We start from the raw sequence: 57526 nt of genomic DNA, 5'->3' as shown, positions 1-57526 counted from the left end.
TGCTCGTCGGCCTGGGTATCGCCGGCTTCCAGGGACGCATGGCCGAGGAATGCGGCGAGCGGGGTCAGTTCTTCGTCTTCCTCAGTGTTCTCGAATGCACGGGCCGCGCTGACCAGTTCCTCAAGGTTTTCCACCCGGGCCTGGCCTTTCTCGCCTTTTTCCGCTTCGTGATAGGCGATCAATCCGGACTGCTCGATCACGGTCTGTGTCATCAAGTGCAGGGGCATTTCCGCGCACTTGGCCGCGAGGTTCTCGATCAGTTCGACAAACACGCCCAGCGCCCCGGCTGCGCGACCGGTCAAACCCTTGTTGGCGATCAGCAGGCGCATGGCCTCCCACATCGACACATCGGCGTGGCGGGCATGCTCGCGGATCGCTTCAACAGTTTTTTCACCGATGCCACGGGCCGGGATATTGATCACCCGCTCCAACGCCGCGTCGTTACCACGGCCTTCCAGCAACCGTAGGTAGGCCATGGCGTTCTTGATTTCCGCGCGCTCGAAGAAGCGCTGGCCGCCATAAATGCGGTAGGGGATGCGCTCGCGCAACAAGGCTTCTTCCAGCACCCGCGATTGGGCGTTGGAGCGGTACAGAATGGCGATATCGCTGCGGGCGATGCCGGTTTTCAAGGCGCTTTCGATGGTTTCGACCACATAGCGCGCTTCATCGTGTTCGTTGAATGCGGCGTACAGGTTGATCGCTTCGCCTTCGCCGCCGTCGGTCCACAATTCCTTGCCCAGACGCCCGGTGTTGTTGGCGATCAAGGCGTTGGCGGCCTTGAGAATGCCGGCGGTGGAGCGGTAGTTCTGCTCCAGGCGGATAGTGACCGCGTCCGGGAAATCCTCGGAATACTGATAGATGTTCTCGATTTTCGCGCCGCGCCAGCCGTAGATCGACTGATCGTCGTCGCCCACCACCATCAGGCTGTCGCCGCCCTTGGCCAACAGGCGCAACCACGCGTACTGCACGGCGTTAGTGTCCTGGAACTCGTCCACCAGAATGTGCCGGAAGCGCTTCTGGTAATGGGCCAGCAAGCCCGGATTGTCGCGCCACAGGTCAAGGGCGCGCAGCAGCAATTCGGAGAAGTCGATCACGCCGGCGCGTACGCAAGCAGCCTCGTAGGCTTCATAAATGCTGCGCATGGTAGCCAGGAACAGGTCGCCACTGGCCTGAATATGTTGCGGGCGCAGGCCTTCGTCTTTCTGGCCGTTGATAAACCATTGGGCCTGACGCGCGGGCCAGCGTTGTTCATCGAGGCCCAACTCGCGAATCACGCGCTTGACCAGGCGTTGCTGGTCGTCGCTGTCCAGAATCTGGAAGGTCTGGCTCAGGCCCGCTTCCTGCCAGTGGGCACGCAACAGGCGATGCGCCAGGCCGTGGAAGGTGCCGACCCACATACCGGCCGGGCTGATGCCCATCAGCTGCTCGATGCGATGGCGCATCTCGGCGGCGGCCTTGTTGGTGAACGTCACCGACAGGATGGAGTGCGGCGATGCGTTCTCGACCTGGATCAACCAGGCGATACGGTGCACCAGCACTCGGGTTTTACCGGAGCCAGCACCGGCCAGGACCAACTGACGGCCAACGGGGGCTGCTACGGCCTGGCGTTGGGCATCGTTGAGGGAATTAAGCAAAAGAGAGAGATCATCGCGCATCGGCGCATTCTATGGCCCTCGGGGGAGTGGGGCAAATGCCAATGCCGGGCGGTCGAGACAAAACCTTCGGCATGCTCCATGCGCCGGCGCGGCGGATGACCGGTTGGTCAGGTGACGCAGCCCGCGCGGTGTCTCGCTCAAGCCGTCTGGCCCAAAGGTTTGCGCGGCGCAGCCGTGAGGTTTTTATGACGTGGAGCAGTTTGGCCGGAGCGCTTGCTTGTGTATGCTCCGTCGACGTTTCGGGCTCACCATTATAAGAACACTGCCTATGACCCTCAGCACTGACCTGCCCAGCTCCTCGGCCGCGCCCGCGCCCGCGCAGGTTATTCACAAACAGTACGCCACCGAAATGGCCGTCGAACGCACACGCCTGTTGTATCAGGGGTCGCTGCTGCCGACCTTGTTGATGCTGGTCAACGGGGTGGTGTGTGCCTGGTTGTTGTGGAACCCCGCCCAATACCTGCTCGACAGCATCTGGCTGGTGTGGCTGCTGGCATTGGTGGCGCTGCGCGTGATCCAGGTGGCGGCTTTCGATTCGGCCATGCCCAGCCGTCAGGCCAGGCCGATTTGGCGACGCATGTTCATGCTCGGCTCGGCAGTCAGCGGTCTGACCTTGGCCACCGCCGCCATCGCCCTGGCGCCGGTCAACAGCTTTATGCAGCAGGCCTGGGTGTTCGGCCTGATCGGTGCAGCCACGTTGTCGGCCAGCGTGGCGTATGCCGTAAGTTTTCCTGCGTTTCTGTCATTTGCTTTGCCCTGCCTGGTGCCTTCCATTGTCTATCTGTTCTGGAACGGCGAGCCGCAGCAACAAGGTTGGGGCGTACTCGGCCTGATTCTGCTGGCGTCCTTGAGCCTGGTGGCATGGCAGGTCAATCGCCTGATTCAGCGTGGCTTATTGCGTCGCTTTCAGAACCAGGCATTGATCGAGCATCTGCAGCAGGCGCAGCAGCGCAGTGAGCAGTTGAATCAGGACCTGGTGCGTGAAGTCGAGCAACGGCGCCAGGTCGAGCAGGAGTTGCGCGATGTGCAAGTCGGCTTGCAGGATCGCGTGGCCCAACGCAGCCAGGAGCTGGATCTCGCCAGTCAGGCCCTGAATAAAAGCGAAGCGCGCCTGGCCATGGCGTTGCAGGCCAGTGAGTTGGGGTTGTGGGACTGGAACCTGCAAACCGACGAAGTGCATCACACCCAGATCAAAGAGCTGTTCGGCCTGGAGTCTGAATGCATCACGGCCATGCTCAGTCACCTCAAGCCGCGCCTGCACCCCGATGACCTGCCATTGCTCAAGCGCGCACTGGTAGAGCACCTCAAAGGCCGTAGCGAGGACTACCAGGTGGAATACCGTGTGCGGCACGCCGACGGTCGCTGGGTCTGGATCGAAGACCGCGGCCGTGCGGTTGAACATAGCCCCAGCGGGCGCGTGATCCGTATGCTCGGCACCCGCCGGGATATCAGCGCCGGCAAAGCCCTGGAAGAGCAACAGCGCCTGGCATCGACGGTGTTCGAGGCGGCCAGCGAAGGCATTGTGATCCTCGACCCGAACTACGTGCTGATTGCCGTCAACCAGGCGTTCAGCCGTGTCACCGGCTTTGATCGCGATGACATGCTGGGCCGCAACGTGGTGGAGTTGCCCAGCAGCCGCGATGCGCGGCGTCACTTCCCGATGATCCGTCAGGCACTGCTCACGCACGGCACCTGGCAGGGCGAATTGGTGGAAACGCGCAAGAACGGCGAACTCTACCCGCAATGGCTGCAATTGAATGTAGTGCGCGATGTTCGGGGAAACGTCAGTCATATCGTGGGATTCTTCGCCGATTTGTCGGCGCGCCGCGAGTCCGAAGAACGCATGCGTCACCTTACTCACTACGACGAACTGACCGGCCTGGCTAACCGCTCGCTGTTCCGTGAACGGCTGCGTGAAGCCCATCAAAGAGTGCGTAAAGGAGGGCGCAGCCTGGCGCTGCTGCATATCAATCTGGACCGCTTCAAGCTGCTCAATGACAGCCTGGGGCACGAAGTGGCCGACCAGTTGCTGCAGAAAATGGCGCGCCGCCTGATCAACGCCTTGCCCGAGGCCGACACTATTGCGCGCTTGTCCGGCGATGAATTTGCCGTGTTGTTCGATGCCTACGGCAGCCTGTCGAGCCTGGCGCGGGTGGCCACGCGGCTGCTGGCCAAGCTGCGGGTGCCGGTCACGGTGGAGGGGCATGAATTGGTGGTCAGTGCGTCGATGGGTGTCAGCCTTTTGCCGGATAACGCACGGGAAATTTCCGCGCTGGTCAGCCAAGCCAACATGGCCATGCAACATGCCAAGCATCTGGGCGGCAACAACTTCCAGTTCTACACCGACAGCCTGCAAGCCAGCACCCTGGAGCGCTTGCAGCTGGAAAACCACCTGCGCAAAGCCATCGAAGAGCGCCAGCTCAGCGTGTTCTACCAGCCCAAGTTGTGCCTGGCCACCGGCAAGCTCAACGCCGCCGAGGCGCTGATCCGCTGGGAGCATCCGCAGTGGGGCATGGTGCCGCCGGCCGAGTTTATCGGCCTGGCCGAGGAGACCGGCCTGATCGTGCCGCTGGGGGAGTTCGTGTTGCGTGAAGCCTGCTGGCAGGCGTGCGAATGGCAGCGTCAGGGGTTGGCGCCGATTCGGGTGTCGGTGAATTTGTCGGTGCACCAACTGCGTCAGGGCAAACTGGTCAGCCTGGTGCGCCAGGTGTTGGAGGAAACCGGTCTGGACCCGCAGTACCTGGAGCTGGAACTGACCGAAAGTCAGTTGCTCGACAGCGTCGAACACATCATTGCGACCTTCCAGCAATTACGCGATCTAGGCGTGAAGCTGGCCATCGATGACTTTGGCACGGGGTATTCGTCCCTCAGTTACCTCAAGCGCATTCCGGTGGATTACGTAAAGATCGATCAAACGTTTATTCGCGGCCTGGGCCAAGGCCGCGAAGACGCGGCGATCACTCGCGCGATCATCGCCATGGCCCACGGCTTGGCGCTCAAGGTGGTGGCCGAAGGGGTGGAAGATCACCAGCAGTTGGATTTCCTGCGCGCAGAGCAGTGCGACGAGGTGCAGGGCTATCTGATCAGTCGGCCGATGCAGGCCGAGGGGGTGGCGGATTTGTTACGGAAAAATGCGGATTTTCCTTAGGGGCGCCGAGGGCGCCATTGTGGCTACAAAGCGTCTGCCCTTTGAATCAGAGGGCAGCAGGGCGATTTAGTGACGTGTTGGACGGGCAAAAGCGCAATTCTTGTAGTATAACTACAAGCTTGCTACATCCCCTGGCCCTGCCAATAACAAGAGTCCTGCCCTTTGAACCTGTTGCAACATATCGCCCAGTCGCGCCACCTGTTACGCAAATCGGAACTCAAGGTTGCCGATCATGTGCTGCTTGACCCTGCGGCTGTGATGCACAGTTCCATGGCCGACCTGGCCCACAGCGTGGGCATCAGCGAACCGACCATCGTGCGTTTTTGCCGCGCCATCGGTTGTTCCGGGTTCCAGGACTTAAAACTCAAACTGGCCCAAAGCCTGGCTGCTGGCGCCAGCTTTGGTCAGTTCGCGATTCACGAAGACGATTCCGTCGCCGACTACAGCCTGAAAATCTTCGACACCACCTTGCACACCCTGATGGAAGTGCGCGAAAAGCTCGACCCGGTGGCGCTGCAAAAAGCCGTGACGGCCATGTCTCAGGCCCAGCGTGTGGAGTTTTACGGTTTTGGCGCCTCCGGTGCGGTAGCGGCCGATGCCCAGCACAAATTCTTCCGTCTATTGCTCACGGCGGCGGCCTACAGCGACCCGCATATGCAGGCGATGTCGGCCGTGACCTTGAAGCCGACCGACGTGGCGATCTGCATTTCCCAGTCGGGCCGCTCCAAGGACCTGCTGATCACCGCCAACCTGGTGCGTGAAAGCGGTGCGTCGTTGATCACCCTGTGCCCGAGCCAGACACCGTTGGCGGAACTGTCCACGGTCAATCTGGCCATCGATGTGCACGAAGACACTGAAATCTACACCCCGCTGACCTCACGTATCGCCCATCTGGTGGTGATCGATGTGTTGGCCATGGGCGTGGCCATGGCGCGCGGGCCGAGCCTGGTCAATCACCTCAAGAGCGTGAAGCGCAGCTTGCGCAGCCTGCGTCTCTCGCCCAAATCCGTCAAAGCCCTCGACGACTGAACGCTGTAGATACAGGCAAATGTGGGAGGGCGCTTGCCCTCTCCGACATTGGATTGTCCTGTGTGTCCAGAATCTTCATCAGGCTGTCATCGCCCCGTCATCCCCCAAGGCCATCCTGAACTCCCGTACTCGCATTGGGAGATTCCAAATGGCACGTCCCTACGAAGACAGCAACAGCGCCGTCAAGACCCGTCGTCAGCAGGAAGACCAGCGCCGCATGGCGTTTCGTCGCGCAATCGAAGACCGTTGTGAGGAGCGCCAATTGCTCCAGAGCATCAGTGACTACCCGGAACTTCATTGGCAGGCACCCGCGGCCGCCCAGCGAAGCGCTCAGCCAGCGCGCTGATCTGCACCCGTTCGCTGCGGATAAAGCCCAGGAACGCATGGGCCACCGGTGACAGGCGCTTGGCCTTGGCCTGCACCAGGCACCAACTGCGGTAAAGCGGCAGCTCTTCCACCGGCAGCTCTTTGAGCCCGCCGGTGGCAAGTTCCAGGTTCAGGGCGTGGCGGGTCAGCAGGGCGATGCCCAGGCCGGCCACCACGCATTCGCGCTGCGCTTCGGCCGAGGCCACTTCTACCGTCTGGGTGAAGTGCACACGTTTTTCCTTGAAGTATTCTTCGCAGGCCAGCCGTGTACCGGAGCCGGGTTCGCGCAGCAGCAGGGTGTAGGGTTCCAGGTCTTGCAGGCGCAGTGGGCCTTGCAGGCTCAGCGGATGATCCGGCAACGCCACGGCGACGATGGGGTTATTCAGGAAGGGCAGGAATTCCAGGCCCATGTCCTGGGGCACCATGGACATGATCACCAGGTCGTCCCGGTTGTCCGAGAGGCGGCGGATCACCTGGGCGCGGTTGACCACGGTCAGTTGCAGTTGCACCTCCGGATGCTGGCGCTTGAAGGCGGCGAACAGGTGCGGCACGAAGTACTTGGCGCTGGACTCCACCGCCAGCTTCAACTGGCCTTGCAGCGAGCCCTGCATGTCCGACAACTGCATATCGAGGTTTTCCAGGCGCCCGAAGATATCGCGGCTGGCCCGTTGCAGAGCCTCGGCGGCCTCGGTCATATAGAGTTTCTTGCCGACATAGTCGAACAGCGGCTGGCCGATCAGCTCTTCGAGCTGGCGGATTTGCAGGCTGACCGCCGGTTGTGTCAGGGACATTTCCTCGGCGGCGCGGCTGTAAGAACGCAAATCGCACACTTCATTGAAGATTTGCAATTGACGCAACGTCATACGCATCAATGACTTACGCATTATTTCATTCCTTTCGCCCAAGGCCGTCCGGCCAACTATAAGTCTTTACTTATGCACGACCCAATAATTATTGATTTTTGTTAATCCCTTGCGCGGCTTAGTGTGTGTCTCGCGACTGACCTGAAACATTTGGTCACGCGTCGACCCGGCTCCAGCGGGTCGAAGAATGCAGCAATCGGCTCAAGGGAATTTCCAAGTGATAAAAAAGATCCTGATCGCCAACCGCGGTGAAATTGCCGTCCGCATCGTGCGGGCGTGCGCCGAGATGGGTATCCGTTCGGTCGCGGTCTATTCCGATGCCGACCGCCACGCGTTGCACGTCAAACGGGCCGACGAAGCCCACAGCATCGGCGCCGAGCCTCTGGCGGGCTACCTCAACCCGCGCAAGCTGGTGAACCTGGCGGTGGAAACCGGTTGCGATGCCCTGCACCCTGGCTATGGTTTCCTGTCGGAAAACGCTGAATTGGCGGATATCTGCGCCGAACGTGGGATCAAGTTCATCGGCCCCGCCGCTGAAGTGATCCGCCGCATGGGCGACAAGACCGAAGCGCGCCGCAGCATGATCAAGGCCGGCGTGCCGGTTACCCCCGGCACCGAAGGCAACGTGGCCGACATCCACGAAGCGCTCACCGAAGGCGACCGTATCGGTTACCCGGTGATGCTCAAGGCCACGTCCGGTGGTGGCGGTCGCGGCATCCGTCGCTGCAACAGCCGCGAAGAACTCGAACAAGCCTTCCCCCGCGTCATCTCCGAAGCCACCAAAGCTTTCGGTTCGGCGGAAGTGTTCCTGGAAAAATGCATCGTCAACCCTAAGCACATCGAAGCGCAGATCCTCGGTGACAGCTTTGGCAACGTGGTGCATTTGTTCGAGCGCGATTGCTCGATCCAGCGCCGTAACCAAAAGTTGATCGAGATTGCCCCCAGCCCGCAGCTGACCCCCGAACAGCGCGCCTACATCGGCGACCTGTCGGTGCGCGCGGCCAAAGCCGTGGGGTACGAGAACGCCGGCACCGTGGAGTTCCTGCTCGCCGAGGGCGAGGTGTACTTCATGGAGATGAACACCCGGGTGCAGGTGGAACACACCATCACCGAAGAAATCACCGGGATCGACATCGTTCGTGAGCAGATCCGCATCGCCTCGGGCCTGCCGTTGTCGGTGAAACAGGAAGACATCCAGCACCGTGGCTTTGCGTTGCAGTTTCGTATCAACGCCGAAGACCCGAAGAACAATTTCCTGCCCAGCTTCGGCAAGATCACCCGTTACTACGCCCCCGGCGGCCCCGGCGTGCGCACCGACACGGCGATCTACACCGGTTACACCATCCCGCCGTTCTACGACTCCATGTGCCTGAAACTGGTGGTCTGGGCGTTGACCTGGGAAGAAGCCATGGACCGCGGCCTGCGTGCCCTGGACGACATGCGCCTGCAAGGCGTGAAGACCACCGCCGCCTACTATCAGGAAATCCTACGCAACCCGGAATTCCGCAGCGGCCAGTTCAACACCAGTTTTGTGGAAAGCCACCCTGAGCTGACCAACTACTCGATCAAGCGCAAACCCGAAGAGCTGGCCCTGGCCATCGCCGCCGCCATTGCCGCGCATGCGGGTTTATGAATAAACAGCGGCAAGTTGTCAGCGGCAAGCTGCAAGTAAAGGCAGATTGGCTTTTTCTTGCGGCTTGTAGCTTGAAGCTTGCCGCTATGAGGAGATACCAATGACTAAAAAGATCTTCGTTACTGACACCATCCTGCGCGACGCCCACCAATCGTTGCTGGCCACCCGCATGCGCACCGACGACATGCTGCCGATCTGCGACAAGCTCGACAAAGTCGGCTACTGGTCCCTGGAAGTCTGGGGCGGCGCAACCTTCGACGCCTGCGTGCGCTTCCTAAAGGAAGACCCATGGGAGCGCCTGCGCAAACTGCGCGCCGCGTTGCCCAACACGCGCCTGCAAATGCTGCTGCGTGGGCAGAACCTGCTGGGCTACCGCCACTACAGCGATGACGTGGTCAAAGCCTTCGTAGCCAAGGCGGCTGTAAATGGCATCGACGTATTCCGCATTTTCGATGCGATGAACGACGTGCGTAACCTGCGCGTGGCCATCGAAGCGGTGAAAGCCGCGGGCAAACATGCCCAAGGCACCATCGCCTACACCACCAGCCCCGTGCACACCGTCGAGGCATTCGTCGCCCAGGCCAAGCAGTTGGAATCCATGGGCTGCGACTCCATCGCGATCAAGGACATGGCTGGCCTGCTGACGCCGTACGCTACTGGCGAACTGGTCAAGGCGTTGAAAGCCGAGCAAAGCCTGCCGGTGTTTATCCACTCCCACGACACCGCCGGCCTGGCTGCGATGTGCCAACTCAAGGCCATCGAAAACGGTGCCGACCATATCGACACCGCCATCTCCAGCTTCGCCTGGGGCACCAGCCACCCGGGCACTGAATCGATGGTCGCCGCCCTTAAGGGCAGCGAGTTCGACACCGGCCTCGATCTGGAGCTGCTGCAAGAGATCGGCCTGTACTTCTACGCGGTGCGTAAGAAGTACCACCAGTTCGAGAGCGAATTCACCGCAGTCGACACCCGGGTGCAAGTCAACCAGGTGCCTGGCGGCATGATTTCCAACCTGGCCAACCAGCTCAAAGAGCAGGGCGCCCTCAACCGCATGAGCGAAGTGCTGGCGGAAATCCCGCGGGTACGCGAAGACCTCGGTTTCCCACCGTTGGTGACCCCGACCTCGCAAATCGTCGGCACCCAGGCGTTCTTCAACGTGCTGGCCGGTGAGCGCTACAAGACCATTACCAACGAAGTGAAGTTGTACCTGCAAGGTGGCTACGGCAAAGCGCCGGGCGTGGTGAACGAAAAACTGCGCCGTCAGGCCATTGGCAGCGAAGACGTGATCGACGTGCGCCCGGCTGACCTGCTCAAGCCAGAAATGACCAAGCTGCGTGGGGAAATCGGTGGGCTGGCCAAGTCTGAAGAAGACGTGCTGACCTACGCCATGTTCCCGGACATCGGGCGCAAGTTCCTTGAAGAGCGCGAAGCCGGGACGCTGGCGCCGGAAGTGCTGTTGCCGATCCCAGAAGCCGGCGGCGTGGCCCGTGCCGGTGGCGAAGGGGTGCCGACCGAGTTCGTCATTGACGTGCACGGCGAAAGCTACCGCGTCGACATCACTGGTGTGGGCGTGAAGGCCGAAGGCAAGCGGCATTTCTACCTGTCCATCGACGGCATGCCGGAAGAAGTGGTGTTCGAACCGCTCAATGAATTCGTCAGCAGCGGCGGTAACCAGCGCAAGCACGCCACGGCGCCGGGCCATGTGAGCACCGCGATGCCGGGCAATATCGTCGATGTACTGGTCAAGGAAGGCGACATGGTCAAAGCCGGTCAGGCTGTGTTGATCACCGAAGCCATGAAGATGGAGACCGAAGTGCAGGCCGCCATTGCCGGTAAGGTGACGGCCGTGCATGTGGCCAAGGGCGATCGGGTCAACCCTGGCGAAATCCTGATTGAAATCGAAGGCTGATACAGCCTTCGATACAACCGCTTAATCCTCGGGGGAGCAGGTGCTCCCCTTTTTTTTGCGCCGGATTTGACGCCTTAGAACGCCATCGCCCACTGCCCCATCAAGCCTTGGTTGCGACTGTGGCTGCCGAAGGCGGCGGTGTAAGTCAGGCCCACGCTGTGTTCGGCCGACAGTGCCAGATCCAGGCCGGTGCGCAGGGTCAGGTTATCTCGGTCCAGGGACGTGCCGCCGATGGTGAACTCGCTGTTGAAGTCTTCGCGTTTCTCCTCAACAAACGACTGACGCACGCGACTGCTCACGTCGCCATACAGGTGTTTCCAACTGGCGCTCAGGTTCGGTTTGAGGGTCATCTGGTTATCCAGCGTGAAGTTCTTGGCCACCCGCAGACCCAAGGTGCTGCTGAGGTTTTGTTGAGTCTGAGACCCGACATTCAGCGCGCTGTAGCCGCCTTTTTCCTGAAAACCCTGACGGTGATAACGCGCGAAGCCGATACCGGCAAACGGTTCGGCGCGTAGGTCGCCGGTGTCCAATCGATAGCCCAATTCGGCGAATACATTCTGGCTGACGGCCTTGTATTGGCCGGTGAGATGTTCGCGGTAATCGATGAAATTGAAATCGACCTCGCGCTTGTTTTGCCCCGCGTGGCGGCTGTACAGCGCACCCAGGCGCAGTGCAATCGGCCCGTCCTGACGTGCCGCGTAAGCGCCCAGGTGCCAGCTGTCCACGTCGCCCTTGAAACGACCGGCGCTGAGGTCGCTAGCGGATTTGCCGCCCACCAGGCCGATCCGCCAAGCGTGATCAAGGGACCAATCGGCTCCCAGCAACACGCCTTGGCGACGCTGTTTCAAACCGGCGCTGCCGTGTTGTGCGTCGAGATTGCCGCTGCTTCCAAAGGCCTGCAGCCACACGCGGCCTGCCTCGTCGGTGTCGTTATCCAACTGGCGGATGGCCGAAAGCAGGCTGGCGTTCAAAGGCTCCAAGCTGGCTTGGGTGGCCGTGCCCAGGTTGGCGTTATGGCTGCCCGCCAGTTGCTCAAGCCAAACCCCCAGGCGACCGGGTTCGAGGCTGGCGAGATACTGCGCGTAATGTTCCAGATGGTATTTCTCCCGTGGGCCGAATTCATCCGATGCCAGCAGTTCGTCTACCGCCGCATCCAGCACACGGGCCACGCTCAGGCCGTTGCGGCTGATGGCACGGTCGGCGAAATAAAAGTCTTCCGGTGCGGGCTTCACCGGCTGATAAGGGTGTTTGGTGCTGCTCATTCTAAGTGGCTGCAGCACTTCATCCTCTGGCGCCATATCGCCGCGAGCCTGTGCATGTTGAGCCCCGATTGCACCCAATGCCAAGGTGATGGCGAGTGCGAATTGCTTGTGTATGAGCGGCATGTAAACCCACCTCGTGATGTATGAGGCGGGGAATTTAGCGAGGTGTCTGGGGGATAACTGTCAGGCCGGTTGCTGCGGGTTTGCGGGAGATGTCTCTAGTCCGTTGCGATAAAACAATTCGTTAAATCTGCACAGCATTGAGTGCACGGTGAATCAGTCGCGATCGACACCCCTTCACCCCCGCCCCGCATAGCCCTTGCCGTAGTACCGCTCCATGCGTGCCTGGATCAGTTCCAGGCCCAGGGACATCACCCAGTAGATGATCGCGGCGGTGGTGAGCATCTCGATGTAGCGGTAGCTCGAACGGCCGTAGGACTGCGCCAGGAACATCACTTCCCATACGCCCATCACCGAGATCAGTGACGAGTCCTTGAGCATCGAGATGAACTGGTTGGTGGCCGGCGGGATGATCGTGCGCATGGCCTGGGGCAGGGTGACGTGCCAGAAGATCTCGCGGTCGCGCATGCCCAGGGCCAGGGCGGCTTCCCGTTGGCCCTGGGGGACGCTAAGGATACCGGCGCGGAAAATCTCGCTCAGGTACGCGCCGTAGTTCAGCGACAGCGCGATGATCCCGGCGACGATTGCGCCCGGCACCAGCCCCAGCTGCGGCAGGCCCAGGTAGATCAGCAGGATCTGAATCAGCAGCGGCGTACCGCGGAAGAAAGACGCATAGAAACTGGCAATGCCAAAGGCCACGGCGCTTTTCGACAGGCGCCCCAGGGCGGTGATAAAGCCCAGCACCGACGACGCCAGCATCGAGCACAGACACAGGAACAGTGTCAGCGCCGCGCCCTGCAGGAAGCCATTGGGCGCCAGGTGCACGCCGAGCAGGTTGGGCAGCTTGTCGAGGATGATCGAGAACTTCAGGTCGAAGCTCAGGAAAAAGCTGGCGAACAGGGCGAACAATGCCGCCCAGGTCAGGTACAGGCGCGTGCGAAAACCGAACAGCCCGCGCGCAGGTTTGGGGAGATGACTCATTGGCTGATGTCGGCACCGATCCATTTTTGCGACAGCTTGCTCAAGGTGCCGTCCTGTTTCAACTGCGCGAAGACTTCACGCACTTTGCTGTCCCACTGCGGGTCGCCTTTTTCGATGGCTACCGAGTTGGGCTCGGCATACAGGGGCTCGCCAGCCAGCTTGAAGCGCTTGTCTTGATTCAGGCGCGGCTGGGCAGTGACCAGGTTGGTGAGGATCGCATCCAGGCGTACGCCCGCGCCCAGGCCGAGGTCCTGGAATGCCACGTTGTCGGTGTCATACGGTGCGATTTGCACGTCTTCGAACGGGTACTGCAACTGCGTGTCCTCAGCGCCTTCGATCACCAGGTTTTTATTCAGGTAGCTTTCATAGCTGGAGGCACTGGTCAGGCCGACCTTCTTGCCGCTCAGGTCCTTGGCGCCGTGGATGCGCTCATCCTTGGCGTTGACCACAATCACCGCAGGCGAGGCGTAGTACTCCACCGGGAAGTCGAACACCTCGGCGCGCGCCTTGCTCGGGGTCATGGAGCAGATGCAGATGTCATAGCGCCCGCTCCAGCGGCCGGCGGCGATCACGTCCCAGGACGGCGTTTCCAGGCGCAGCTTCACGCCCAGTTTCTGCGCCACGGCCTTGGCCACGTCGACATCGAAGCCGTCGAGCTGGTTCTGATCGTTGAGAAACGAAAACGGCGGGTAGCTTTCCATCAGCACGCCCACCAGTTCTTTTTTCTGTTCGATCCGATCCAGCGTGGCGCCGCCAAAGGCTTGGGTTGAAGCGGCCAGCATCGTCAGGCCCAGGGCCAATAGCGGTTTGAGTTTCAAAATGAACACCTGAATAAAAAAGAAGTTGTTATTAACCGATTGGTACGCATTAAATAGTTATAAGAACGACTCTCATAGTGAGTTATTTTCATAAGCATATGAGTAAAAGCTATATGGGCGCTAAAAGCACAGTAATTCTCGACGGCGGCATGGGCCGTGAACTGCAACGGCGCGGCGCGCCCTTCCGGCAGCCGGAGTGGTCGGCACTGGCCCTGAGCGAGGCCCCGCAAGCGGTAGAGGCGGTGCACGCGGCCTACATCGACAGCGGCGCCGATGTGATCACCAGCAACAGCTACGCCGTGGTGCCGTTCCATATCGGCGAAGCGCGCTTTGCCGCCGAAGGCCAGGCCCTGGCGGCGTTGGCGGGTGAATTGGCGCGCCGCGCAGCGGACGCCTCGGGCAAAGCCGTGCGCGTGGCGGGGTCGTTGCCGCCGTTATTCGGCTCGTACCGGCCGGATCTGTTCGAGCCGGCGCGAGTGTGCGAATTGCTCACGCCTTTGGTGCAGGGCCTGGCGCCCTATGTCGACCTGTGGCTGGCGGAAACCCAGAGTTCCATCGCCGAGGCGCGGGCGATCCACGCCGGTCTGCCAAAGGACGGCAAGCCATTCTGGCTGTCGTTTACCTTGAAAGACGAAGACACCGATGAAGTGCCGCGCCTACGTTCCGGCGAGCCGGTGGCGGACGCGGCCGAGGCGGCGGCGCAATTGGGTGTACAGGTGCTGCTGTTCAACTGCAGCCAGCCTGAAGTGATTGGCGCGGCGATCGATGCGGCGCGTCAGACCTTCGAACGCCTGGGCGTGCAGATCCAGATCGGCGCCTACGCCAATGCCTTCCCGCCGCAACCCAAGGAAGCCACGGCCAACGACGGCCTGGACCCGCTGCGCGAAGACCTCGACCCGCCGGGCTACCTGCAATGGGCTGCCGACTGGCAGGCCCGTGGCGCCAGTCACCTGGGCGGCTGCTGCGGGATCGGGCCGGAGCATATTGCGGTGCTGGCGCAGAAGCTGAACTGACGTTTAAAGCGCCTGGCGGCACTCCGCCAGGCTCTTAAGCTGCCCCGAAGCGGTCTGATTGGCCTCCGATAACCATTGCTCAAAAGCCGCGCCCACCACCGGCCATTCCCCGTCCAAAATCGAATACCACGCCGTGTCCCGGTTCTGCCCCTTGACCACCATGTGCTGGCGGAACACCCCTTCAAAACTGAACCCCAACCGTTCGGCCGCGTACTTGGAGCGGGCGTTGCCGTTGTTGCATTTCCACTCCAGGCGGCGATAACCCTGCTCGAAGGCGTACTTGGCCAGCAGGTACACCGCTTCGGTGCTTTTCGGCGAACGCTGCATCGGTGCGCCAAAGGTGACGTGGCCGATTTCGATGCGGCCCTGGGCCGGCACGATCGACATCAGGCTGAGGATGCCTTGCACCTCGCCGCTGGCGCGGTCGATCACGCTGAAGAAATACGGGTCGCTGTTGGCCGCGTGGTTGTTCAGCCAGGCATCGAAAGCGGTGCGCTCGGTAAACGGGCCATAGGGCAAGTAATCCCACAGTTTGGGGTCGGCGCCGGGGCCTTCGAGGGCTTGCCACAGTTGCTCGGCGTGGCGTGCGGGGTCGAGTTTTTCCAGGCGGATAAAGCGCCCTTCGAGCAGTTGAGCGGAGGGGGCCGGGGCACCTTTCCAGTCGGCGAGGGAAGTGGGCATGCTGCGCTCCTTAAAGACCTTGGCGAAATTGAATGAAACCCGGACGTTCGGCGATGCGTTCATACAGTTGGATCGCGGTGGCATTGGTTTCGTGGGTCAGCCAGTGCACCTTGCAGCAACCGTCGGCCTTGGCGGTGGCGTAGACGAATTCGATCAGTTTGCGACCCACGCCGGTGCCGCGTTGGGCGGGGTCCACCAACAGATCCTGCAGGTAGCAGGAATTCTCGATGCTCCAGTTGGAGCGATGGTAGATGAAGTTGACCATGCCCACCGCCTTGCCGTCCTGCCAGGCCAGCGCCGAATGGGTCGGTTCGCTGGGGTCGATCAGGCGCTGCCAGGTGTTTTGGGTGACGGCGTCCGGCAGTTCGGTGTTGTAGAACTTCAAGTACGCCTGCCACAGCGGCAGCCATGCGGCATGGTCGGCGGCGGTGACTGGGCGGATGTCGATCTGGCTCATTCAGCAACTCCTTGTGGAATAAAGCGGGCGAGGGTCTGGTCGCGTACGTCGTCGCTGGCCGCCAGGCCGTTACGCACGCCGTTGATGTCGGCCTGGCTGCGGTTCTGGCTGAGCTTGCGTTTGCCGATCACGCGCTCGATGGGCAGGGCGAAGCCAACGATGGCCTTGAGCATGCCGTCAATGTAATCGGCCGGCGCATCGCTGACGGCCCACGGCTGCGGGCGGCCGCCTTCGTGGCGATCGGTCAAAGCGCTGACCACGGCCAGCAAGCGCTCGGCATCGGTGAACACCTCGGCCTTGCCGTAGGCGTGCACCGCCAGGTAATTCCAAGTGGGCACGACTTTGCCGTGTTCGGCCTTGGCCGGGTAGAACGCGGGGCTGACGTAGGCGTCGGCGCCAGCAAAGATCACCAAGGCTTCAGCGCCGTTTTGCAAGTCGCGCCACTGTGGATTGGCCTTGGCCATATGCCCGTACAACGTGCCATTGGCGCCCTCATCGGGGTTGAGCAACAGCGGCAGGTGGCTGGCTTGCAAGCCGTGCTCGCCGACGCTGACCAGTTGCGCCAGACGGGTGTGCTGGATCAATTGCTGTATTTCTGGCAAGTCGTCGAGGGCAAAGGCGCGCGGTGTGTACATGATTATTTTCCTTGGCGAATGGCTGCATCCTAGGCAGGCTAATGGTCTGTTGTAAGAGCCATCTGTGGCCAATTTCATAGGTCCAATATGTCGCCCATTGCACCACCGTTGTCATTCAACCCCGCCGGTATCGAGCTGGACCGCCGCCAGGGCCTGACCCGCCAGCTCTACGACGCCCTGCGCCAGCGTGTATTGGATGGGCGCTTGGTTGGCGGCACGCGCTTGCCCGCCAGCCGTGATCTGGCGGCGGCCTTGGCGATTTCCCGTAACAGCGTGGTGCGCGCCTACGACCAGTTGTATGCCGAAGGCTTTATCGAAGGGCGGGTGGGAGACGGCACCTATGTTGCCCAATTGCCGACCGCTGAAAAACTATCCACAAAACTGTCCACAGGGTTATCACCAGGCTTATCCCCAGCCTTATCCACAAATTGGCTGGATTTACCGGTTAATTCGCTCCCCAAAGTTATCCACAAGGCGGGATTGGATCGTCTGGAAAACAACCATTTGCCGCCACCGCCGGCTGGCCCGCCTAAGGCTTTTCGTGTCGGCGTGCCGGCGTTCGATCTGTTCCCGTTTGAGGTATGGGCCAAGCTCAACGGGGCTTTCTGGCGCAAGCCGAACCTGGAGCAGTTGTGCTACGGCGATCCTGCCGGAGACGGTCGCCTGCGTGGCTTGATCGCGGCGTACCTGCGCAGTTCGCGGGGCTTGCAGTGCTCCGCTGAGCAAATAGTGATCACCAGTGGCGCGCAGCAGGCGATCAGCCTTTGTGCACAGCTGCTGGTGGAGCCCGGTGACGGCGTGGCGGTGGAAAATCCGGGCTATCGCGCCGCGGGCCATGCCTTCGCCCTGGCCGGTGCGCACCTGCATGGTGTGCCGGTGGATGCCGACGGCATCGAGTGTGAGGTGCTCGATACCTTGACTGACTGCCGCGCGGCCTATGTCACGCCGTCCCATCAGTACCCGCTCGGGGTGGTAATGAGCCTGGCGCGGCGCCTGGAACTGCTGGCCTGGGCCGAGCGCACGGGCGGCTGGATTATCGAGGACGACTACGATGGCGAGTACCGCTACAGCGGTGCACCGCTGTCGCCCCTGGCGGCGCTGGATCGTAGCGGCCGGGTGCTGTACGTCGGCACGTTCGGCAAAGTCGCATTTCCGGCTTTGCGCCTGGGCTACCTGGTGTTGCCGCCGGGGCTGGTGGATGCGTTCTCGCGGCGCCGCGCCGTGGATATGCGCCACTCGGAAGTCAGTACCCAGGCAGTCATGGCCGAATTCATGGCGGCGGGGCACTTTCAACGGCATATCCGCCGCATGCGCCGCGCCGCGCTGAGTCGGCGCAACACCTTGCTGGCAGGCTGGCCGGCGGCGCTGCCGGGGGTAGGCGAGTTGCCCACCGTGGCAGCGGGCCTGCACCTGACCGTGCGGGTGGACAGCCTCGCCCGGGAGCAACAATTGTTGGCACAGGCCCGCGCGGTGGATGTCGAGGTCAATGGCCTGAGCAGCTATTGGCTGCCGCACTCGGCCATTGCGCCGGATCAGCGCGCCGGCCTGGTGCTGGGGTTCGCCGCCGTGCCCGAGGCGGCCATCGCCCAGGCCTTGATGCGACTGCGTAAAGCCTGGTTCTGACTGTGGCGAACTTCAGTAAAGGACAGTTCGCACATTGCCCAGGTGGCGGCCGGCTCAGGTGCCGGACTTGATCTTGGTCCAGGCCCGCGTCCTGGCGCGCTCGGCCTTGTTGTCGAGGGGTTTTAAGGTGTACAGCGTGGCCATCGCTGCTTCGGTGGGGTAAAGGTTGGGGTTGTTGCGGATCGCTGGGTCGACCTGCGCGGTGGCGTCCTTGTTCGGGTTGGGGTAACCGACGAAATCGCTGATCGGCGCGATCACTTGGGGTTGCAGCAGGTAGTTGATAAAGGTGTAGGCGTCCTGCGGGTTTTTCGCGCCTTTGGGAATGGCCAGCATGTCGAACCAGATCGGTGCGCCTTCCTTGGGCAGGCGCATGTCCACGGTCACGCCGTTATTGGCTTCCTTGGCGCGGTTGGCGGCCTGGGAAAAGCTACCGGAGTAACCCACGGCCACGCAGATGTCGCCATTGGCGATGTCGGCCATGTATTTGGAGGAATGGAAGTAGGTGATGTAGGGGCGGATTTTCAGCAGCAGCGCTTCGGCTTTTTCATAGTCCTTGGGGTTCTGGCTGTTGGGGTCCAGGCCCAGGTGTTGCAGGGCCAGGGGCAGGATTTCCGAAGGCGAGTCGAGCAGGGCGACGCCGCACTGCTTGAGCTTGCTGATGTTTTCCGGCTTGAAGATCAAGTCCCAGCTGTCCACCGGCGCATCGTCGCCCAACGCCGCCTTGACCTTGGCCGGGTTGAAGCCGATCAGGATGGTGCCGTACATGTAGGGCACGGCGAATTTGTTGCCGGGGTCGTTGGCCTCGATCAGCTTCATCAGTTTGGGGTCCAGGTGGTTCCAGTTGGGTAACTGGCTGCGGTCCAGAGGCTGGAACACCCCGGCTTCGATCTGTTTGGCCAGGAATACGTTGGACGGTACCACCACGTCATAGCCGGAGTTGCCGGTCAGCAGCTTGGCTTCCAGGGCTTCGTTGGTATCGAAGATGTCGTAGATCAGCTTGATGGCCGGGTTGGCGGCCTTGAAATCATCCAGCGCCTTGGGCGTGATGTAGTCGAACCAGTTGTAGACCCGTAGGGTTTTTTCTTCGGCGTGCACGGCGCTGCTCGCCACGGCGGCGCAGAGCAACAGAGACCTGAATATGTTCATTCGGCTGACCCCTCAAAACCTTCGAGAACGTTGACGGCATTGATGCCGATTTCTTCCACCGCATAACCGCCTTCCATCACGAACAGCGTCGGCTTGCCGAGTTGGGCGATACGTTGCCCCATGGCCAGGTAGTCCGGGCTGTCGAGCTTGAACTGTGAGATCGGGTCGTCTTTGAACGTGTCGACCCCCAGCGACACCACCACAATATCGGCGCCATAGCCTTCGATCTCGGCGCAAGCGCTGTCCAGTGCAGCGCTCCAACGCGCCCAACCGGTGCCGGCCGGCAACGGGTAATTGAAGTTGAAGCCTTCGCCGGCGCCTTCGCCGCGCTCATCGGCATATCCGAGGAAAAACGGGAACTCGGCTTGCGGGTCGCCGTGGATGGAGGCGAAGAGCACGTCGTTGCGGGCGTAGAAAATCGATTGGGTGCCATTGCCGTGGTGGTAATCCACATCGAGGATCGCGACTTTGCGATGGCCCTGGTCGAGGAACGCCTGGGCGGCAATGGCTGCGTTATTGAGATAGCAATAACCGCCCATGAGGTCGGCGGCGGCGTGGTGACCGGGCGGGCGGCACAAGGCAAACGAACTGTGGGCACCGTTTTGGATCGCCTGCTGCGCGGTGAGCGCCACTTGCGCCGCGCTGTATGCCGCCTGCCAGGTGCCGGCGGTGATCGGCGCGCCGCCGTCGAAGCTGTAATAGCCCAATTGCCCGTGCAGGCTGGTGGGCATTACCTGGCGCAACGTGCGGGCGGGCCAGGTGTAGGGCAGCAAGTCGCCCTCCTGACCCGACAGGGCCCAGCGTGCCGACGCGCCTTTGAAGAATTCCAGGTAGGCCGGGTCATGAATGCGTGCCAGCGGCGCCAGGCCAAAGTCGTGGGGCGCCTGCACTGGGCCGAGTTCGCGTTGCTGGACTCGCTGCAATACATGGTCGGCGCGGGAGGGCATTTCGAAACAGGGCATCAGTTGCCCATCCATCAGTTCGCAGCGGCCGTGGTGCAGGTGATGATCGTCCGAGTAGATCGTCAGCATGTTGTTGTTCTCGCGGGCTGAGGGTGATGCCTTGCAGTGTTGCCGCGCCGGCGCGGCAAGAGAACGACAGGAGCGGCCAAAAGGGGATAAATATGGCCAGGCGCGCTGTCCAGTCTGGCCTCTTTTGCCCCCTTCATGGCCGGAACTGGCTCGGCGCGACCCCGCTCCAGCGCACGAAGGCATGCCGGAAACTCGCGGTTTCACTGAAACCCAACTGCTCGGCGATGCAGTGGATCGGCATCGCATCCTCTGCCAGCCATTGCTTGGCGCGCTCGAACCGCAATTCGTCGAGCAACTCCTGGTAGCTGCTGCCTAGATCGTGCAGGTGCCGCCGCAAGGTGCGTGACGAGCAGTTCAGCTGTTCGGCCAGCCGATCCAGCCCCGGCGCGGCGTGCAGTTGCGAGGCCAGTAACTGGCGCACGCGCCCCAGCCACGCCTGGCGCCCGGTGAATTCGGTGTTCTGTTTGCGGCAGCGTTCGGCCATGGCGCGATGGGTGATGGCATCGGCCAGCGGCAACGGTTGGTCGAGCCAGTGACGGTCGAAGGCAAACGCGTTGCCGGCGGCCTGGAACTGCAACGGGCAGGTGAAACGTTCGCGGTAGCGTGCCTGATAGGCCGGCGCCGGATAGTCGAAGCGCGCCCCCAACAGTGGCAGCGGCTGGCCGAGCAGGTCGTCGCAGATGACTTTGAGCGACACCAGGCACAGCTCGATATTGAACGCGGCCAGCGCCGGGTCTTCCCGATAATCACTGGCGGTGAACCAGATCCGTTGGCCGTCCTCTTCAAGGCTCAGCTCGAAAAGTGTTCCCAGCAATGCGGGGTAGCGCAGCGCCAGGCGCAAAGCGTCACCGAAGGTGGCACTGGTGAGCAGCGCATAGCCCAGTATGCCGTAGGACGACACGTGCATGCGCTGGCCCAGGTCCAGCCCCAGGTCGCGGCGCAGCGCTACGGCATTGGCGCAGACCCGCATCTCCTGACGCGTGGTGATTCGCGTGTCGGGCTGGTGCAGGTCCGCGCTCGCAATGCCGCTGCCGGCCAGCAGCACCTGCTGATGGATGCCGTCGGCGCTGAAGGCTTCGAGTACCAGCGAAACGGCGTTGAGAGTGGTCAGGTGCGAGTGCAGCATGGGGTAAGTCCCTGGGACGATTGCCAGAAGCGAGCAATTCCCATGCCGCGTGCAATGCCCGATCAGAGGTTGAAGAACAACCGACGGGCTTGCTCCAGATTGATTTCGCTGCGGTAGTAATCCAGCCGCTGCTGCGCGTTCAGCCCATTGACGGTGTCGGCGGCCAGCCCCAGACGGCGCTCGGCCGGGGTTTTCAACCGAGCGGAAATAAACGCCTTGGCCGGCGTCCATGACGTTGAGTAGTGGAAGTGGGCGTACCAGAGCACTTCATGGGTGGTGCGATCGGCGACGGTGTATTCATCCAGGTAATCGGGCTTGGCGCTCTTGAGTCGACGGCGGCTCATGGTTTTCTTCAAAGTGACTTTGTGGCGTTGCAGCAGCCAATCCACACCGGCGATGGTCGGCGGCTTTTCGCGGATCATGCGCAGCATATGTTGCGTGGCCTCTTGGTAGAGTTCGGCGGTGGCCTCTTTGAGTTTGCGGCTGAGAATCGCGGCGGCGCGGTGCTGGTCGGCGGTAAGGCTGGCCGACGCCAAGCCATGCTCGATGGCCTGGTCGGTCTCTTCCAGCCGCAGGGCGTGCTGGTGGTACAGGTACTCAATGCCCATTGCGGTGCGGGTGGGCTTGGCCGCCTGTTCGTCGGCGCGGGTCTTGAAGCTGTGCAAATTGTCGAGAAACCCCTTGGCTTTATCGAGGGCAACCTGGATATCCGGCACGGCGGGCGGCGTTGGCGTCGGTGTGCTGATGCGCTGCACGTACACATCCTGACCTTTCTGGTGATAGGTCGCGATCACCTGCTGTGTGATCGGCGACTTGATATCCACCAGGCCGGTTTCCAGTCCGACCGGCGTCAAGCGCGGTTCGCCGATCAATACGCCGTTGTAGCGGGTGTGGATGAATTTCATCTTGGGCTTGGGCGGCGTGGGCGGCGGCGTGGGGCGGCTCCTGAGGGCATCGCGGTCCAGGTGCAGGAGGGCCAGTTGCACCTGCGTGTCTTGTGAGTATTGGCGTATTTTGCTGCGCAAACTGGCCAGCTGCTCGGGAATGATGGCGTCGGCAAAATCTTGCGGCAGGTCTTCGAGGCGCTCATCGATCACGGCAAATTGTTCAATCAGACTCCCCAGCGCCTCGATGCGCTCATCCAGGCGTGTTTCGCTGCGTTCGTGCAAGGTGTCGCGCAGGGCCTGGATCGCGATATCGGCGGCATTGACGATCTGGTCCAAGGCCTCCCACGCATCGGGCGCGCTGCTCAGCGAGGCTTCACGCATGCACAGGTTGCGCGCCATGGTCACTTGCATGGCCCGTAGATCGCTGCTGTTGTAGGCGGGCAGGCGTTTTTTCCGTTCCTGGATCTGGCGCAGCCCTTCGGAGGGCAATTGGCGTAACTGTTCGAAGCGCGACTGCACGTAGTCCAGGCGTTCGATCATGTCTCGGTTCATTTCGGTGAGGGTTCGAGCGTCTTCGATATGCCGCTCTTGGGGTGCATGAGCCTGGCGTTCGATCTGGTCCAACACGCGGCGGAACACCGGGGTAAAGCTGCGCTGGGTCTCGCTGATGCTGGCTTCGGATAAATCCAGCTGTGCCTTGAGGTACGCCATGGCCCTGGGCTGGTAATCGGGCAAGGGGTCAAACACGTTCAGTTCTTTGAGCTGTTGCAGTGCGGTTTCATAGTCCGCGCGCTGGCTGGCGAGCTTTTGCAGGTAAAGCTGGCGCTTGGCCTCGGTCGAGGTGCCGGGGGCATCGGTTATGGCTGTGTGCGCTTGCTGCAATTCAACCTGTGCGGTTTTTTTGGCTTTCTCGAAGGCTTGCAGTTTGTCGCGCAGTTGCTTGGCTCTTTCCGCGGCTTCAAGGCTGGCTCGCTTGATCGCCCGTTTGGGGCCACCACCGCGCAAGCGCAAGCGGGTATCGATAAACCATTGGCCGGCGGCATTGTGCACCAGCATCGGCCCGCTACGTTCCGGTTGTTTCGGATCGATGATGTGCACCGGCTCGTCCGGTTGAGCCGAGACCTGAAACCAGCGTGCGCCCACGGGCACGTAATAGTGCTGCCCTGAACGGTAGAGGTGCTGATAAGTACCGGCTTCGGCGATGGGAGCACTCAGGTCTGAGGGCCTATCCACTTTGAAGCGGTCCAGGACGGTGCCGAGTTTTTCGGGCAGGCGATTGACGGCGCCGAGGATGTTCAGCGGGGATCCACGTTCGGTCAACGGGTCGCTCGCCGGGGTGGCAAGCACTTGTTGGATGACGAGTTTCTTGACTGGCGGTTCCGCCTCCGGCCCCCGGCGCGCTGCCAGTGTCGGGCCTGTACGCGAATGGCGTGTGGCGATGTGCAGGGTGATCGCCAGGCCGAGGTTGAGCAGCACATCGGTGAGGGTGGCTTGTTGCGTCGCGGTGTCGTGTTGCTGTTCGGCCTCGGCCAATTGCTTGAGTTGATCGAGGATCTGCCAAATCCACGCCGCGGTGCCAAGTGTCGGGCTGAGAAAGGGCAGCACGGCATTGAGCAGGGTCCAGCCGGCCTGCTTGAACGTTGCCCAGCGGCTTTCGGCGTTGGACACCGACGTGCGGTCCGCCAGGGCGATCAGTGCCTGCGCGTTGGCATTGAACAACGTCCCCAGCAGGTTGCCGTCCAACACGGTGTTGGCCAGGGTCATAGGACCGCTCAGGGTCCAGAGTTTATCGGGCTCGACCAGGTACTCGGCAACCGCCCACGGCGACGGCAGGTCCCCTGGGAACACGTAGTTGGCGTAGTCCTCGCGCACCGCGTCAGGCAGCCAGGCCAGGACCGAGCTGCGCAGCGATTCCGATTGCGCGATCGCATAGATCAGGTTGGCGGGCGAGGCGTATTGAACCAGCGGTGGGTCGAACAGTGGGCGATACAGCAGGCAGGGGCCGGCCGTGAGGCTTTGCGGGCCGATCACGTACATGTTTTCCACCGTGTCATACGTGCCATCCGTGCGGCGTTTGGGCGCGAACGCCAACGGGCGCATGACAATCGTCTGGTTATCGACTTTGCGCTCGTGGGCCTCGGCATTCATCAGCGCGGCGATGTAACGGTAGCCTTGCTCGTCGATTCCGTTCTGTTGGCGAAGTTTGCTTTGCAGCGCCATCAGCGGCAGTTGGATACGCACCTGTTCGGTGTACAGATTCCTGCGCCGCGTGGCTTCCTGGCGAATATCCACCAGTTGGGCTTTGATCAGCTCGGGGTAGTTCTTGCCGATATCCACCTCTTGGATCAGTTGCTCCACGTAATCGACGGTCAGCCAGGCGGGCAGCTGTGCGCCGTTGGGCAGTTGAACCGTCTTGGTGCCCAGGGGCAGTGCGATCAAGTTCTGCAGCGCCAGCTCCACCAGGGTAAAGGTGGTGGTCTCGGTGGCGCCGGGCACGATGAACGTGCCCCAGGTGACGACGCTTTGCACCCTCACCACGACTTTGTCCAAGGGCAGATGCTGGGCGTCCGGGTGGTCGATCAGCACCTGTTGCCTGAGCTGGGCCAGGGCGTACTCCTCGATGCCGGGGATGCCATCGAGGTAGGACTGGCCGGCATGCTGGCTATTAAGGGCCGCGAGGTCTTTGAGGTGCCGCGCGTAGTTGTTCAAGTCTGCGGTGGAGCCGGCGCTCAGCCAGTCGGGCAGGGCATCGCGATACCACTCCAAGCCTGGGCCTTTCTGCGCCGCCGCATCATCCGCGCCAGGGGTTGAGTTCAACGCGCTGTTGATCCGGCTGGGGCTGCCCTGGCGCAGATCGGAGAAATCCATCGCGCCAACGGCGTCCACCTGTTGAGCGATGAAGGTGCAGGCCAGGTAATCGAAAAAGTGACCGTCGGGCTCATACAGGCGCCATTGCAACCCTGACAGCTGTGCCTGTGGCCCAACGTGATCGGCCAATGACTGGCCTAACTGCTGCAAAGAATCGAACTTCTCATAGCCCTTGAGCAGGGAGTAACTGAGGATGACCGGGCGCCCTTGAACCTGCCCCGACAGCACCGCGAACATCAGCGCAGTGAACCCCTGTGCCGATTCGCCATGCAGCTGCTGGACCTCCACGATGCTGGCGGTGCTGGTGTACGGGTCGTCGACCTGCCGAGTGGCGCGCTCGGGCAAGCGGAACAGCCGACGTGCCATGGCGTGGTCGGTCTCGTCCCAGCCTTCGACGTTTTGCACGTTCCAGCCATTGCGCAGGGTGCTGGACAGTTCCTGCCAGCGCGGGCCCAGGGTATTGCTTTCGTTCCAGTAATCGACCAGGTATTCCTGAAACACACTGAGCATCACCGGGGCGCGGGTGTTGAGGATTTTTGCGATGTCGGTCATGCGCACGGGCAAATGCACCGGCGGGTCGGTCACCGGTTGGCGGGTGAGAAAATGTTCGCCCTCGATACACTGCGCCGGTACGGCAAGCACTGCCTGGCGCGCCAGCAGATCGCTCAGCGCGTGATAGTCGGGCGGCCCGGCCACAAGTTCATCGCCTACCAGGGTCCAGGTTGGCGACCCCATCAGGGTGCTGCCGGGGTCGATGTTCAGGTTCGGATAGTGTTCGTTCAGCGCCTGGCGCAACGTTGCGGTGGCGGCTTCGCGGAAGGAGGGGCCTGCATAGAACTGCGCGATCAGCTCCAGGCTGGGGTCATTGCCCGTGGGCTGTTGCGTGGCAGTGGAGGTTGAAGAGGTCATGGGGGCATTCCTGTGGTGCCGGCTGATGGAAAAAACCCGAGCGAGGGCTCGGGTTTTCCATGCTAGGCACCGCCAGGTCAGCGGCGGGAGTGACTATGTATCGGACGTCAGCTCAGTTCGCCGCACAGGTCCAGTTCGACCAGACGACGGACCTCGGCAGTTGGCAGCCCCGCCCCGAGCAGGGCGTTGAGCTTGCCGAACGCCGCCTCACGGGTCATGCCGCCACCGGACAGCACACCGACGCCGCGCAAGCGGCTGCCGGCTTCATACACGTCCAGTTCAACGCCGCCTTCATGGCATTGGGTGACGGCCACCACCACCACGCCCTGATTCTGTGCGCGCTGCAGGCTGGCGAGGAAGGCCGGATTGTCGCTGGGCCCGGTGCCGCTGCCGTAGCATTCCAAGACCAGCGCTTGGATGCCGCTGTCGATCAGGCTGTCGAGCAGCGCCGCCGAAAGACCGGGCACCAGAGGCAGCACGCCGACGTTCGCCAGCGCCTTGGGCTGGCGATAGCCCAAGGTATCGGCAATGGCATCGACCTTGGCTGCGCCGCCCTGACGCTGTAGCGCGGCGAAAGGGTGACGGCCGAAGCTGCGGATTTTCGCGCAGCGGGTCGGCGCCATCAGCGCGCCGTGGAAGTACAAATGCACGCCCGGTGCCAGGCCCGCGCCCAGCGCCAGCAGGGCGCCGTGGACGTTTTCCCAGGCATCGCTGTCGGGCACGCCCGCCGGCAGCATGGAACCGGTGAACACCACCGGCGCCGGCAGGCCCAGCAGTTGGAACGCCATGGCCGCCGCGCTGTAGGCCAGGGTGTCGGTGCCGTGCAGGATCAGCACCGCGTCGCAGCCGTCGTCCACGGCCTCGACCACGGCGCAGCGCAGGTGCTGCCAGTAGGTCGGGGTCATGTTGGCGCTGTCGATCAGCGGGGACATTTCACGGAAGCGCCAGGTGGGCACCTTCACATCGGCAAACTGTTCGCGCATGCGCGCTTCGAAACCCGACGCGGGCGCCAGGCCGTTGGCGCTGGCCTGCATGCCGATGGTGCCGCCGGTGTAGAGCACCATGATGTTGTTGGCTGGGGACATCGAGAATTCTCCTGAACGAAAAACGCCGCCGGGCCCCGAGCATGCCCAAGGCCGGGCGGCGTGTCATCTACCTACGCTCAACGTTGCGTTTGAGCGTTCAGTTCAGCGCTCGCTTGAGCGGCTGGCTCGGACTTGACCGGGTTGGCCGGCCAAGCCTTGCGGTCCAGGTCCAGGTCCGGGAACTGGCTGGAGTCGAACACCGGGGTCTTGATGCCCGCTGCGCGCTGGTCGTCGTAGTCCTTGAGGATGCGCATGGCGATCTTGAACAGGAACGCCAGGGCGAACAGGTTGACGAACGCCAGCATGGTCATGGTGATGTCAGCGAAGGCAAACACGGTGCTCAGGTTCTCGATCGAACCCCAGAAAATCAGCACCAGTACCAGGGTGCGGTAGCCCATTAGCACTTTGCGGTTGTTGCCTACCAGGAAGCGCAGGTTGCTCTCGCCGAGGTAGTAGTTGTACATGATCGAGGTGAACACGAACAACGCCAGGGCCACCGAGATGAACATGCGGCCCCAGTCGCCGACCACTGCCGCCAGGGAGTTCTGGGTCAGGGCAATGCCGTCGCCTTCAAAGCCTGGGGTGTAGAAACCGGAGAGCAGGATCAGCAGCGCGGTGCAGGTGCAGATCACGAAAGTGTCGAGGAACACGCTGAACGCCTGAACCACGCCTTGGGCGATCGGGTGCTCAACCGAGGCAACTGCCGCCACGTTAGGCGCACTGCCCAAACCGGCTTCGTTGGCGAACACGCCGCGTTTCACACCCATGATGATCGCGCTGCCCACCAGGCCGCCGAAGGCTTGGTCGAGGCCGAAAGCGCTCTTGACGATGGTCGCGAGCATGGCTGGTACGTGGTCGAATTGCAGCACGATCACGTACAGAGTCACGGCGATGTAGACCAGGGTCTTGACCGGCACCAGCAGGTCGGCGATCGACGCGATGCGCTTGATTCCGCCGATAAACACCAGGCCCAGCAATACCGCCAGCGCCAGGCCGGTGTAGGTGGTGTCCAGGCCGAAGGCGTTGTTCAGCGAGTGGGTCACGGCATGGGCTTGCAGGCCGTTGAAGGCAAAACCGAAGGTCACCAGCAACAGGAACGCCATTAGCATGCCGAGCCCGCGTTTTTGCAGGCCGTGCTGAATGTAGTAAGCCGGGCCGCCACGGAAGGTGCCTTCCGCGTCGGTACGCTTGTACAACTGGCCGAGGGAGCACTCGATAAAGCTCGAAGACATGCCCACCAATGCGGTGACCCACATCCAGAACACGGCACCCGGGCCGCCGAGGGTAACGGCAATGCCGACACCGGCGATGTTGCCGGCACCCACGCGCCCGGCGAGGCTGAGCATCAGCGCCTGGAACGAGCTGAGCTGGCCGGCACTACTCTTGAGGCTGTCGCGAAACACCGAAAACATGTGGAAAAAGTGGCGCAGTTGTACGAAACGCGAGCGGATCGTGAAATAACCGCCGAGCCCGACAATGAGCACGATCAGTACTTTCCCTGAGAGGAAGTCGTTGATGACTTCGAGCATGGAGTGTTCCTCGCTGATTTTTCTAATGGCAAACGCAGGACGGCTCAAAGACGTCGCATCGCACCAGGCAGTGCGCGACGGTTCGACCCAATCCTTTTGCGGGTTGTTATTCATGCGGTTTCGCGGGTTTCCGGGCGTCGTTACCGACAGCCGCAGACGCGAAGAGGGGCGGCACTATACCTAGGCGAACGTGATCCGTCTGCTCGGCCTGATTAAAGGTTTCAGCCAAGCTGTTGCAGGCAAGGTGGGTTTGCAGGGCGATATTGGATTTTTTATGGGCTTCATTTCACAACCTTGAGGCAAAAAAAAGGGCCTGAAGAACGAGCCTTCAGGCCCTCAAAAGGTGAGAGGTGTCTAGTCCCTCAACCTGGTGAGCGGTGCATCTAACGCTTAGGCCTTCAGCGGGACCAAGCGTGGGGCAATCATGTTTTCGGGACGCAGGATGTCGTCGAGCATGGCGTCGTCGAGCAAGCCTTCTTCGCGCACCAGTTCCAGCACACCGCGGCCGCTTTCCAGGGCGATACGCGCAATGCGGGTGGCGTTTTCATAGCCGATGTACGGGTTCAGCGCGGTGACCAGGCCGATGGAGTGCTCCACCAGTTCGCGGCAGCGGGCTTCGTTGGCGGTGATGCCGACGATGCAGTGCTCACGCAGCATGTCCATGGCGCGTTGCAGCAGGCGGATCGAGTCGAAGATCTTGAAAGCGATCAGCGGCTCCATCACGTTCAGTTGCAGCTGGCCGCCTTCGGCCGCCATGGTCAGGGCCAGGTCGTTGCCGATGACTTGGAACGCCACCTGGTTGACCGCTTCCGGAATCACCGGGTTGACCTTGCCAGGCATGATCGAGCTGCCTGGCTGGCGCGCCGGCAGGTTGATCTCGTTGATGCCGGTGCGTGGGCCGCTGGACAACAGACGCAGGTCGTTGCAGATCTTCGACAGCTTCACCGCGGTACGCTTGAGCATGCCGGAAAACAGCACGAAGGCGCCCATGTCGGAAGTGGCTTCGATCAGGTCGGCCGCCGCAACCACGGGCTGGCCGCTGATGACGGCCAGGCGCTGTACGGCCAGGGCCTGGTAGCGCGGGTCGGCGTTGATGCCGGTGCCGATGGCGGTGCCGCCCAGGTTCACTTCGGTCAGCAGCTCTGGCGCCAGGGTTTTCAGGCGGGCCAGGTCTTCACCGAGGGTGGTGGCGAAGGCGCGGAATTCCTGGCCGAGGGTCATCGGCACGGCGTCTTGCAGTTGGGTGCGGCCCATTTTCAGCACGTGGCTGAACTCTTCGCCCTTGGCGGCGAACGCCTGGATCAGGCTGTCGAGGCTGGCCAACAGCGCGTCATGGCCCAGCAGCAGACCCAGGCGGATCGCGGTCGGGTAGGCGTCGTTGGTCGACTGCGCCATGTTCACGTCGTTGTTGGGGTGCAGGTACTGGTATTCGCCCTTCTGATGGCCCATGGCCTCCAGCGCGATGTTGGCGATGACTTCGTTGGCATTCATGTTGGTTGAAGTGCCGGCGCCGCCTTGAATCATGTCCACCACGAATTCTTCGTGGAAATCGCCGCGGATCAGACGGGCACAGGCTTCGCTGATGGCAGCGTGCTTGGCTTCGCTGAGCTGGCCCAACTCGCGGTTGGCATCAGCGGCGGCTTGCTTGACCATTGCCAGGCCGACCACCAATTTCGGGTAATGCGAAATCGGAACGCCCGAGAGGCGGAAGTTGTTCACCGCTCGCAGGGTTTGGATGCCGTAATACGCTTGAGCGGGTACTTCGAGTACGCCAAGCAGGTCTTTTTCTGTGCGGAATGATGCAGCGGAGGACATGACGGAAATCATCTCGATATGGACCCGGGCTAAGCCGGAACGCTGTGAATCCTAGGCTTCTGGACGTTTCAGGGCCAATGCTGTTAAACACTATCCTATGCACAAACGGCATAATGAGCGTGTGACCCGGCTAACGTGGCGGGCGTGTGTGCCAAAATGGTGCATATCCGTGGGAGGAAGTGATGAACCTTGAGAGCAAATGGCTGGAAGACTTCAGTGCCCTGGCGGCGACCCGCAGCTTTTCCCAGGCGGCGGAGCGGCGCTTCGTCACCCAGCCGGCGTTCAGCCGACGCATCCGCAGCCTGGAAGCCGCGTTGGGCCTGACCCTGGTCAACCGCTCGCGCACCCCCGTGGAACTGACGGCGGCGGGGCAGTTGTTCCTGGTCACCGCGCGCACCGTGGTCGAGCAACTCGGCGAAGTGCTGCGCCATTTGCATCACTTGGAAGGCGGGCAGGGCGAAGTCATGCAAGTGGCGGCCGCCCACTCTCTGGCGCTGGGGTTCTTCCCACGCTGGATCGCGCAACTGCGCAACGAAGGCCTGAACATCGCCACGCGGCTGGTGGCCACCAACGTCGGCGATGCCGTGCATGCCCTGCGTGAAGGTGGCTGTGATTTGATGCTAGCGTTCTACGACCCGGACGCAGCAATGCAGATGGACGCCGAAATCTTCCCGTCCCTGCACCTGGGCAACACCGAAATGCTGCCGGTGTGCGCCGCCGATGCGGATGGCAAGCCGCTGTTCGATCTGGAAGGCGAGGGCAGCGTGCCGTTGCTGGCCTACAGCGCCGGTGCCTTCCTGGGCCGCTCGGTGCATTTGCTGCTGCGCCAGCGCGCCTTGCGCTTTACCACTGTGTACGAAACCGCCATGGCCGACAGCCTCAAAAGCATGGCGCTGGAAGGCTTGGGTATTGCGTGGGTGCCGCAACTGAGCGTGCGTGCCGAACTGGCCCGCGGCGAGTTGGTGGTCTGCGGCGGGCCGCAATGGCATGTGCCGCTGGAAATTCGTCTGTACCGCTGTGCGTTGGTGCGTAAGGCGAATGTGCGGTTGTTGTGGCGTAAGTTGGAAGGTGGGGCGGCGCAGAATACTTGAGCCAACACAGATCAAATGTGGGAGCTGGCTTGCCTGCGATAGTGGTGTATCAGCCGACATTTCAGGCACTGACCTTCCGCCATCGCAGGCAAGCCGGCTCCCACAGGGTTTGTAGTGTTTTCGCTGACCTGAAAGTCAATAAAATCGCCGGTTTGCGGCACTGGACAGATGGTCGTTCCAGGGGCTGTTTATCTGAATTATTACGGTATACTGCGCGGCCTTCGGCCGGTCCAACCGGCCACCATTCGTACAACAAGCCACGCCGGATTTCCCGCGTGGCTTGTTGTTTTTTGACGCGCCTGCGGGCGCCCAGAGAGAAGAGGCACGACGATGAGTGCATTGGTTGGCGTGATCATGGGCTCCAAGTCCGATTGGTCCACCCTTAGCCACACCGCCGATATGCTGGAAAAACTCGGCATTCCGTACGAAGTGAAGGTGGTCTCTGCCCACCGCACCCCGGACCTGCTGTTCCAGTATGCCGATGAAGCAGAATCCCGAGGCATCGAGGTGATCATCGCTGGCGCCGGCGGCGCAGCGCACCTTCCCGGCATGTGTGCGGCCAAGACCCACCTGCCGGTGCTCGGTGTGCCGGTGCAATCGTCGATGCTCTCGGGCGTGGATTCGCTGTTGTCCATCGTGCAGATGCCGGCCGGCATCCCGGTGGCGACCCTGGCGATCGGCAAGGCCGGCGCGATCAACGCCGCGTTGCTGTCTGCCAGCATCCTGGGCGCCAAGCACCCGCAGTTCCACGCGGTGCTGAAAAAATTCCGTGCTGAACAGACAGACAGCGTGCTGGACAATCCAGACCCACGCATCGCCTGAGGTTGTAGACCATGAAGATCGGTGTAATCGGTGGCGGCCAGCTGGGCCGCATGCTCGCCCTGGCGGGCACCCCGCTGGGGATGAACTTCGCTTTCCTGGACCCGGCGCCGGACGCCTGCGCCGCGGCCTTGGGTGAGCATCTGCGCGCTGACTACAGCGACCCGGATCACCTGCGCCAACTGGCCGACGAAGTGGACCTGGTGACCTTCGAGTTCGAAAGCGTCCCGGCTGAAACCGTGGCCTTCCTGTCGCAATTCGTGCCCGTGTACCCGAGCGCCGAAGCCTTGCGCATCGCCCGCGACCGTTGGTTCGAGAAAAGCATGTTTAAGGACCTGGGCATTCCGACCCCGGACTTCGCCGATATCCAGTCCCAAGCGGACCTGGAAGCCGCCGTCGCCCGCATCGGCCTGCCGGCCGTGCTGAAAACCCGCACCCTGGGTTACGACGGCAAGGGCCAGAAAGTGCTGCGCACCGAAGCGGATGTGATTGGCACCTTCGCTGAACTGGGCAGCGTTGCCTGCCTGCTGGAAGGCTTTGTGCCCTTCACCGGCGAGGTCTCACTGATCGCCGTGCGCGCCCGCGATGGCGAAACCCGTTTTTACCCGCTGGTGCACAACACCCACGACAGCGGCATCCTCAAGCTGTCGGTAGCCAGCACCGATCACCCATTGCAGGCCCTGGCCGAAGACTATTCCAGCCGTGTGCTCAAGCAACTGGATTACGTCGGCGTGATGGCGTTCGAGTTCTTTGAAGTCGACGGTGGCCTCAAGGCCAACGAGATCGCCCCACGCGTTCACAACTCCGGGCACTGGACCACCGAAGGCGCCGAGTGCAGCCAGTTCGAGAACCACCTGCGGGCGGTAGCGGGCTTGCCGCTGGGCTCCACGGCCAAGGTGGGCGAGAGCGCGATGCTCAATTTCATCGGCGTGGTCCCGCCGGTAGAGCGCGTGATTGCGATCGACGACTGCCACCTGCACCACTACGGCAAGGCCTTCAAGGCCGGGCGCAAGGTCGGCCACGCCAACCTGCGTTGCCAGGACCGCGCGACGCTGCAGGCGCAGATCCTCAAGGTCGAAGCGCTGATCGCCGAGCAATAAGCCTCGGCACGGCGGGAACCATTGGGGCCCGCCGTCTCTCTGAATGCAGGATGGTAAAGCCTGGCTAGGCTTTGCCATGACACACATTCATTCAGAGGGAAATGCCATGGGTATCATCGGAACCATTTTTATCGGCCTGATCGTCGGTCTGCTCGCGCGTTTCCTCAAGCCTGGCGACGACAGCATGGGCTGGATCATGACCATCCTGCTCGGTATCGCCGGCTCCCTGGCCGCGACTTACGGTGGCCAGGCGCTGGGTATCTATCAGGCAGGTCAAGGTGCTGGCTTCATCGGTGCGCTGGTCGGCGCAATCGTCTTGCTGGTGATCTACGGCCTGATCAAAAAGAAGTAATCAGCCGACAAAGTCCTCTGCGCTGCGCAGGCGCAGAGGGCTAGAATGCTCGGCACTTGTACTTGCCGAGCCTCTCCATGCGCCGTTTTCTATTGATTTTTCTCCTGCTGGGCACTGGCCTGGCACACGCCGGCGAACTGCCGGAAACCGACTGGCTCGACCTGATGCCGCTGTCGGACCAAAAGGCCCTTGAGGCCATGCCCGAGATCGATCACAACTCCCCCGAAGCCCAGGGCACCTTTACCGACAAAGGCGGCTTGAAGCAGAGCAAAGGCTTGCCGGCGGTGATGTATTCCACCAAGACCGTGGCCGCCATGAACGGCAAGAATATCCGCATCGGCGGTTACCCGGTTCCGCTGGAAACCGACGCCAAGGGCCGCAGCACGCTGTTCTTTCTGGTGCCGTACCCAGGGGCCTGCATTCACGTACCGCCACCGCCGCCCAACCAACTGGTGCTGGTGCGTTATCCCAAGGGGTTGAAGCTGGACGACATCTACACGCCGCTGTGGGTGACCGGCACGTTGAAGGTGGAGACGGTGAATAACGATTTGGCCGACGCGGCCTATGCGCTGGATGCGGGCAAGGTGCGAGTAGTCAAGGAATCCGATCTCTAAGCCGCAATACCATCAATGTGGGAGGGGGGTTGCCCCTTCCCACATTGGGTTCTTTATCTACAGCGCGATGCCGGTGATGCTTACGCCCAGGGTATGGCGTTCGTTCGGCGCCAGCGTTACCACATCGTCCAGCACGTTCGCCGTCTCGATGCACAGCATGTTTTGCCAGCCGTCATCGGCCATATCGTCGAAGGCTTTGGCCCGCTCGGTCCAGGGGTTCCAGATCACTGTCGATTTAGAGCCCTGGGCCGTGAGCTGGATGCGGCGCTGCCAGTCTTTGTCGACGATGCTCACCTGCGCGGGCGTGTCGAGGTAGATGCGGTCGGTCTCGGCATTGAAGCGCAGCGGGCCAGACTGGGTCTTACTGGTCCAGCCGTCGGCGGTGTCGATATATGTCGTGCCGTCCAGGCCTTCAACCTGAACCTGACGCACATCGCTGACGGCGAAGTAGGTATGCAGCGCCTGGCTCAGAGTCACGGTGTCGGTGCCACGGTTGTGGCTGGTCAGGCGGATGTGCAGTTGCTCGTCCAGCAGCAGGCTCAGGGTGAGATCGACCTGATGGGGCCAGCCGGGGAAGCCGCCCGCGGGTACCGGTAGCACCAGGTCGATGCGCAAGGCGTCACCTTCAAGCTCGGCTCCGGCCAACTCCCAGCGTGCGGTGCGCGCAAACCCGTGAGCGCCGGCCGGTTGGTCACTCTGGCGCATCGCTTTGACGCTATCGGGGTTGCGGTCGAAAACGCCAAACCATGGCCAACACACCGGCACGCCGGTACGAATGCCTTTGCCCTGCTTGAATACCGCTTCGGGGTTCGGCCAGATCAACGGCTGCTCACCATCGCGCTGGTAGCTGAAGATATGCGCACCCTGCCGGGCCACCTGCAGCTCAGCGCCGTTATGGCGGATGCGCCAGCAGTCCAGCTCGTCGATTGTCACGGTTTCAACGTGGGGCGTAGGCATACGAAGCACTCTCAATGGCAGGTAATGGGGCAATTGACCGTCAAAACCCGATGAGGTTTAACGCGCGCGTGACGGTACCGAACGCGTGCGGCCGCTGCCGTCGATGGCGACGAACACGAAGACCGCCTCGGTCACCTTGCGCCATTCGCTGGACAGGGGGTCGTCGCTCCACACTTCGACCATCATCTGTATCGAGCTGCGGCCGATTTCCAGGGCCTGGGTGTAAAAGGACAATTGCGCGCCCACCGCCACTGGCACCAGGAACGCCATACGATCGATGGCTACCGTGGCCACACGCCCGCCAGCGACCTTGCTGGCCATGGCGGTGCCGGCCAGGTCCATCTGCGCGACCAGCCAGCCGCCGAAGATGTCGCCAAAGCCGTTGGTTTCACGCGGAAGCGCAGTGATTTGCAGGGCGAGATCGCCTTGCGGGATAGGATCTTCTTGTTCGAGTTCGATCATGCCGAGGGTGCCTCTGACCCGTGACGCTTCATGGGTATTTCAAGTGGATAGCCGTCTTCTGGAAAAACGTTTCAGCACCATACCCCGCCTGATGCGTTTCTCGTAAGGCGTACTAAAGGGAAACTCTGCCAAAGCGGCTGGGTGGCGCCAACGTCGTTTTGGCACAGCAGCCCTCAAGACTGCGGGTCTGGCGCGTGCAAGGGCCGAGTATATCGACACCCATGCGCCACGACGACCTCCCGGCGCTCATTTGGTCGGCATTTAGCGGCTGTAATGCGGCTTTTTCCGTCAACTGTGCTTCTGGTGTGCTTTTCCAGGCGATTTGCTATCTTGCCGAACCCGTCCTGGCGCAGCCAGCACCTGGGATCTGCCGTTCTGACTAATAAGAGAAGCCTTGCCATGTCCTCCGTGCCCGCAAGCAGTGCGCAACCCTCGCGCCCGCTGACCCGCAACGACTACAAAACCCTGTCGCTGTCCGCCTTGGGCGGGGCGCTGGAGTTCTACGACTTCATCATTTTTGTGTTTTTCGCCACCGTGGTCGGAAAACTCTTCTTTCCGGTCGACATGCCCGAATGGCTGCGCATGATGCAGACCTTCGGCATCTTCGCCGCCGGCTACCTGGCGCGTCCGCTGGGGGGCATCATCATGGCGCACTTCGGCGACCTGCTGGGGCGCAAGAAGATGTTCACCTTGAGCATCTTCATGATGGCCGTGCCGACCTTGATCATGGGCTTGCTGCCGACCTACGCGCAGATCGGTTTGTGGGCGCCGCTGTTGTTGCTGCTGATGCGCATCATCCAAGGCGCGGCAATCGGCGGGGAGGTGCCGGGAGCATGGGTATTTGTGTCCGAGCACGTGCCGCCACGGCATATCGGCTATGCCTGCGGCACCCTGACCAGCGGCCTGACCGCCGGTATTCTGCTGGGGTCGCTGGTGGCCACTGCCATCAACACGCTGTATAGCCCGGAACAGGTGTCGGATTACGCCTGGCGTATCCCGTTCCTGCTCGGCGGTGTGTTCGGCCTGTTGTCGGTGTACCTGCGTCGCTGGTTGCATGAAACGCCGATTTTTGCCGAGATGCAGCAACGCAAGACCCTGGCCGCCGAGTTGCCGTTGCGCGCGGTGCTGCGCGATCACCGTGGCGCCGTCGTGCTGTCGATGCTGCTGACCTGGCTGCTATCGGCCGGCGTGGTGGTGGTCATCCTGATGACGCCGACCGTGCTGCAGACCATATATCACTTCAGCCCCACCGTGGCGCTGCAAGCCAACAGCCTGGCCATCGTGACCCTGAGCCTGGGCTGCATCGCCTCCGGCGCCCTGGCCGACCGCTTCGGCGCCGGGCGCGTGCTGACCGCCGGTTGCGCGTTGCTGCTGGCGACCTCCTGGACGCTCTACCACAGCCTTCTCGACCACCCCGACTGGCTGTTCCCGCTGTACGCCCTGACCGGCCTGTTCGTCGGCACCATCGGCGTGGTGCCTTACGTGATGGTCAAAGCTTTCCCACCGGTGGTGCGCTTCAGCGGCCTGTCGTTCTCCTACAACGTGGCCTACGCGGTGTTCGGCGGGCTGACGCCGTTGGTGGTGTCGCTGCTGATGAAGGAAAGCCCGATGGGCCCGGCGTACTACGTGGCCGTGCTGTGTGTGATGGGGATCTTGGTGGGTGGGTATCTGTGGAAGCGTGGGCGCTGAGTGATCAGAACGCCGACTGTGTACACGGATGTACCTGTTAGTCGGAGTTTAGAGGGGGCGCCATGTGGAGAGTCTCGCCAGGCACTCTGATGCTGGCAGACGGGCTCCCCCTGTGAGCATATTGTCCAGAGCCATTGCGGCTTCGCTCGTATTGACGACTTGATATTCGACCATCAGATCGAGCAGCCACAGTGCGCCATGCACGTGTAATCCGTCCCGAATGGCCTGGCGCCGTAGCTTCCCATCCCCTGTCAACAATGGTCTGCCGGTAACTTGTGCGAGCAGGTAGCAGGAAACGTCAGCCAGCGAGCTGTTGTTGTGTTCGGCTTTCAGGCCGACGAGCTTTTGTACGCCATCCCCATCGAATGTTTCTACAACCAGCCCTTTGGCAAGAAGTTCGTCATGAGGGAAATCCTCAAGTTCGTACATCACAAAGTCAGTACAACAGAACGTGAACGGCAGCCTGAACATGTGATCCAGCAATCCTGCATTTCTGAAGTCAATCCAGATGTTGGTATCGCTGATATAGATCAGGCTCATGCGCTCTCCAGTGAGCCCAGAAAATTGGGGTCCAGAGCCTTCACTGAACGGCGCAGTAACTCCGCCGCTCGTGACTTGGTAATAAGTCCCTCCGCCAACCCCCAGAACACAAGTGACTCGAAACGCTGAGGGGGTTTACAAGGCAGCGGTTCAGGTTCTGCCTTTCGCCAGCCGTTGCTGCTGAATTGAATAGTCAGAGACTTATAGCCGCCCTCACCCAGTAGGTTGAGGTCTTTCAGGCGACGGAGTACCGCCTGCATGGATAGTCCGTATTGGCGTTTGACGATCAAGAGTTCCCGGGGATGAACCCGAGACCGCTGATGGCCGCCAAAGTCTGCGGTGACACGCTTAGCTGGGTATAAAAAAGCGCCTGCAAAGCGGTGGCAGCAGTTTTCTTTATCGCGCTCGGGCATGTCGTCTGGCAATCGCATGACCCAATGGCCCAATTCATGTGCCGCGGTAAAGCGAATGCGTTCGCCTGGTCGTTGTGCATTCAGAGCAATCAGCACATGTTGGCCGTCATTGGTCGAGGCACAGGCGCCATCAAAATCCTCTAGGCCGCTGAGCATCACCACCTTGATGCCGTGTTCTTCCAATTGCTCGGTCAAATGAGCGATGGGGTCTTCACCAATGTCCCAATATCTGCGGAGCTCATCTGCCGCTCGTTCAGCCTCCTCAATGGATGATACCGACAGCATTTGAGCGGGGGTCTTGGCAGTTTGTATATCCTCCGGGTCGAAGCACGCTTCAAGGGCGATATAGCGCTCCAGATGTTCTCGGATCTGTTCTTCGACCTGAACCTGGCGGTATTGAGGCATTTTCGCCAGTTTTCGGAACTCCAGTGGCGCGAGGGGCAGAGCTGGGGGACGAAAGAAGTACTCAGGACTCACCTCCAGCGCTTTTGCCAATTGCAGAAGGCGCCGAGAGCTGGGTTGGCTCAATCCTTTCTCATATTTGCTCAAGCCTTGCTTGGTTATGTCGCCAAGGCTGAGCGCAAGCGCTTCCAGCGACATTCCACGCAACAACCTTGCGCGGCGGATTCGGTCGTTGATCATGTGAGGTCTCCTTCGGTTGACAAGGTTATGCTTTGCTTTTGTTTTGTCAACCTAAGGTCTAGGAAGCTTTTTCAGCCTGCAAAGGCTTGGAGTCTCTGATGGTTGAATATGCAATGACGCGAGGCAGGTTAGTCAGGTCGATTCCTAGCTACAACCCTAGAGAACTGTGGGAAGTTTTCCACTAACAATTACAGAGTGTTTCCAAGCCTGAGCCTCGAAACATCTATCTGCTCATGCAGCCCGTTCGGTGCGGGGGGTTGCCCTCCAATCGCCGCCCTCGTTCCATACTGGCCTTTCATCTAATTGTCACATTCCAGACATAGAGTGTTCACACGGCCTACCGATACTTGGCCCCGATCCAACTATCCCTATCTGCTAGGAGCAAGGCATGAAACTGAAACGTTTGATGGCGGCAATGACGTTTGTCGCTGCTGGCGTTGCGACCGCCAACGCGGTGGCCGCTGGTGTTGACCCGGCAATTCCGGCGTATGTGAAGACCACTGGTGTGTCGGGCAACTTGTCCAGCGTCGGGTCTGACACCCTGGCCAACCTGATGACCCTGTGGGCTGAGGGTTACAAAAAGGAATACCCGAACGTCAACATCCAGATTCAAGCTGCCGGTTCCGCCACTGCGCCACCTGCGCTGACTGAAGGCACCTCCAACCTGGGCCCGATGAGCCGCAAGATGAAGGACACCGAACTGGCGGCCTTCGAGCAGAAGTACGGCTACAAGCCAACCGCTATTCCGGTGGCCGTGGACGCCCTGGCCGTGTTCGTACACAAGGACAACCCGATCCAGCACCTGACCATGGAACAAGTCGACGCGATCTTCTCCTCGACTCGCCTGTGCGGTGCTAAAGCCGACGTGAAAACCTGGGGCGACCTGGGTGTGACCGGCGACCTGGCCAACAAGCCGGTGCAGCTGTTCGGTCGTAACTCGGTATCCGGTACCTACGGCTACTTCAAAGAAGAAGCCCTGTGCAAAGGCGACTACAAGCCTAACGTGAACGAGCAACCAGGCTCGGCGTCGGTTGTGCAGTCGATCAGTTCCTCGCTGAACGGCATCGGTTACTCGGGCATCGGCTACAAGACCGCCAGCGTGAAAACCGTACCGCTGGCCAAAAAAGGCAGCACTGAGTTCATCGAAGACAGCGAAGAAAACGCCCTGAATGGCAAATACCCGCTGTCGCGCTTCCTCTACGTGTACGTCAACAAGGCCCCGAACAAGCCTCTGGCTCCGCTGGAAGCTGAGTTCGTGAAGCTGGTGCTGTCCAAGCAGGGCCAGGAAGTGGTGGTCAAAGACGGTTACATCCCACTGCCAGCCAAAGTTGCCGCCAAGGCACTGGCTGATCTGGGTCTGAAAGAAGGCGGCAAGTAAGCCACCGGTCAAATCGCCTTGAACCCGCCGCTTGGCTGGGTTCAAGGCCCGGGCAGGTCCGAAGGAGCTGGACCTCGCCTCCTAATTTCTAGTCCGCTGCCAGCCCTGCTACGCGGCGGATTTCCTGCGTCACTGCATTGTCATCTTTCTGTCATACAGGATCGCTAGGGTGTGCGCATGAATGATCTGGCCAATTCCACCATGACGACGACTTCTCCTCCCAAGCGCATTGATTTCAATACGCCTGAGCTGCAACGCAAGCGCCGCATCCGCGCGCTCAAAGATCGCTTCACTCGCTGGTATGTGCTGGTCGGCGGCCTTGCCGTGCTGGCCGCCATTACCCTGATCTTCTTCTTCCTGGCCTACGTGGTAGCGCCGTTGTTCCAAGGTGCTTCGCTGACCAAGGAAGACGCGCTCACGCCCGCGTGGATGCAAGACGCTGGCAAGCCGTTGCTGATCTCTCTGGAAGAACAGAATCAAGTCGCCATGCGGGTTTCCGACAAAGGCCAGGCGTTGTTCTTTGAAGTGGACACCGGTGCCGAACTCAAGCGCATCGACCTGCCGCTGCCGGCCGGTGTGAGCGTGGCGTCCATCGGTAAGGACCAACCGGGCAGCCCGCTGGTGATCCTCGGTTTGTCCAATGGCCAAGCCATGGTGTTCCGCCACACCTACAAGGTGTCCTACCCGGACGGTAAGAAGACCATCACCCCCGCGATCGAATACCCCTACGGTGAAACTCCGATCGTGCTGGACGAGGCCGGTCGCCCACTGGAGCACGTCGCGCTCAACGCCACCGACTCCTCGCTGGTGGCCGCCGGTTCGTCCGGTTCGTACTTGAACGTGCTGACCCTGAGCCGCGAAGAAAACATGATGACCGGTGAAGTCACCAGCGAGCAGAAGCGTATCGAGCTGCCGCAAATGACCGAGCCGGTGAAGGCGATCTTTATCGACCCACGCCAGCAGTGGTTGTACGTGATCAACGGCCGCGCCCTGGCCGACGTGTTCAGCCTGCGCGACAAGAGCCTCAACGGTCGATACAAATTGTTGGAAGATGGCAACGCCGAAATCACCGCCAGCACGCAGTTGGTGGGCGGCATTTCGCTGATCTTCGGTAACTCCAAGGGCGGCCTGGCCCAGTGGTTCATGGCCCGCGACCCGGACGGCGAGCAGCGCTTCAAGCCGATCCGTACCTTCCAGATGGGCAGCGCGCCGATTGTGGAAATCACCGCCGAAGAACGTCGTAAGGGCTTCACCGCCCTGGATGCTTCCGGCAAGTTCGGCGTGTTCCACAGCACCGCGCACCGCACCCTGCTGGTGGACCCGGTAGTCGACGGCCAAGGCTTGTTCGGTATGTCGCCACGGGCCAACCGCGTGATCGTGGAAGCCGGCGGCAAGCTGCAACCGCTGCTGCTGGATAACCCGCACCCTGAAGTCTCTTGGAGCGCGTTGTGGAGCAAGGTCTGGTACGAGAACTACGACGAGCCTAAGTACGTCTGGCAATCGACCGCCGCCAACACCGATTTCGAACCCAAGATGAGCCTGGCGCCGCTGACTTTCGGCACGCTCAAGGCTGCGTTCTACGCCATGCTGCTGGCCGCGCCGCTGGCCGTTGCGGCGGCGATCTACACCGCCTACTTCATGGCGCCGAGCCTGCGTCGCAAGGTCAAGCCGGTGATCGAGCTGATGGAAGCGATGCCGACGGTGATCCTGGGCTTCTTCGCCGGTCTGTTCCTGGCGCCGTATGTCGAAGGGCATCTACCGGGGATTTTCAGCCTGCTGATGCTGTTGCCGATTGGCATCCTGGTGGCCGGTTTTATCTTCAGCCGCCTGCCTGAATCCCTGCGTCTGCGTGTACCCGACGGTTGGGAAAGCGCGATCCTGATCCCGGTGATCCTGTTCGTGGGCTGGCTGTCGCTGTACATGAGCCCGTACCTGGAAACCTGGTTCTTCGGCGGCGACATGCGTATGTGGATCTCCCACGACCTGGGCATCACCTACGACCAGCGCAACGCTCTGGTGGTGGGCTTGGCCATGGGTTTTGCGGTGATTCCGAACATCTACTCCATCGCCGAAGACGCCGTGTTCAGCGTGCCGCGCGGGCTGACCCTGGGCTCCCTGGCCCTGGGCGCCACGCCGTGGCAGACCATGACTCGCGTGGTGATCCTCACCGCCAGCCCGGGCATCTTCTCGGCGCTGATGATCGGCATGGGCCGCGCCGTCGGCGAGACCATGATCGTGCTGATGGCCACCGGCAACACCCCGGTGATGGAGATGAACCTGTTCGAAGGCCTGCGCACCCTGGCGGCCAACGTCGCGGTGGAAATGCCCGAGTCGGAAGTGGGCGGCAGTCACTACCGTGTGCTGTTCCTCTCGGCGCTGGTACTGCTGCTGTTCACCTTCATCATGAACACCCTCGCGGAGCTGATTCGTCAGCGTCTGCGCAAGAAATACTCGTCGCTTTAAGAAAGGTAGAAGTCTGTGAAACAGAACTCCCTGAATGGATGGTTCAAGAGCGGCGCCCCTGGCGTCTGGATCAGCGGTGGCGCGGTGTCCATCGCGGTCATCATGACCATTGGCCTATTGGCCGTGATCGCGGTGCGGGGCCTGGGCCACTTCTGGCCGGCCGACCTGATCCAGGCCAACTACAGCGTGCCTGGCCAGGCCAACCACATCGTCATAGGCGAAGTGGTGCAGAAAGAAGAAGTGCCGCGCGAGCGCCTTAAAAGCGCCGGTCTGCCGGTGCCCGACGAAGGCCCGGAGTTCATGACCCGCGAGCTGATCAAGGTCGGTAACCGCGACCTGAACGGCAACGACTTCACCTGGATCGTCGGCGAGTGGTTGAAGGACCAGACCAAGCCTAAAGAGCTGATGGCGATTGAGCGTCGTGAGTGGGGCAACTTCTACGGCACCCTGGTCAACGTCAAGCAGGACGGCAAGGTCATCGCAGAAGGCGAGGCCGCGTGGCCGGAGCTGCAGGCCCGGGTCGACCGCGTCAACAAGCTGGCCGCTCAGCTCAAGAGCCTGGAAAAAACCGACATCGGCGCAATCAACGCCGGCCTGGAACGTATCCGCCTGCACGGCCGTAAACTGGAACTGGAAGGCAAGCTCGACGCCGCCGCCCAGGCCGACATGGATGCCGACCGCGCCGAGCTGAATGCGCGCTACCAAGACATCGAAGCACGCCTGGCCGACCTGCACGCCCAGTTCAACCGCGATGCGCTGACGGCCCGTGACGCCAACGGCAAGGAAGTGGAAATCGGCATCGGCAAAGTGGTGCACGCTTACCAGCCGAACGCCATGGGCACCATGACCAAGATCGGCTTCTACTTCAGCAAGGTCTGGGAATTCCTCAGCGATGACCCACGGGAAGCCAACACCGAAGGCGGGATCTTCCCGGCTATCTTCGGCACCGTGATGATGACGCTGATCATGGCGATGATCGTGACCCCGTTCGGTGTGCTGGCGGCGGTGTACCTGCGCGAGTACGCCAAGCAGAACACCCTGACCCGCATTATCCGGATCGCCGTGAACAACCTGGCCGGTGTACCGGCCATCGTCTACGGCGTGTTCGGCCTGGGCTTCTTCGTGTATGTATTGGGGGGTTCGGTTGACCGGCTGTTCTTCGCCGAAGCCCTGCCGGCGCCGACCTTCGGCACCCCGGGCCTGTTGTGGGCCTCGCTGACCCTGGCGCTGCTGGCGGTGCCGGTGGTGATCGTAGCCACCGAGGAAGGCCTGGCGCGGATCCCGCGGACAGTGCGCGAAGGGTCCCTGGCCCTGGGCGCGACGAAGGCGGAAACGCTGTGGAAAATCGTACTGCCGATGGCCAGCCCGGCCATGATGACCGGCATGATCCTCGCCGTGGCCCGTGCCGCCGGTGAAGTGGCGCCGCTGATGCTGGTAGGTGTGGTGAAACTGGCGCCGTCGCTGCCGCTGGACGGCAACTACCCGTACTTGCACCTGGATCAAAAGATCATGCACCTGGGCTTCCATATTTATGACGTCGGCTTCCAGAGCCCCAACGTCGAAGCCGCGCGACCGCTGGTGTACGCCACCGCGCTGCTGCTGGTGCTGGTGATCGCCACGCTCAACCTGTCGGCGGTGTGGATTCGTAACCACCTGCGCGAGAAGTACAAGGCGTTGGACAGCTGAATCTATTAGCCACAAGCGGCAAGCTACAAGCCGCTTTTGCTCAAATCTTGCAGCTTGCAGCTAAAAGCTTGCAGCTTCGAACGGAGTGAGACCATGCAACATGAAACCCATTCCCACGGCATCAACATGTCTGCCTTGGGTCGCGACAAGCAGAGCCTGAGCCTGGCTCAAGAAACCGTGGCCATCGAAGTGCCGGGCCTGAGCCTGTACTACGGTGAAAAGCAGGCGCTGTTCGACGTCAGCATGAACATTCCCAAGCAGCGCGTGACCGCCTTCATCGGCCCGTCGGGCTGCGGCAAGTCCACGCTGCTGCGCACCTTCAACCGCATGAACGACCTGGTGGACGGCTGCCGCGTGGAAGGTGCCATTAACCTCTATGGCAGCAACATCTACCGCAAGGGCGAGGACGTGGCCGAGCTGCGTCGCCGGGTGGGCATGGTATTCCAGAAGCCCAACCCGTTCCCCAAGACCATCTACGAAAACGTGGTCTACGGCCTGCGCATCCAGGGCATCAACAAGAAGCGCATCCTCGACGAAGCGGTCGAGTGGGCACTCAAGGGCGCGGCGCTGTGGGATGAGGTCAAGGACCGCCTGCACGATTCGGCGCTCGGTTTGTCCGGCGGCCAGCAACAACGTCTGGTGATCGCGCGGACCATCGCCGTGGAGCCGGAAGTGTTGTTGCTCGACGAACCCTGCTCGGCTCTGGACCCGATCTCGACGCTGAAAGTGGAAGAACTGATCTACGAGCTTAAATCCAAGTTCACCATCGTCATCGTGACCCACAACATGCAGCAGGCGGCGCGGGTTTCCGATTACACCGCGTTCATGTACATGGGCAAGCTGGTGGAGTTCGGCGACACCGATACCCTGTTCACCAATCCGGCAAAGAAACAGACCGAAGACTACATCACCGGTCGCTATGGCTAGTTGGGGTAGCTGCAAGCCGCCAGTTTCAAGCGGCAAGTAAAAGCAGTTCAACGGAACGACACACATCAGCTTGCGGCTTGTAGCTTGCGGCTTACAGCTTTTGCGGAGCAAACGCATGATTAGCAAAGAAGGCCTTACCCATCACATCTCTGCGCAGTTCAACGCCGAGCTTGAGGAAGTGCGCAGCCACCTCCTGGCGATGGGCGGGCTGGTGGAGAAGCAAGTCAACGACGCCGTCACCGCCCTGATCGAGGCCGACTCGGGCCTGGCTCAGCAAGTGCGTGAAATCGACGACCAGATCAACCAGATGGAGCGCAACATCGACGAAGAATGCCTGCGCATTCTGGCCCGTCGACAGCCGGCGGCATCCGACCTGCGATTGATCATCAGCATTTCCAAATCCGTGATCGATCTTGAGCGGATCGGCGACGAAGCCACCAAGATCGCGCGCCGTGCCATCCAACTCTGCGAAGAAGGCGAAGCGCCGCGCGGTTACGTGGAAGTTCGCCACATCGGCGACCAGGTGCGCAACATGGTGCGCGATGCCCTCGACGCCTTTGCCCGTTTCGACGCCGAGCTGGCGCTGTCCGTGGCCCAGTACGACAAAGTCATCGACCGCGAGTACAAGACTGCCCTGCGTGAGCTGGCCACCTACATGATGGAAGACCCGCGCTCTATCTCGCGGGTCTTGAGCATTATCTGGGTGCTGCGTTCGCTGGAGCGCATCGGCGACCACGCGCGCAACATCTCGGAGCTGGTGATTTACCTGGTGCGCGGTACCGACGTGCGGCACATGGGGCTCAAACGCATGAAAGCCGAAGTTGAAGGCTCAACCGATCAAATACCTAATGTTCCGGGCGAAACTGACGATAAGTAAGGTTGCCCGAGAAATTAACGCCCGGCCTTTGGTCGGGCGTTTTTGTTTGTGGCGACTGAATTATTTGCGCGGCGGGTGAAAGAAAGTCCCGACGTGACTACAGAGTTTTGGCAAAATGCCATCAGTTAGGCGTTCTGCGTGCCGCGGTTTTTATAGGATAAAGGGTCGATGAGTAAAGTCAGTGTATTGGTGGTGGATGACGCCTCGTTTATTCGCGACCTGGTGAAGAAGTGCCTGCGCAACTACTTCCCTGGGATCAAGATTGAAGATGCGGTGAACGGCAAAAAGGCCCAGGCCATTCTGATGCGCGAGACCTTCGACCTGGTGCTGTGCGACTGGGAAATGCCGGAAATGTCCGGCTTGGAGCTGCTGACCTGGTGCCGCGAACAGACCCATCTCAAAGCCATGCCGTTCGTGATGGTGACCAGCCGTGGCGATAAGGAAAACGTGGTCCAGGCGATCCAGGCCGGTGTGTCCGGGTACGTCAGCAAACCGTTCACCAACGAACAGTTGCTGAACAAGGTCAAGCAGGCCCTGCACAAAGTCGGTCGCCTCGATGCGTTGGTCGCCAGTGCGCCAACCAAGATGAATTCGGCTTTCGGCAACGACTCCCTCAGCGCCCTGACCGGCGGCAAGCCCGAAGCCATCAAGGCTGCCCCCGCGGCCGCTGCTGCGCCCAATCGCGGCCTGCTCAATACGCAGCCGGTAAAAGCCCCGGCTGCATCTGCATCTGCCCAAGCGGGCCGTGGCCAGGGCCAACTGCGGCTGTCCAGCGGCACCCAGCAATGCGTCATCAAGGCGCTGAGCATCAAGGAAGCGCTGTTGGTGGTGCGCCGTGGTGAAGTCCTGCCGCAAGTACTGGAAAGCGCGGTGCTGGACCTGGAGCAAGGCGACAACGCCGAAGTGGCGCGCCTTAACGGCTACCTGCACGCCGTCGTCGCCTTTGAGCCGAGGCCGGACAGCGACTGGCTGCAACTGACTTTCCGCTTCATCGATCAGGACGCGCAGAAGATGGATTACATCTCACGCCTGATCGCACGGGGCACGGCGCAGAAGCACTTTGTGCCGGGTGCGTAACCCCTAGGACCCAGCGCAATACCTGTCGTAAGCGGGCTACAAGATTGTCATGAACCCTTGTTAGCCTGCCGTTCAGTCATCCCGACAGGTGCACGCCATGTTCATTCGCCTGCTGTTGTGCGGCGCGCTGGTAACGGCCGCGCCGTCGACCCTGGCCATGACGCTGTATAAGTCCATCGATGCCAATGGCGTGGTGATTTACAGCGACTGGCATACCCCCGGCGCCCAGGCGTTCGTGATTCAGCAGCGCAGCGTTGAGCGCGTACACAGGCCGCTACCGCAGGCGCCCATACCTCGTGACACCCCGCATGCTTATCGCTACCCGTTGCCGTGGCGTGGCGGGCCGTTCCGTTTGACCCAGGGACCTAACGGCAGCTTCAGCCATACCGATCCCAAGAGCCGCTACGCCATGGACATCGCCATGCCCGAGGGCACGCCGATCATTGCCGCGCGGGGCGGTGTGGTGGTGAAGACCGAAAATCAGCAGGCGGGGCGGGGCGGCGATGCGTCGGGCAATTTCGTGCGCGTGCGGCACGACGACGGTACCCAGGGGGTCTATCTGCATCTGCGGCAGGGTTCGGTCAGTGTGAAGGTGGGTCAGCGTGTGGTGGTTGGCAGCCCGCTGGGGTTGTCCGGCAATACCGGCAACAGCAGCGGGCCTCATCTGCATTTTGTGGTTCAACGCGCCACCGAGGCGGGGCTGGTGTCGATCCCGTATGAGTTCAACCAGCCGGTGGGCGCGTTGCCCAACTTTGCGTTGGGCAACTGACGGTCAATCCAGCAGCAGCACCTTGGCCAGTACGATCTTCGGACCTTTCATCTTCTTGATGATGATCCGCAGCCCTTCGACCTCCAGCACTTCCTCTTCCTCCGGCACGCGCTTGAGCGTGTCGTAGATCAGCCCGGCCAGGGTCTCGGCTTCGATGTGGTCCAGGTCCACGCCCAGCAGGCGTTCCACCTTGAACAGCGGGGTATCGCCGCGTACCAGCAGCTTGCCCGGCTGATACGCGAGGATGCCGCGTTCGGCCTTGCGGTGTTCGTCTTGGATATCGCCGACCAGCACTTCCAGCACGTCTTCCATGGTCAGGTAGCCAATGACCTTGCCGTCAGCTTCTTCCACCAGCGCAAAGTGTGCGCCGCCTTTGCGGAACTGCTCCAGCAACTGCGACAGCGGCATGTGCCGCGATACGCGTTCCAGCGGGCGGGTCAGCTCGGCCAGGTTGAAGGATTCGGGGATATGGTCCAGCGCCGCCAGCTCCAGCAGCAGATCCTTGATATGCAGCAGGCCGACGAACTCATTGCGCTCGGCGTCATACACCGGGTAACGGCTGAATTTGTGGCGGCGGAACTGCGCGAGGATTTCCTTGAGCGGCGCGTTGAAGTCCAGAGTCACCAGGTCTTCGCGGGAATTGGCCCAGTCCACCACTTCCAGCTCGCCCATTTCCACGGCCGAGGCCAGCACTCGCATGCCTTGGTCGCTCGGGTCCTGGCCACGGCTGGAATGCAGGATCAGTTTGAGTTCTTCGCGGCTGTAATGGTGTTCGTGGTGCGGGCCAGGCTCGCCTTGGCCGGCGATACGCAGGATCGCGTTGGCGCTGGCGTTGAGCAGGTAGATGGCCGGGTACATGGCCCAGTAGAACAGGTACAGCGGCACGGCCGTCCACAGCGACAGCAACTCGGGCTTGCGAATGGCCCAAGACTTGGGCGCCAGCTCGCCGACCACGATGTGCAGGTAGGAAATCACGAAAAATGCCGCAAAGAACGACACGCCCTTGATCACTTCCGGCGACTCAACGCCCACCGCGCCCAACAACGGCTCCAGGATGTGCGCAAACGCCGGCTCGCCGACCCAGCCCAGGCCCAGGGAGGCGAGGGTGATACCCAACTGGCAGGCCGACAGGTACGCGTCGAGCTGGCTGTGTACGGTGCGCAGAATCTGCCCGCGCCAGCCGTTGGTGTGGGCGATGGCCTCGACCCGGGTGGCCCGCAGTTTGACCATGGCGAACTCGGCCGCAACGAAGAAACCGTTGAGCAGTACCAGGATCAGTGCAAAGAGGATCATGCCGAAATCGGCGAAGAGTGTCGCGAGGGTGATACCAGGGGAAGGGTCCATGATGGAGTTGTGCAGGTTCCGTGTGTTCAGTAAGGGGTGTCAGGCGGGCCTGAAAGGCAGGCGCAAGTCGGCCAATGTAGCGGCTGACGGGGCGCTTGCCTAGTGCCCGGTGCCGGGCGGGGCGTGGAATCTACTTCCCAAGGCACTGAAGATCCACTGTGGGAGGGGGCTTGCCCCCGATGGCGGTGGATCAGTTATGGATAAGTTGACTGTCTTCCCGTCATCTGGGCATAGGTATCTACACAAATCTAAAAGGCTCACAGATAACTCTGTGGAGAGCGGGCTTGCCCCGCGCTGGGCTGCGAAGCGGCCCCAAACCCAGGCGCCTCGCTTTGCCAGATAAAACCACATCGCCTGGAATGGGGCTGCTTCGCAGCCCAGCGCAGGGCAAGCCTGCTCACCACAACAACCTTATTTTCTCGCGTTATGTTTACGCCGAAGATGTGTAGATACCTGTGGTCATCGGGGCAAGCCCCCTCCCACATTAGTCTTATGGCGTTTTTGGGTTATTCATCTAGGCCAATGGCCCGCGAGCGGGTCATCTGAGCGGGTGGAAAGTGGCAGGTGAACGTACTGCCATGCCCCAGCACGCTGCTGATCTCCAGGCGCGCGCGGTGGCGCAGCAGAACGTGTTTGACGATCGCCAGGCCGAGCCCGGTGCCGCCGGTATTGGAGTTGCGGCTGGAGTCGACACGGTAGAAACGTTCGGTCAGGCGCGGCAGGTGCTTGGCGTCGATGCCGATGCCGGAGTCCTGCACGCTCAGGTGCGCGCCTTGCTCATCGGCCCACCAACGGATGCGAATGGTGCCCTGGTCCTGGGTGTATTTCACTGCGTTAAACACCAGGTTGGAAAACGCGCTGCGCAACTCGCCCTCGCTGCCCTTGAGCAGCACCGCCGGGTCGGCCTCCAGGCTGATCTGCTGCCCGCGCTCGCCCGACAGGGCCAGAGCGTCATTCTTGATGGTTTTCAACAGGCTCGGGACCGCCACGGGCTGGTTGTCCGAGGGGTAATCGGTGGCTTCCAACTTGGCCAGCAGCAGCAGGTCGTTGAGCAGGGTCTGCATGCGTGAGCCCTGTTGCTGCATCTGCTGCAGGGCGCGGCCCCAGCGCGGGTTGATCTCGTCGACGTTGTCCAACAGCGTCTCCAGGTATCCGCAGATCACCGTCAATGGTGTGCGCAACTCGTGGGAGACGTTGGCGACGAAGTCCTTGCGCATCTGTTCCAGCTGATGGATGCGCGTGACATCGCGTACCAGCATCAGGTGTTCGTTGTTGCCATAGCGTGTCAGGTACAGTTGGATGCGCACACGGTCGTTGGTGGGCGAGGGAATTTCCAGCGCTTCGTCGTAATTGTCCTGCTCGAAATATTCCTTGAAGCGCGGGTGGCGCACCAGGTTGGTCACCGGCTGGCCGCTGTCCTGGGGCGTCTTGAGGCCCAACAGGGTTTCGGCGGCGCGGTTCCACCATTCCAGGTTGCCATCGCTGTCGAGCATGATTACCGCGTCTTTCAACGCGGCGGTGGACTCCTGCACGCGGTCGATCACCGCTTGCAGGCGCCCGCGCACCCGCTGGTCGCGGCGTTGCAGGTGGTAGATGCTGTCGAACACCTCGCCCCACAGGCCATAGCCGTCGGGTGGCGCTTCGTCGGGTTTGTGCTGGCGCAGCCATTCATGCAGGCGAAGGAGTTGTTTGAGGGTCCAGCCCAAGTACAAGCCGATGCCGATGGCCAGGCTCCAGCCGTAATAGCCACTGATCAGGCCCACCAACAGGCAGCCGGTGACCAACAGGAGCATGTGGCGGATCAAGGTGCCATGCCAATTCGAATTCACTTGAAAATACGTCCTTGGGGGGCAGCTTCAAGTTTCAAGCTGCAAGCTTCAAGTTAGAGCGATGCGGCATCTCTTGCCGCTTGTAGCTGACCGCTTGCGGTTCAACCCTTGGTTGAAAACCGATAGCCGGTACCGCGCACGGTTTGTACCAGATTCTCGTAAGCATCGCCCAAGGCTTTGCGCAGGCGGCGGATATGCACGTCCACGGTGCGCTCCTCCACGTATACGTTGCCGCCCCACACTTGGTCCAACAGTTGGCCACGGGTGTAGGCGCGCTCTTGGTGAGTCATGAAAAATTGCAGCAGACGGTATTCGGTGGGGCCCATCTCGGCCGGTTTGCCATCGATGGTCACGCGGTGGCTGATCGGGTCCAGCAGCAGGCCACCGACTTCAATAGGCGCTTCGCCGTCGGTAGGGCCGGCACGGCGCAACACAGCCTTGAGCCGCGCGACCAGCTCCCGTGGGGAAAAGGGTTTAGTGATGTAGTCATCGGCACCGACTTCCAGGCCCTGGATCTTGTTGTCCTCTTCGCCCTTGGCGGTGAGCATGATGATCGGGATATCCCCGGTCAGCTCATCGCGCTTGAGGCGGCGGGCCAGCTCGATGCCGGAGGTGCCGGGTAGCATCCAGTCGAGCAGGATCAGGTCCGGCTTGCGGTCGACGATAATGGCATGGGCCTGCTGGGAGTTCTCGGCCTCCAGGCAGTCATAGCCGGCCATTTCCAACGCAACGGCGATCATTTCGCGAATGGGCGCTTCGTCGTCAACAATCAGAATGCTCCTGCCAACCATGCTCAAAAATCCTCTTGTCATTTAACTGTCTTGCGCCGCATTAGATAACGGAATTATTGCAGTCGTGTGACAGTAATTTAGTCGCTTGGGCAATTCACGGCACTCTGGACTACCCTTTGAGTCCGAATCCTGACAACCACAAAAGGAAGGTTCCGATGACTCACAGCACTGTTTCCTGGAAAGCCCTGTTGGTAGCGGCGGCGTTGACCCTGCCCGGCCTAGCATTCGCGGCGGAGCCGGCGATGACCCAAGGTGGGATGTTGGTGGATCACAAAGGCATGACTCTCTATACCTTCGACAAGGACGCCGACGGCAATTCAGTGTGCAATGACACGTGCGCGACCAATTGGCCACCGCTGAAGGCTGAGTCCACCGACACGGCGACGGGCGATTGGAAGGTCATCACCCGTGACGACCAGACCAGCCAGTGGGCCTACAAAGGCAAGCCGGTGTACACCTACAAGGATGAAAAAAAGGCCGGTGACAAGACCGGCGATGGCAAGGGTGGCGCGTGGCATGTGATCAAGCCCTGATCGTTGGGCGCTGCTCAAGCCATCGGGGGCAAGCCCCCCTCCCACCTCTTGATATGTGAATACAGTCAAATGTGGGAGGGGGCTTGCCCCCGATGAGTCCCTGCCAAACACCGCAAAACTCAGCGAAACCCGTAATCCGCCACAATCCCGACAAAAATCGCCAACCCCGCCCAGTGGTTGTGCAAAAACGCCTTGAAGCATTTGAGGCGATCGCGATCGCGGGTGTACCAGAACTCCCAGGCAAAACACCCCGCAGCCGCCAGCAGCCCCAAGTGGAACCAGCCGCCCAATTCGAAGCGCGCGCCGGCCAGCAGCAGGCACGCCAGTGAAAGACCTTGCAAGGTCAGGATGATCACGCGGTCGGCATCGCCAAACAGAATCGCGGTGGATTTAACGCCGATTTTCAGATCGTCATCGCGGTCAGTCATGGCGTAATAAGTGTCATAGGCCACCGTCCACAGCAGGTTGGCGATATACAGCAGCCAAGCCGTGGCGGGCAGATGGCCGGTTTCGGCGGTGAATGCCATCGGCATGCCCCAGGAAAACGCGGCCCCCAGCACCACCTGCGGGTAATAGGTGTAACGCTTCATAAAGGGATAGCTGACCGCGAGCGCCAGGCCGCCCAGGGACAGCCAGATGGTCGTGGCATTGGTCAGCAATACCAGCAGGAAACTGATCAGCATCAGGACCGCAAAGAACACCAGCGCTTCTTTGGAATTGATTTTGCCGCTGGCCAACGGGCGTTGCGCGGTGCGTTTCACGTGCCCGTCAACCTTGCGGTCGGCCCAGTCATTGATCACGCAGCCGGCAGCGCGCGTCAGCGTCACGCCCAGCACGAAAATCACGATATTGGCCAAGGACGGCGAGCCCTCGCCGGCAATCCACAGCGCCCATAGCGTCGGCCACAGCAGCAGGTAAATGCCGATGGGCTTGTCCATGCGGGTTAATTGAATGAAGTCCCAAGCCCTGGGATTCAGGCGGTTGAAGGATTGGAGCAGGCGTTGATACATCAGCGGTTCTCCGAAGGATCATGCAGCGCATGCCAGAAGCTCGGCAGGAAGATTTCCGCCACCAGCACGCTCAATGCGCCGCGGTCGAAACGTGAGCGGCGGGCCCACAACCCATCGGCCTGATCCGTTGTGGGCAGCCAGTGCCGGGGGTAGCGGCACACTTCAATGGCCTGGCGGGTGAACGCGCGGTCGCAGAACAGCAACTCACCCAGCGAACGGCTGCCCAATTCGTCCATCTGCAGCCCATCGCCCTGCAAGGCGCTGCGCGCCGCCACGCTGCGGGCAAACACCCAGGGTTGGCCGTGCCCGCGCAAATACACCTCGCGTACCCAGCCGATACTGGCCGGCGCCAGCTGCAGCGCAACACACTCATCCTCGCGTAGCGGCTGCCAGCCTTCGAACAGCGGCGTGACGCTAAAGCCCTCGTTGGACAGCTCGGTCAGTCGCCGCGTCAGTGAGCCTTCGTCGAACAACCAGTCGAGGGTCAACGGCGCGGGCGCCGGGTTCAGAAGGCTCTGGGGCAGCCATTGGCAAGCAGCGGGGCGGGCGAGTGAGTGCGGCACGGCGAGTCGGTATGGGCAGTAAAAGAGGCGGCGAGCTTACCATGGCGTCCCGGTCTTTTGCCGGGCTCAACCGGCCCGTTGAGTCGATGACGCTTGCATCTGCACGCCCCGGTCAGTACAAAACGCCCTGAGCCGAGTGGCAAAGCTGGATCCATCGACCGCCGGCCAATTTGCCTGGACCCTGAGGAAGTAAGTAATGAAGAAGTGGCAATGTATCGTCTGCGGCCTTATCTACAACGAAGCAGACGGCTGGCCGGATGATGGCATCGCGCCGGGCACCGCTTGGCAAGACGTCCCAGAAGATTGGCTGTGCCCGGATTGCGGCGTGGGTAAATCGGATTTCGAAATGATCCAAATCGGCTGATCTGAAATTTAAGAAACGTACTACAAGGAGAAAGGAATGAACGCACCTGTCGTGATCATCGGCACAGGATTGGCCGGCTACAACGTGGCCCGGGAGTTTCGCAAGCTCGACAGCGAAACCCCATTGCTGCTGATCACCGCAGATGACGGGCGCTCCTACTCCAAGCCCATGCTCTCCACCGGCTTTGGCAAGAACAAGGAAGCCGATGGCCTGAGCATGGCTGAACCGGGCGCGATGGCCGAGCAACTCAAGGCCGAGGTGCGCACCCACACCCGCGTCAGCGGCATCGACCCTGGCCACAAGCGCCTGTGGATCGGCGAGGAAGCGGTGGCTTACCGTGACCTTATCCTGGCCTGGGGCGCCGAAACCGTGCGCGTACCGGTCGAGGGCGACGCTGCCGAGCTGATCTTCCCGATCAACGACCTGGAAGACTACGCACGTTTTCGCGCCGCCGCCGCCGGCAAGCGTCGCGTACTGCTGCTCGGCGCCGGCCTGATCGGCTGCGAGTTTGCCAATGACCTGATTCTGGGTGGTTATGAGATCGATCTGGTCGCGCCGTGCGAGCAAGTCATGCCCACCCTGCTGCACCCGGCTGCGGCTGCGGCGGTGCAAGCCGGCCTGGAAAGCCTTGGCGCACGCTTCCATCTGGGTCCGGTGCTCAACCGCCTGCAACGCACGGCCGATGGCCTGGAAGCGCATCTGTCGGACGGTGAAGTGATCCGTTGCGACCTGGTGGTCTCGGCCATCGGTCTGCGCCCGCGCATCGACCTGGCAGCCGCGGCGGGCCTGCAGGTCAACCGTGGAATCATGGTGGACCGCCACCTCAAGACCTCCCACGCCAACATCTACGCCCTGGGCGACTGCGCCGAGGTCGACGGCCTCAATCTGTTGTACGTCATGCCTCTGATGACCTGCGCGCGCGCCCTGGCCCAGACGCTGGCCGGCAACGCCACCGCCGTCAGCTATGGCCCGATGCCGGTCACCGTAAAAACACCGGTGTGCCCGTTGGTGGTCTCCCCACCGCCACGCGGCACCGAAGGGGTGTGGAATGTCGAGGGGCAGGGTGGCGATATCAAGGCGCTGTGCCGCGACGCCAGTGGCCGCCTGCTGGGCTATGCGCTGACGGGCACCGCCGTGATGGAAAAACTCGCGCTCAACAAAGAACTTCCGCCGTTGCTGGCGTAAATACCGGTCGTTCTGTCGGAATAAGCACATTTTTCCCTCTAGAAAGGTCGCCGCGAGACTGGCGGAGCGTGCGAGGGCATGCCATCCTCACTCCCGTCTGCCGCAGAGTAGAGCCTGCGGCGCTTTGGGCGCCGCTCCGTCAGAGAGCGGCACGGACATAACAACAAAAAACCGTCAAAGAGGCTTCACTTATGCGTAAACCCGAACTCGCAGCCGCCATCGCTGAAAAAGCGGATCTCACCAAAGAGCAGGCCAACCGCGTCCTCAACGCCATTCTCGAAGAAATCACCGGCGCCCTGCACCGCAAGGACAGCGTCACCCTGGTAGGCTTCGGCACCTTCCTGCAACGCCACCGCGGCGCCCGCACCGGCAAAAACCCGCAAACCGGCGAGCCTGTGAAGATCAAGGCCAGCAATACCGTTGCGTTTAAGCCGGGCAAGTCGCTTAAAGACAGCGTCAACCCGTAAGCGCAGTACCGTCCGAAGGGAGGCGGGGTGGTAGGAAAAGTGGGCACGCCGACGGGGTTGGGTGCCCATTTTTTGTGAAATTGCACAATCATTAGAGTTTAGGCTGTCCACCCGTTCTCGACACACCACTGCTGTACATCCGCGATCAGTTCTGCTGAAACTGGCTGAAGATTAGGCAGCTTTTTCTCGTACTTTTTAATGCTCTCGACAAAAAACTTAATAAATGCCGCACCGATTAATTTGCGCTGAGCGGATTTATCTTTTTTATGCGGGACAAAATCTTCCTCGTCCATGGAAATATCTAGACCGAACATTTTGTCTTTTGCGTAGTACCGGCAAAATGTTTTCCGGTCCAGCCCCTTCGGCAGGCACCGCATGCAGACTGCTAGCTCCCAGTCGAGGGCAGGATACTTTTTTTCGAAAATCTCACTCAAGCCATTTAGCTCGTCAGTGATTTCAAAGACCTTTGTCCAGCTGGGAGAGTCAGACGTTGTATCGACTCGCATAAAGTAATCCTCAGTCAGTGCCTGCATTTGTTACCTGGTGGCAGTTTTCCACGGCGTTTGAAATATTTTCCGATTTTTAATCTTTCCCATATCTGCATGTTGCCCTTCGTTGGGGCGGCCATAACACGTTTGTAAGCAAGATTATTAGCTTTCAGCCATTTCTGTGTGTATCGCCTATTAGGATTGACCGTTTCACCGACTTTCCAAATTTCACCCTTTTTCAAAAAAACTTTACCAACGGGCTTTTTATGCCCCCAGGCCATCTCGTCATAAAGGCCATCTTTCTTCGCTATCAGGTAGTAAAGTTCGGGGGTCAATCCCCATGGATCAATCCAGGATATTGGATTGGGGCTGTACTGATAAAAATTTACGCCCCCCAACAACCCAATCGGATCCGGCGTAGTAAACCGCCCCACATCCGGATCATAAAACCTGAACGTGTTGTAGTGCAGCCCCGTCTCCCGATCCAGATACTGCCCCTGAAACCTC

General features: G+C 61.2%; 50 protein-coding genes (1 of these 50 cut by a window edge). 24 read left to right on the top strand and 26 right to left on the bottom strand.

The window, feature by feature from the left end; translation table 11 throughout:
* On the bottom strand, positions 1-1655 hold the 5' portion of the coding sequence (gene uvrD, locus QRN41_RS11265) for a DNA helicase II (protein WP_167417344.1). Its footprint begins 529 nt before the window's first position; only the first 1655 of its 2184 coding nucleotides appear in the window; its start codon is at positions 1653-1655; the stop codon falls past the left edge of the window.
* Between the two features lie 268 nt (positions 1656-1923).
* Here uvrD and QRN41_RS11260 point away from each other — a divergent pair, with 268 nt between their 5' ends.
* The 3 genes from QRN41_RS11260 (at position 1924) to QRN41_RS11250 (ending at position 6178) form a co-directional block, all read left to right on the top strand.
* The gene (locus tag QRN41_RS11260) at positions 1924-4803 is read left to right on the top strand and encodes a GGDEF domain-containing phosphodiesterase (RefSeq protein ID WP_034139861.1); all 2880 of its coding nucleotides are present in this window, start codon (positions 1924-1926) and stop codon (positions 4801-4803) included.
* 162 nt (positions 4804-4965) lie between these two features.
* Positions 4966-5832, top strand: a complete 867-nt coding sequence (gene hexR, locus QRN41_RS11255) for a transcriptional regulator HexR (RefSeq protein WP_003187110.1) — start codon at positions 4966-4968, stop codon at positions 5830-5832.
* Positions 5833-5980: 148 nt separating this feature from the next.
* Positions 5981-6178 (top strand): PA3496 family putative envelope integrity protein, encoded by a 198-nt coding sequence (locus tag QRN41_RS11250; RefSeq protein ID WP_080761500.1) that lies wholly within the window; start codon positions 5981-5983, stop codon positions 6176-6178.
* Here QRN41_RS11250 and QRN41_RS11245 read toward each other — a convergent pair.
* Complete coding sequence (locus QRN41_RS11245) at positions 6108-7082, bottom strand: LysR family transcriptional regulator (protein WP_034101547.1); 975 nt, start codon at positions 7080-7082, stop codon at positions 6108-6110. The two genes, QRN41_RS11250 and QRN41_RS11245, sit on opposite strands and share 71 nt — an antisense overlap.
* A gap of 196 nt (positions 7083-7278) precedes the next feature.
* Between QRN41_RS11245 and QRN41_RS11240 the strand changes: the two genes are divergently transcribed.
* Together QRN41_RS11240 and oadA are read left to right on the top strand one after the other, a co-directional pair.
* Positions 7279-8694, top strand: a complete 1416-nt coding sequence (locus QRN41_RS11240) for an acetyl-CoA carboxylase biotin carboxylase subunit (protein WP_034101546.1) — start codon at positions 7279-7281, stop codon at positions 8692-8694.
* A gap of 100 nt (positions 8695-8794) precedes the next feature.
* Positions 8795-10603 (top strand): sodium-extruding oxaloacetate decarboxylase subunit alpha, encoded by a 1809-nt coding sequence (oadA, locus tag QRN41_RS11235; RefSeq protein WP_034139860.1) that lies wholly within the window; start codon positions 8795-8797, stop codon positions 10601-10603.
* A gap of 74 nt (positions 10604-10677) precedes the next feature.
* On the opposite strand, the gene QRN41_RS11230 is transcribed toward oadA, so the two are convergent.
* The 3 genes from QRN41_RS11230 to QRN41_RS11220 form a co-directional block, all read right to left on the bottom strand.
* On the bottom strand, positions 10678-11988 hold the full coding sequence (locus tag QRN41_RS11230; protein ID WP_167417343.1) for an autotransporter outer membrane beta-barrel domain-containing protein: 1311 nt from the start codon (positions 11986-11988) through the stop codon (positions 10678-10680).
* A gap of 174 nt (positions 11989-12162) precedes the next feature.
* A complete protein-coding gene (locus QRN41_RS11225; protein WP_167417342.1) occupies positions 12163-12966 on the bottom strand; it encodes an amino acid ABC transporter permease in 804 nt (267 codons plus the stop codon).
* Positions 12963-13784: an ABC transporter substrate-binding protein gene (locus tag QRN41_RS11220; RefSeq protein ID WP_034101542.1), complete on the bottom strand. Its 822-nt coding sequence runs from the start codon at positions 13782-13784 to the stop codon at positions 12963-12965. Before QRN41_RS11220 ends, QRN41_RS11225 begins: the two co-directional genes overlap by 4 nt.
* A 113-nt stretch (positions 13785-13897) precedes the next feature.
* Between QRN41_RS11220 and QRN41_RS11215 the strand changes: the two genes are divergently transcribed.
* Positions 13898-14797: a homocysteine S-methyltransferase family protein gene (locus QRN41_RS11215; RefSeq protein WP_167417341.1), complete on the top strand. Its 900-nt coding sequence runs from the start codon at positions 13898-13900 to the stop codon at positions 14795-14797.
* 3 nt (positions 14798-14800) lie between these two features.
* On the opposite strand, the gene QRN41_RS11210 is transcribed toward QRN41_RS11215, so the two are convergent.
* The 3 genes from QRN41_RS11210 to QRN41_RS11200 are packed head-to-tail and all read right to left on the bottom strand — an operon-like array spanning position 14801 to position 16570.
* Entirely contained in the window at positions 14801-15478 is a 678-nt protein-coding gene (locus QRN41_RS11210) for a GNAT family N-acetyltransferase (protein ID WP_034115480.1), read from the bottom strand.
* A gap of 10 nt (positions 15479-15488) precedes the next feature.
* On the bottom strand, positions 15489-15935 hold the full coding sequence (locus QRN41_RS11205) for a GNAT family N-acetyltransferase (RefSeq protein WP_167417340.1): 447 nt from the start codon (positions 15933-15935) through the stop codon (positions 15489-15491).
* A complete protein-coding gene (locus QRN41_RS11200) occupies positions 15932-16570 on the bottom strand; it encodes an FMN-binding negative transcriptional regulator (RefSeq protein WP_034139855.1) in 639 nt (212 codons plus the stop codon). Before QRN41_RS11200 ends, QRN41_RS11205 begins: the two co-directional genes overlap by 4 nt.
* 87 nt (positions 16571-16657) lie before the next feature.
* Here QRN41_RS11200 and pdxR point away from each other — a divergent pair, with 87 nt between their 5' ends.
* Positions 16658-18193, top strand: a complete 1536-nt coding sequence (pdxR, locus tag QRN41_RS11195; protein WP_167417339.1) for a MocR-like pyridoxine biosynthesis transcription factor PdxR — start codon at positions 16658-16660, stop codon at positions 18191-18193.
* A gap of 54 nt (positions 18194-18247) precedes the next feature.
* Here pdxR and QRN41_RS11190 read toward each other — a convergent pair whose 3' ends face one another.
* The 7 genes from QRN41_RS11190 to aspA all read right to left on the bottom strand — a co-directional run bounded on the left by QRN41_RS11190 (position 18248) and on the right by aspA (position 30589).
* Entirely contained in the window at positions 18248-19339 is a 1092-nt protein-coding gene (locus QRN41_RS11190; protein WP_040266697.1) for a polyamine ABC transporter substrate-binding protein, read from the bottom strand.
* Positions 19336-20370 carry a histone deacetylase family protein gene (locus QRN41_RS11185; protein WP_167417338.1) on the bottom strand — a complete coding sequence of 345 codons (1035 nt, stop codon included), beginning with the start codon at positions 20368-20370 and terminating at the stop codon, positions 19336-19338. The genes QRN41_RS11190 and QRN41_RS11185 overlap by 4 nt, the downstream gene beginning before the upstream one ends.
* A 133-nt stretch (positions 20371-20503) precedes the next feature.
* Positions 20504-21496, bottom strand: coding sequence for an AraC family transcriptional regulator (locus tag QRN41_RS11180; protein WP_167417337.1), 993 nt, complete (start codon positions 21494-21496; stop codon positions 20504-20506).
* Between the two features lie 62 nt (positions 21497-21558).
* Positions 21559-26160, bottom strand: coding sequence for a coiled-coil domain-containing protein (locus tag QRN41_RS11175; RefSeq protein ID WP_167417336.1), 4602 nt, complete (start codon positions 26158-26160; stop codon positions 21559-21561).
* Positions 26161-26267: 107 nt separating this feature from the next.
* Positions 26268-27245, bottom strand: coding sequence for an asparaginase (locus QRN41_RS11170; protein ID WP_285421562.1), 978 nt, complete (start codon positions 27243-27245; stop codon positions 26268-26270).
* A 77-nt stretch (positions 27246-27322) separates the two neighbouring features.
* Complete coding sequence (locus QRN41_RS11165) at positions 27323-28774, bottom strand: alanine/glycine:cation symporter family protein (protein ID WP_285421561.1); 1452 nt, start codon at positions 28772-28774, stop codon at positions 27323-27325.
* 390 nt (positions 28775-29164) lie between these two features.
* Positions 29165-30589 (bottom strand): aspartate ammonia-lyase, encoded by a 1425-nt coding sequence (gene aspA / locus QRN41_RS11160; RefSeq protein ID WP_167417334.1) that lies wholly within the window; start codon positions 30587-30589, stop codon positions 29165-29167.
* Positions 30590-30771: 182 nt separating this feature from the next.
* Here aspA and QRN41_RS11155 point away from each other — a divergent pair, with 182 nt between their 5' ends.
* From QRN41_RS11155 to QRN41_RS11135, 5 genes are all read left to right on the top strand, one after another.
* Positions 30772-31680, top strand: coding sequence for a LysR substrate-binding domain-containing protein (locus tag QRN41_RS11155; protein WP_010566930.1), 909 nt, complete (start codon positions 30772-30774; stop codon positions 31678-31680).
* 330 nt (positions 31681-32010) lie between these two features.
* Entirely contained in the window at positions 32011-32502 is a 492-nt protein-coding gene (purE, locus tag QRN41_RS11150; RefSeq protein ID WP_003195648.1) for a 5-(carboxyamino)imidazole ribonucleotide mutase, read from the top strand.
* 11 nt (positions 32503-32513) lie between these two features.
* Complete coding sequence (locus QRN41_RS11145) at positions 32514-33599, top strand: 5-(carboxyamino)imidazole ribonucleotide synthase (protein ID WP_034139848.1); 1086 nt, start codon at positions 32514-32516, stop codon at positions 33597-33599.
* Positions 33600-33705: 106 nt separating this feature from the next.
* Entirely contained in the window at positions 33706-33951 is a 246-nt protein-coding gene (locus QRN41_RS11140) for a GlsB/YeaQ/YmgE family stress response membrane protein (protein WP_005792540.1), read from the top strand.
* Positions 33952-34028: 77 nt separating this feature from the next.
* Complete coding sequence (locus QRN41_RS11135) at positions 34029-34565, top strand: DUF3299 domain-containing protein (protein WP_034101528.1); 537 nt, start codon at positions 34029-34031, stop codon at positions 34563-34565.
* A 57-nt stretch (positions 34566-34622) separates the two neighbouring features.
* Here QRN41_RS11135 and QRN41_RS11130 read toward each other — a convergent pair whose 3' ends face one another.
* Both QRN41_RS11130 and QRN41_RS11125 read right to left on the bottom strand, forming a co-directional pair.
* Positions 34623-35522, bottom strand: coding sequence for a D-hexose-6-phosphate mutarotase (locus tag QRN41_RS11130; protein WP_034115471.1), 900 nt, complete (start codon positions 35520-35522; stop codon positions 34623-34625).
* Between the two features lie 57 nt (positions 35523-35579).
* Positions 35580-35984, bottom strand: coding sequence for an acyl-CoA thioesterase (locus QRN41_RS11125; RefSeq protein WP_003176975.1), 405 nt, complete (start codon positions 35982-35984; stop codon positions 35580-35582).
* A gap of 399 nt (positions 35985-36383) precedes the next feature.
* On the opposite strand from QRN41_RS11125, the gene QRN41_RS11120 reads away from it, so the two are divergent.
* Positions 36384-37673, top strand: a complete 1290-nt coding sequence (locus QRN41_RS11120; protein ID WP_167417333.1) for an MFS transporter — start codon at positions 36384-36386, stop codon at positions 37671-37673.
* Positions 37674-37721: 48 nt separating this feature from the next.
* Here QRN41_RS11120 and QRN41_RS11115 read toward each other — a convergent pair whose 3' ends face one another.
* Together QRN41_RS11115 and QRN41_RS11110 are read right to left on the bottom strand one after the other, a co-directional pair.
* A complete protein-coding gene (locus QRN41_RS11115) occupies positions 37722-38213 on the bottom strand; it encodes a PIN domain-containing protein (RefSeq protein WP_047882279.1) in 492 nt (163 codons plus the stop codon).
* Complete coding sequence (locus tag QRN41_RS11110) at positions 38210-39268, bottom strand: helix-turn-helix domain-containing protein (RefSeq protein ID WP_167417332.1); 1059 nt, start codon at positions 39266-39268, stop codon at positions 38210-38212. Before QRN41_RS11110 ends, QRN41_RS11115 begins: the two co-directional genes overlap by 4 nt.
* A 388-nt stretch (positions 39269-39656) precedes the next feature.
* Between QRN41_RS11110 and QRN41_RS11105 the strand changes: the two genes are divergently transcribed.
* The 7 genes from QRN41_RS11105 (at position 39657) to QRN41_RS11075 (ending at position 48445) form a co-directional block, all read left to right on the top strand.
* Positions 39657-40646 (top strand): phosphate ABC transporter substrate-binding protein PstS, encoded by a 990-nt coding sequence (locus QRN41_RS11105; protein WP_034101525.1) that lies wholly within the window; start codon positions 39657-39659, stop codon positions 40644-40646.
* A 429-nt stretch (positions 40647-41075) separates the two neighbouring features.
* Positions 41076-43109: an ABC transporter permease subunit gene (locus QRN41_RS11100; RefSeq protein WP_173603571.1), complete on the top strand. Its 2034-nt coding sequence runs from the start codon at positions 41076-41078 to the stop codon at positions 43107-43109.
* 15 nt (positions 43110-43124) lie between these two features.
* On the top strand, positions 43125-44795 hold the full coding sequence (pstA, locus tag QRN41_RS11095) for a phosphate ABC transporter permease PstA (protein ID WP_034101523.1): 1671 nt from the start codon (positions 43125-43127) through the stop codon (positions 44793-44795).
* A gap of 93 nt (positions 44796-44888) precedes the next feature.
* Positions 44889-45722: a phosphate ABC transporter ATP-binding protein PstB gene (gene pstB, locus QRN41_RS11090; RefSeq protein WP_016971675.1), complete on the top strand. Its 834-nt coding sequence runs from the start codon at positions 44889-44891 to the stop codon at positions 45720-45722.
* Positions 45723-45837: 115 nt separating this feature from the next.
* Positions 45838-46599: a phosphate signaling complex protein PhoU gene (gene phoU, locus QRN41_RS11085; RefSeq protein ID WP_034115469.1), complete on the top strand. Its 762-nt coding sequence runs from the start codon at positions 45838-45840 to the stop codon at positions 46597-46599.
* 168 nt (positions 46600-46767) lie between these two features.
* Complete coding sequence (locus QRN41_RS11080) at positions 46768-47676, top strand: response regulator (RefSeq protein WP_094064416.1); 909 nt, start codon at positions 46768-46770, stop codon at positions 47674-47676.
* Between the two features lie 97 nt (positions 47677-47773).
* A complete protein-coding gene (locus QRN41_RS11075) occupies positions 47774-48445 on the top strand; it encodes a peptidoglycan DD-metalloendopeptidase family protein (protein WP_094064415.1) in 672 nt (223 codons plus the stop codon).
* Between the two features lie 3 nt (positions 48446-48448).
* Here the strand turns inward: QRN41_RS11075 and QRN41_RS11070 are convergent, their stop codons facing one another.
* The 3 genes from QRN41_RS11070 to phoB form a co-directional block, all read right to left on the bottom strand.
* Positions 48449-49789, bottom strand: a complete 1341-nt coding sequence (locus tag QRN41_RS11070; protein ID WP_034101519.1) for a hemolysin family protein — start codon at positions 49787-49789, stop codon at positions 48449-48451.
* A 506-nt stretch (positions 49790-50295) separates the two neighbouring features.
* Positions 50296-51582, bottom strand: coding sequence for a phosphate regulon sensor histidine kinase PhoR (gene phoR / locus QRN41_RS11065; RefSeq protein ID WP_187696792.1), 1287 nt, complete (start codon positions 51580-51582; stop codon positions 50296-50298).
* Between the two features lie 137 nt (positions 51583-51719).
* Positions 51720-52409: a phosphate regulon transcriptional regulator PhoB gene (gene phoB, locus QRN41_RS11060; RefSeq protein ID WP_003176964.1), complete on the bottom strand. Its 690-nt coding sequence runs from the start codon at positions 52407-52409 to the stop codon at positions 51720-51722.
* A gap of 155 nt (positions 52410-52564) precedes the next feature.
* On the opposite strand from phoB, the gene QRN41_RS11055 reads away from it, so the two are divergent.
* On the top strand, positions 52565-52942 hold the full coding sequence (locus QRN41_RS11055; protein WP_285421560.1) for a COG4315 family predicted lipoprotein: 378 nt from the start codon (positions 52565-52567) through the stop codon (positions 52940-52942).
* Between the two features lie 119 nt (positions 52943-53061).
* Here QRN41_RS11055 and ubiA read toward each other — a convergent pair whose 3' ends face one another.
* On the bottom strand, positions 53062-53952 hold the full coding sequence (ubiA, locus tag QRN41_RS11050) for a 4-hydroxybenzoate octaprenyltransferase (RefSeq protein ID WP_167417329.1): 891 nt from the start codon (positions 53950-53952) through the stop codon (positions 53062-53064).
* Positions 53952-54515, bottom strand: coding sequence for a chorismate--pyruvate lyase family protein (locus QRN41_RS11045; protein WP_040266714.1), 564 nt, complete (start codon positions 54513-54515; stop codon positions 53952-53954). The genes ubiA and QRN41_RS11045 overlap by 1 nt, the downstream gene beginning before the upstream one ends.
* A gap of 196 nt (positions 54516-54711) precedes the next feature.
* On the opposite strand from QRN41_RS11045, the gene QRN41_RS11040 reads away from it, so the two are divergent.
* From QRN41_RS11040 to QRN41_RS11030, 3 genes are all read left to right on the top strand, one after another.
* Complete coding sequence (locus QRN41_RS11040; protein WP_167417328.1) at positions 54712-54879, top strand: rubredoxin; 168 nt, start codon at positions 54712-54714, stop codon at positions 54877-54879.
* Between the two features lie 36 nt (positions 54880-54915).
* Positions 54916-56064 carry an NAD(P)/FAD-dependent oxidoreductase gene (locus tag QRN41_RS11035; protein WP_040266718.1) on the top strand — a complete coding sequence of 383 codons (1149 nt, stop codon included), beginning with the start codon at positions 54916-54918 and terminating at the stop codon, positions 56062-56064.
* 191 nt (positions 56065-56255) lie between these two features.
* Positions 56256-56531, top strand: a complete 276-nt coding sequence (locus QRN41_RS11030; RefSeq protein ID WP_011064269.1) for an HU family DNA-binding protein — start codon at positions 56256-56258, stop codon at positions 56529-56531.
* A 98-nt stretch (positions 56532-56629) separates the two neighbouring features.
* Here the strand turns inward: QRN41_RS11030 and QRN41_RS11025 are convergent, their stop codons facing one another.
* Positions 56630-57037 carry an Imm44 family immunity protein gene (locus QRN41_RS11025; protein WP_167417327.1) on the bottom strand — a complete coding sequence of 136 codons (408 nt, stop codon included), beginning with the start codon at positions 57035-57037 and terminating at the stop codon, positions 56630-56632.
* Positions 57038-57051: 14 nt separating this feature from the next.
* The coding region (locus tag QRN41_RS11020) for an RHS repeat-associated core domain-containing protein (RefSeq protein WP_285421559.1) at positions 57052-57526 on the bottom strand (475 nt) is incomplete at its 5' end.

The organism is Pseudomonas sp. efr-133-TYG-23 (assembly GCF_030209215.1).
Lineage (GTDB): Bacteria > Pseudomonadota > Gammaproteobacteria > Pseudomonadales > Pseudomonadaceae > Aquipseudomonas > Aquipseudomonas rhodesiae.
Note: the sequence above shows the minus strand (reverse complement) of the source record. Positions and strands in the feature narration are given on the sequence as shown.

Excerpts from the sequence above, each read along its gene's own strand:
- QRN41_RS11075 (WP_094064415.1), top strand. The coding sequence starts at position 47,774 with ATGTTCATTCGCCTGCTGTTGTGCGGCGCGCTGGTAACGGCCGCGCCG.
- QRN41_RS11100 (WP_173603571.1), top strand. The coding sequence starts at position 41,076 with ATGCAAGACGCTGGCAAGCCGTTGCTGATCTCTCTGGAAGAACAGAAT.
- QRN41_RS11155 (WP_010566930.1), top strand. The coding sequence starts at position 30,772 with ATGAACCTTGAGAGCAAATGGCTGGAAGACTTCAGTGCCCTGGCGGCG.
- QRN41_RS11070 (WP_034101519.1), bottom strand. The coding sequence starts at position 49,789 with ATGGACCCTTCCCCTGGTATCACCCTCGCGACACTCTTCGCCGATTTC.
- QRN41_RS11205 (WP_167417340.1), bottom strand. The coding sequence starts at position 15,935 with ATGAGCCAGATCGACATCCGCCCAGTCACCGCCGCCGACCATGCCGCA.
- phoU (WP_034115469.1), top strand. The coding sequence starts at position 45,838 with ATGATTAGCAAAGAAGGCCTTACCCATCACATCTCTGCGCAGTTCAAC.
- QRN41_RS11135 (WP_034101528.1), top strand. The coding sequence starts at position 34,029 with ATGCGCCGTTTTCTATTGATTTTTCTCCTGCTGGGCACTGGCCTGGCA.
- purE (WP_003195648.1), top strand. The coding sequence starts at position 32,011 with ATGAGTGCATTGGTTGGCGTGATCATGGGCTCCAAGTCCGATTGGTCC.
- QRN41_RS11115 (WP_047882279.1), bottom strand. The coding sequence starts at position 38,213 with ATGAGCCTGATCTATATCAGCGATACCAACATCTGGATTGACTTCAGA.
- QRN41_RS11230 (WP_167417343.1), bottom strand. The coding sequence starts at position 11,988 with ATGCCGCTCATACACAAGCAATTCGCACTCGCCATCACCTTGGCATTG.
- QRN41_RS11170 (WP_285421562.1), bottom strand. The coding sequence starts at position 27,245 with ATGTCCCCAGCCAACAACATCATGGTGCTCTACACCGGCGGCACCATC.
- phoB (WP_003176964.1), bottom strand. The coding sequence starts at position 52,409 with ATGGTTGGCAGGAGCATTCTGATTGTTGACGACGAAGCGCCCATTCGC.
- QRN41_RS11030 (WP_011064269.1), top strand. The coding sequence starts at position 56,256 with ATGCGTAAACCCGAACTCGCAGCCGCCATCGCTGAAAAAGCGGATCTC.
- QRN41_RS11180 (WP_167417337.1), bottom strand. The coding sequence starts at position 21,496 with ATGCTGCACTCGCACCTGACCACTCTCAACGCCGTTTCGCTGGTACTC.
- QRN41_RS11080 (WP_094064416.1), top strand. The coding sequence starts at position 46,768 with ATGAGTAAAGTCAGTGTATTGGTGGTGGATGACGCCTCGTTTATTCGC.
- pdxR (WP_167417339.1), top strand. The coding sequence starts at position 16,658 with ATGTCGCCCATTGCACCACCGTTGTCATTCAACCCCGCCGGTATCGAG.
- QRN41_RS11040 (WP_167417328.1), top strand. The coding sequence starts at position 54,712 with ATGAAGAAGTGGCAATGTATCGTCTGCGGCCTTATCTACAACGAAGCA.
- QRN41_RS11250 (WP_080761500.1), top strand. The coding sequence starts at position 5,981 with ATGGCACGTCCCTACGAAGACAGCAACAGCGCCGTCAAGACCCGTCGT.
- oadA (WP_034139860.1), top strand. The coding sequence starts at position 8,795 with ATGACTAAAAAGATCTTCGTTACTGACACCATCCTGCGCGACGCCCAC.
- QRN41_RS11125 (WP_003176975.1), bottom strand. The coding sequence starts at position 35,984 with ATGATCGAACTCGAACAAGAAGATCCTATCCCGCAAGGCGATCTCGCC.
- QRN41_RS11165 (WP_285421561.1), bottom strand. The coding sequence starts at position 28,774 with ATGCTCGAAGTCATCAACGACTTCCTCTCAGGGAAAGTACTGATCGTG.
- QRN41_RS11225 (WP_167417342.1), bottom strand. The coding sequence starts at position 12,966 with ATGAGTCATCTCCCCAAACCTGCGCGCGGGCTGTTCGGTTTTCGCACG.
- aspA (WP_167417334.1), bottom strand. The coding sequence starts at position 30,589 with ATGTCCTCCGCTGCATCATTCCGCACAGAAAAAGACCTGCTTGGCGTA.
- QRN41_RS11185 (WP_167417338.1), bottom strand. The coding sequence starts at position 20,370 with ATGCTGACGATCTACTCGGACGATCATCACCTGCACCACGGCCGCTGC.
- QRN41_RS11175 (WP_167417336.1), bottom strand. The coding sequence starts at position 26,160 with ATGACCTCTTCAACCTCCACTGCCACGCAACAGCCCACGGGCAATGAC.
- QRN41_RS11140 (WP_005792540.1), top strand. The coding sequence starts at position 33,706 with ATGGGTATCATCGGAACCATTTTTATCGGCCTGATCGTCGGTCTGCTC.
- QRN41_RS11215 (WP_167417341.1), top strand. The coding sequence starts at position 13,898 with ATGGGCGCTAAAAGCACAGTAATTCTCGACGGCGGCATGGGCCGTGAA.
- QRN41_RS11200 (WP_034139855.1), bottom strand. The coding sequence starts at position 16,570 with ATGTACACACCGCGCGCCTTTGCCCTCGACGACTTGCCAGAAATACAG.
- QRN41_RS11035 (WP_040266718.1), top strand. The coding sequence starts at position 54,916 with ATGAACGCACCTGTCGTGATCATCGGCACAGGATTGGCCGGCTACAAC.
- QRN41_RS11105 (WP_034101525.1), top strand. The coding sequence starts at position 39,657 with ATGAAACTGAAACGTTTGATGGCGGCAATGACGTTTGTCGCTGCTGGC.
- QRN41_RS11120 (WP_167417333.1), top strand. The coding sequence starts at position 36,384 with ATGTCCTCCGTGCCCGCAAGCAGTGCGCAACCCTCGCGCCCGCTGACC.
- QRN41_RS11190 (WP_040266697.1), bottom strand. The coding sequence starts at position 19,339 with ATGAACATATTCAGGTCTCTGTTGCTCTGCGCCGCCGTGGCGAGCAGC.
- ubiA (WP_167417329.1), bottom strand. The coding sequence starts at position 53,952 with ATGTATCAACGCCTGCTCCAATCCTTCAACCGCCTGAATCCCAGGGCT.
- QRN41_RS11260 (WP_034139861.1), top strand. The coding sequence starts at position 1,924 with ATGACCCTCAGCACTGACCTGCCCAGCTCCTCGGCCGCGCCCGCGCCC.
- QRN41_RS11130 (WP_034115471.1), bottom strand. The coding sequence starts at position 35,522 with ATGCCTACGCCCCACGTTGAAACCGTGACAATCGACGAGCTGGACTGC.
- QRN41_RS11210 (WP_034115480.1), bottom strand. The coding sequence starts at position 15,478 with ATGCCCACTTCCCTCGCCGACTGGAAAGGTGCCCCGGCCCCCTCCGCT.
- QRN41_RS11145 (WP_034139848.1), top strand. The coding sequence starts at position 32,514 with ATGAAGATCGGTGTAATCGGTGGCGGCCAGCTGGGCCGCATGCTCGCC.
- phoR (WP_187696792.1), bottom strand. The coding sequence starts at position 51,582 with ATGCTCCTGTTGGTCACCGGCTGCCTGTTGGTGGGCCTGATCAGTGGC.
- QRN41_RS11055 (WP_285421560.1), top strand. The coding sequence starts at position 52,565 with ATGACTCACAGCACTGTTTCCTGGAAAGCCCTGTTGGTAGCGGCGGCG.
- QRN41_RS11110 (WP_167417332.1), bottom strand. The coding sequence starts at position 39,268 with ATGATCAACGACCGAATCCGCCGCGCAAGGTTGTTGCGTGGAATGTCG.
- pstB (WP_016971675.1), top strand. The coding sequence starts at position 44,889 with ATGCAACATGAAACCCATTCCCACGGCATCAACATGTCTGCCTTGGGT.
- QRN41_RS11245 (WP_034101547.1), bottom strand. The coding sequence starts at position 7,082 with ATGCGTAAGTCATTGATGCGTATGACGTTGCGTCAATTGCAAATCTTC.
- QRN41_RS11025 (WP_167417327.1), bottom strand. The coding sequence starts at position 57,037 with ATGCGAGTCGATACAACGTCTGACTCTCCCAGCTGGACAAAGGTCTTT.